Source organism: Flavobacterium sp. AK-301 (genome assembly GCF_058310215.1).
In genome coordinates this window covers 1-57671 of the sequence record NZ_JBZEES010000001.1, presented here as the reverse complement: position 1 = coordinate 57671, position 57671 = coordinate 1, and the positions used below count along the sequence as shown (strand labels likewise).

At 33.3% G+C, this 57671-nt stretch carries 51 protein-coding genes (1 of these 51 running past the window's edge); 19 read left to right on the top strand and 32 right to left on the bottom strand.

Annotated features, from left to right (window positions below; all coding sequences use genetic code 11):
• Nucleotides 1-789: the 5' end (the start) of an immunoglobulin domain-containing protein gene (locus tag AC4FQX_RS00255; protein WP_491165652.1), read on the bottom strand. Its footprint begins 2394 nt before the window's first position; 789 of the gene's 3183 nt are visible here — the first part of the coding sequence; its start codon is at nt 787-789; its stop codon lies off the left edge, out of view.
• 736 nt (nt 790-1525) lie between these two features.
• Between AC4FQX_RS00255 and AC4FQX_RS00250 the strand changes: the two genes are divergently transcribed.
• Nucleotides 1526-1954, top strand: coding sequence for a hypothetical protein (locus AC4FQX_RS00250; RefSeq protein WP_491165651.1), 429 nt, complete (start codon nt 1526-1528; stop codon nt 1952-1954).
• Between the two features lie 128 nt (nt 1955-2082).
• Here AC4FQX_RS00250 and AC4FQX_RS00245 read toward each other — a convergent pair whose 3' ends face one another.
• From AC4FQX_RS00245 to AC4FQX_RS00215, 7 genes are all read right to left on the bottom strand, one after another.
• A complete protein-coding gene (locus AC4FQX_RS00245; protein ID WP_491165650.1) occupies nt 2083-2664 on the bottom strand; it encodes an LOG family protein in 582 nt (193 codons plus the stop codon).
• Nucleotides 2665-2734: 70 nt separating this feature from the next.
• On the bottom strand, nt 2735-3454 hold the full coding sequence (locus AC4FQX_RS00240; protein ID WP_491165649.1) for a LytR/AlgR family response regulator transcription factor: 720 nt from the start codon (nt 3452-3454) through the stop codon (nt 2735-2737).
• A gap of 32 nt (nt 3455-3486) precedes the next feature.
• Nucleotides 3487-4548, bottom strand: coding sequence for a sensor histidine kinase (locus AC4FQX_RS00235; protein ID WP_491165648.1), 1062 nt, complete (start codon nt 4546-4548; stop codon nt 3487-3489).
• Nucleotides 4545-5603, bottom strand: a complete 1059-nt coding sequence (locus AC4FQX_RS00230) for a sensor histidine kinase (protein WP_491165647.1) — start codon at nt 5601-5603, stop codon at nt 4545-4547. The genes AC4FQX_RS00235 and AC4FQX_RS00230 overlap by 4 nt, the downstream gene beginning before the upstream one ends.
• Before the next feature lie 37 nt (nt 5604-5640).
• Nucleotides 5641-7998 (bottom strand): TonB-dependent receptor, encoded by a 2358-nt coding sequence (locus AC4FQX_RS00225; RefSeq protein WP_491165646.1) that lies wholly within the window; start codon nt 7996-7998, stop codon nt 5641-5643.
• A gap of 26 nt (nt 7999-8024) precedes the next feature.
• Nucleotides 8025-8204, bottom strand: a complete 180-nt coding sequence (locus tag AC4FQX_RS00220) for an HU family DNA-binding protein (RefSeq protein ID WP_491165645.1) — start codon at nt 8202-8204, stop codon at nt 8025-8027.
• A gap of 205 nt (nt 8205-8409) precedes the next feature.
• Complete coding sequence (locus AC4FQX_RS00215; protein WP_491165644.1) at nt 8410-9327, bottom strand: DMT family transporter; 918 nt, start codon at nt 9325-9327, stop codon at nt 8410-8412.
• Between the two features lie 286 nt (nt 9328-9613).
• Between AC4FQX_RS00215 and AC4FQX_RS00210 the strand changes: the two genes are divergently transcribed.
• The 4 genes from AC4FQX_RS00210 (at nt 9614) to AC4FQX_RS00195 (ending at nt 14096) form a co-directional block, all read left to right on the top strand.
• A complete protein-coding gene (locus AC4FQX_RS00210; protein ID WP_491165643.1) occupies nt 9614-10447 on the top strand; it encodes a sulfite exporter TauE/SafE family protein in 834 nt (277 codons plus the stop codon).
• 11 nt (nt 10448-10458) lie between these two features.
• Complete coding sequence (locus AC4FQX_RS00205; RefSeq protein ID WP_491165642.1) at nt 10459-10857, top strand: DUF1634 domain-containing protein; 399 nt, start codon at nt 10459-10461, stop codon at nt 10855-10857.
• A gap of 320 nt (nt 10858-11177) precedes the next feature.
• Entirely contained in the window at nt 11178-12476 is a 1299-nt protein-coding gene (locus tag AC4FQX_RS00200; RefSeq protein WP_491165641.1) for a hypothetical protein, read from the top strand.
• A 327-nt stretch (nt 12477-12803) separates the two neighbouring features.
• Entirely contained in the window at nt 12804-14096 is a 1293-nt protein-coding gene (locus AC4FQX_RS00195) for a hypothetical protein (RefSeq protein WP_491165640.1), read from the top strand.
• A gap of 87 nt (nt 14097-14183) precedes the next feature.
• Here the strand turns inward: AC4FQX_RS00195 and AC4FQX_RS00190 are convergent, their stop codons facing one another.
• A complete protein-coding gene (locus tag AC4FQX_RS00190; RefSeq protein WP_491165639.1) occupies nt 14184-15005 on the bottom strand; it encodes an HAD family hydrolase in 822 nt (273 codons plus the stop codon).
• A gap of 77 nt (nt 15006-15082) precedes the next feature.
• Nucleotides 15083-16912, bottom strand: a complete 1830-nt coding sequence (locus AC4FQX_RS00185; protein ID WP_491165638.1) for a monovalent cation:proton antiporter-2 (CPA2) family protein — start codon at nt 16910-16912, stop codon at nt 15083-15085.
• A gap of 424 nt (nt 16913-17336) precedes the next feature.
• Between AC4FQX_RS00185 and nirK the strand changes: the two genes are divergently transcribed.
• The 4 genes from nirK (at nt 17337) to AC4FQX_RS00165 (ending at nt 21533) form a co-directional block, all read left to right on the top strand.
• A complete protein-coding gene (nirK, locus tag AC4FQX_RS00180) occupies nt 17337-18803 on the top strand; it encodes a copper-containing nitrite reductase (RefSeq protein WP_491165637.1) in 1467 nt (488 codons plus the stop codon).
• Between the two features lie 95 nt (nt 18804-18898).
• Nucleotides 18899-19597: a formylglycine-generating enzyme family protein gene (locus AC4FQX_RS00175; RefSeq protein WP_491166298.1), complete on the top strand. Its 699-nt coding sequence runs from the start codon at nt 18899-18901 to the stop codon at nt 19595-19597.
• A gap of 65 nt (nt 19598-19662) precedes the next feature.
• The gene (locus AC4FQX_RS00170) at nt 19663-20262 is read left to right on the top strand and encodes an SCO family protein (protein WP_491165636.1); all 600 of its coding nucleotides are present in this window, start codon (nt 19663-19665) and stop codon (nt 20260-20262) included.
• Nucleotides 20263-20273: 11 nt separating this feature from the next.
• Nucleotides 20274-21533: an alginate export family protein gene (locus AC4FQX_RS00165; RefSeq protein ID WP_491165635.1), complete on the top strand. Its 1260-nt coding sequence runs from the start codon at nt 20274-20276 to the stop codon at nt 21531-21533.
• A gap of 90 nt (nt 21534-21623) precedes the next feature.
• On the opposite strand, the gene AC4FQX_RS00160 is transcribed toward AC4FQX_RS00165, so the two are convergent.
• From AC4FQX_RS00160 to AC4FQX_RS00110, 11 genes are all read right to left on the bottom strand, one after another.
• Nucleotides 21624-22067, bottom strand: coding sequence for a CopD family protein (locus tag AC4FQX_RS00160; RefSeq protein WP_491165634.1), 444 nt, complete (start codon nt 22065-22067; stop codon nt 21624-21626).
• Nucleotides 22064-23281, bottom strand: a complete 1218-nt coding sequence (locus tag AC4FQX_RS00155) for a hypothetical protein (protein ID WP_491165633.1) — start codon at nt 23279-23281, stop codon at nt 22064-22066. Before AC4FQX_RS00155 ends, AC4FQX_RS00160 begins: the two co-directional genes overlap by 4 nt.
• A gap of 98 nt (nt 23282-23379) precedes the next feature.
• Nucleotides 23380-24114, bottom strand: coding sequence for an iron-sulfur cluster repair di-iron protein (gene ric, locus AC4FQX_RS00150; RefSeq protein WP_491165632.1), 735 nt, complete (start codon nt 24112-24114; stop codon nt 23380-23382).
• 115 nt (nt 24115-24229) lie between these two features.
• On the bottom strand, nt 24230-24751 hold the full coding sequence (gene azu, locus AC4FQX_RS00145) for an azurin (protein WP_491165631.1): 522 nt from the start codon (nt 24749-24751) through the stop codon (nt 24230-24232).
• 57 nt (nt 24752-24808) lie between these two features.
• The gene (locus AC4FQX_RS00140; protein WP_491165630.1) at nt 24809-25189 is read right to left on the bottom strand and encodes a group III truncated hemoglobin; all 381 of its coding nucleotides are present in this window, start codon (nt 25187-25189) and stop codon (nt 24809-24811) included.
• 51 nt (nt 25190-25240) lie between these two features.
• Nucleotides 25241-25675: an RrF2 family transcriptional regulator gene (locus AC4FQX_RS00135; RefSeq protein ID WP_491165629.1), complete on the bottom strand. Its 435-nt coding sequence runs from the start codon at nt 25673-25675 to the stop codon at nt 25241-25243.
• Nucleotides 25676-25901: 226 nt separating this feature from the next.
• The gene (locus AC4FQX_RS00130; RefSeq protein WP_491165628.1) at nt 25902-27239 is read right to left on the bottom strand and encodes a TolC family protein; all 1338 of its coding nucleotides are present in this window, start codon (nt 27237-27239) and stop codon (nt 25902-25904) included.
• Nucleotides 27232-30327, bottom strand: a complete 3096-nt coding sequence (locus AC4FQX_RS00125) for an efflux RND transporter permease subunit (RefSeq protein WP_491165627.1) — start codon at nt 30325-30327, stop codon at nt 27232-27234. Before AC4FQX_RS00125 ends, AC4FQX_RS00130 begins: the two co-directional genes overlap by 8 nt.
• A 2-nt stretch (nt 30328-30329) precedes the next feature.
• Entirely contained in the window at nt 30330-31367 is a 1038-nt protein-coding gene (locus tag AC4FQX_RS00120) for an efflux RND transporter periplasmic adaptor subunit (protein WP_491165626.1), read from the bottom strand.
• A 366-nt stretch (nt 31368-31733) separates the two neighbouring features.
• Nucleotides 31734-32117, bottom strand: coding sequence for a DUF3037 domain-containing protein (locus AC4FQX_RS00115; protein WP_491165625.1), 384 nt, complete (start codon nt 32115-32117; stop codon nt 31734-31736).
• On the bottom strand, nt 32095-32889 hold the full coding sequence (locus AC4FQX_RS00110) for a HipA family kinase (RefSeq protein ID WP_491165624.1): 795 nt from the start codon (nt 32887-32889) through the stop codon (nt 32095-32097). The genes AC4FQX_RS00115 and AC4FQX_RS00110 overlap by 23 nt, the downstream gene beginning before the upstream one ends.
• Before the next feature lie 240 nt (nt 32890-33129).
• Here AC4FQX_RS00110 and AC4FQX_RS00105 point away from each other — a divergent pair, with 240 nt between their 5' ends.
• Entirely contained in the window at nt 33130-33831 is a 702-nt protein-coding gene (locus tag AC4FQX_RS00105) for a hypothetical protein (protein WP_491165623.1), read from the top strand.
• Nucleotides 33832-34008: 177 nt separating this feature from the next.
• On the opposite strand, the gene AC4FQX_RS00100 is transcribed toward AC4FQX_RS00105, so the two are convergent.
• Together AC4FQX_RS00100 and AC4FQX_RS00095 are read right to left on the bottom strand one after the other, a co-directional pair.
• Nucleotides 34009-35364, bottom strand: coding sequence for an MBL fold metallo-hydrolase RNA specificity domain-containing protein (locus AC4FQX_RS00100; RefSeq protein ID WP_491165622.1), 1356 nt, complete (start codon nt 35362-35364; stop codon nt 34009-34011).
• A 5-nt stretch (nt 35365-35369) separates the two neighbouring features.
• Complete coding sequence (locus AC4FQX_RS00095) at nt 35370-36197, bottom strand: ATP cone domain-containing protein (protein WP_491165621.1); 828 nt, start codon at nt 36195-36197, stop codon at nt 35370-35372.
• Between the two features lie 304 nt (nt 36198-36501).
• Between AC4FQX_RS00095 and gltS the strand changes: the two genes are divergently transcribed.
• Nucleotides 36502-37722, top strand: a complete 1221-nt coding sequence (gene gltS, locus AC4FQX_RS00090; protein ID WP_491165620.1) for a sodium/glutamate symporter — start codon at nt 36502-36504, stop codon at nt 37720-37722.
• Nucleotides 37723-37780: 58 nt separating this feature from the next.
• Here gltS and AC4FQX_RS00085 read toward each other — a convergent pair whose 3' ends face one another.
• Both AC4FQX_RS00085 and AC4FQX_RS00080 read right to left on the bottom strand, forming a co-directional pair.
• Nucleotides 37781-38716 carry a hypothetical protein gene (locus AC4FQX_RS00085; protein WP_491165619.1) on the bottom strand — a complete coding sequence of 312 codons (936 nt, stop codon included), beginning with the start codon at nt 38714-38716 and terminating at the stop codon, nt 37781-37783.
• 71 nt (nt 38717-38787) lie between these two features.
• Nucleotides 38788-39150, bottom strand: coding sequence for a DUF488 domain-containing protein (locus AC4FQX_RS00080; protein WP_491165618.1), 363 nt, complete (start codon nt 39148-39150; stop codon nt 38788-38790).
• 125 nt (nt 39151-39275) lie between these two features.
• Between AC4FQX_RS00080 and AC4FQX_RS00075 the strand changes: the two genes are divergently transcribed.
• Together AC4FQX_RS00075 and AC4FQX_RS00070 are read left to right on the top strand one after the other, a co-directional pair.
• On the top strand, nt 39276-40682 hold the full coding sequence (locus AC4FQX_RS00075) for a right-handed parallel beta-helix repeat-containing protein (protein ID WP_491165617.1): 1407 nt from the start codon (nt 39276-39278) through the stop codon (nt 40680-40682).
• Between the two features lie 458 nt (nt 40683-41140).
• Nucleotides 41141-42343: a hypothetical protein gene (locus tag AC4FQX_RS00070; protein WP_491165616.1), complete on the top strand. Its 1203-nt coding sequence runs from the start codon at nt 41141-41143 to the stop codon at nt 42341-42343.
• 200 nt (nt 42344-42543) lie between these two features.
• Here AC4FQX_RS00070 and mnmE read toward each other — a convergent pair whose 3' ends face one another.
• Nucleotides 42544-43944 (bottom strand): tRNA uridine-5-carboxymethylaminomethyl(34) synthesis GTPase MnmE, encoded by a 1401-nt coding sequence (gene mnmE, locus AC4FQX_RS00065; RefSeq protein ID WP_491165615.1) that lies wholly within the window; start codon nt 43942-43944, stop codon nt 42544-42546.
• 389 nt (nt 43945-44333) lie between these two features.
• Between mnmE and AC4FQX_RS00060 the strand changes: the two genes are divergently transcribed.
• Together AC4FQX_RS00060 and AC4FQX_RS00055 are read left to right on the top strand one after the other, a co-directional pair.
• The gene (locus tag AC4FQX_RS00060) at nt 44334-45176 is read left to right on the top strand and encodes a universal stress protein (protein ID WP_491165614.1); all 843 of its coding nucleotides are present in this window, start codon (nt 44334-44336) and stop codon (nt 45174-45176) included.
• 288 nt (nt 45177-45464) lie between these two features.
• The gene (locus tag AC4FQX_RS00055) at nt 45465-47237 is read left to right on the top strand and encodes a MutS-related protein (protein WP_491165613.1); all 1773 of its coding nucleotides are present in this window, start codon (nt 45465-45467) and stop codon (nt 47235-47237) included.
• Nucleotides 47238-47690: 453 nt separating this feature from the next.
• Here the strand turns inward: AC4FQX_RS00055 and dnaN are convergent, their stop codons facing one another.
• The 5 genes from dnaN to AC4FQX_RS00030 all read right to left on the bottom strand — a co-directional run bounded on the left by dnaN (nt 47691) and on the right by AC4FQX_RS00030 (nt 52688).
• Nucleotides 47691-48809: a DNA polymerase III subunit beta gene (gene dnaN, locus AC4FQX_RS00050; RefSeq protein ID WP_491165612.1), complete on the bottom strand. Its 1119-nt coding sequence runs from the start codon at nt 48807-48809 to the stop codon at nt 47691-47693.
• A gap of 100 nt (nt 48810-48909) precedes the next feature.
• Nucleotides 48910-50598 carry a gliding motility-associated ABC transporter substrate-binding protein GldG gene (gene gldG / locus AC4FQX_RS00045; protein ID WP_491166297.1) on the bottom strand — a complete coding sequence of 563 codons (1689 nt, stop codon included), beginning with the start codon at nt 50596-50598 and terminating at the stop codon, nt 48910-48912.
• Nucleotides 50598-51329, bottom strand: a complete 732-nt coding sequence (gene gldF, locus AC4FQX_RS00040; protein ID WP_491165611.1) for a gliding motility-associated ABC transporter permease subunit GldF — start codon at nt 51327-51329, stop codon at nt 50598-50600. The genes gldG and gldF overlap by 1 nt, the downstream gene beginning before the upstream one ends.
• A gap of 67 nt (nt 51330-51396) precedes the next feature.
• Complete coding sequence (locus AC4FQX_RS00035) at nt 51397-51693, bottom strand: putative quinol monooxygenase (RefSeq protein WP_491165610.1); 297 nt, start codon at nt 51691-51693, stop codon at nt 51397-51399.
• 170 nt (nt 51694-51863) lie between these two features.
• Nucleotides 51864-52688 (bottom strand): SAM hydrolase/SAM-dependent halogenase family protein, encoded by an 825-nt coding sequence (locus AC4FQX_RS00030; protein ID WP_491165609.1) that lies wholly within the window; start codon nt 52686-52688, stop codon nt 51864-51866.
• Between the two features lie 107 nt (nt 52689-52795).
• Here AC4FQX_RS00030 and AC4FQX_RS00025 point away from each other — a divergent pair, with 107 nt between their 5' ends.
• From AC4FQX_RS00025 to AC4FQX_RS00015, 3 genes are all read left to right on the top strand, one after another.
• On the top strand, nt 52796-53746 hold the full coding sequence (locus AC4FQX_RS00025; RefSeq protein ID WP_491165608.1) for a PhoH family protein: 951 nt from the start codon (nt 52796-52798) through the stop codon (nt 53744-53746).
• Between the two features lie 131 nt (nt 53747-53877).
• Nucleotides 53878-54831, top strand: a complete 954-nt coding sequence (locus tag AC4FQX_RS00020) for a phosphoribosylaminoimidazolesuccinocarboxamide synthase (protein WP_491165607.1) — start codon at nt 53878-53880, stop codon at nt 54829-54831.
• 204 nt (nt 54832-55035) lie between these two features.
• Entirely contained in the window at nt 55036-55401 is a 366-nt protein-coding gene (locus tag AC4FQX_RS00015; RefSeq protein ID WP_491165606.1) for an ankyrin repeat domain-containing protein, read from the top strand.
• Nucleotides 55402-55471: 70 nt separating this feature from the next.
• Here the strand turns inward: AC4FQX_RS00015 and AC4FQX_RS00010 are convergent, their stop codons facing one another.
• The gene (locus tag AC4FQX_RS00010) at nt 55472-56560 is read right to left on the bottom strand and encodes a M42 family metallopeptidase (RefSeq protein WP_491165605.1); all 1089 of its coding nucleotides are present in this window, start codon (nt 56558-56560) and stop codon (nt 55472-55474) included.
• A gap of 85 nt (nt 56561-56645) precedes the next feature.
• Here AC4FQX_RS00010 and AC4FQX_RS00005 point away from each other — a divergent pair, with 85 nt between their 5' ends.
• Nucleotides 56646-57317 (top strand): DUF4294 domain-containing protein, encoded by a 672-nt coding sequence (locus tag AC4FQX_RS00005; protein ID WP_491165604.1) that lies wholly within the window; start codon nt 56646-56648, stop codon nt 57315-57317.
• Nucleotides 57318-57671: the final 354 nt, after the last annotated feature.

Here is a 57671-nt window from a genome sequence, read left to right as displayed (position 1 = left end):
GATTCCAGGATAGGTAGCTGTAAAAGTCGTTCCTCTGGCTTGTTCTGTTTCATTAATGGTCCAGATATAGTTGGCATTTGAATCAGGGTTGATGATCTGCATATAAACAGCCCCTGTTTTACATAATTTACCATTATTGCTTACTGTTATAACAGGTGTGCTTATGTTTGGATTACATAAATCGGTATTTCCTTCCTGAGAAAACAGATATTCTTTTTTTTCTGCGGTACAGTTATTGGTAATACGAATAATAGCAGTACGCTGAACTGCGGAAGTATTGGGTTCCATATTTATTGTAAAGGCTCCTGTATTACTGTCTGTAATCTCAATAGTTGTGTAACTTTCACCTGTGATTATGGTATAGGTATAGGGTTCTTGACCTGTACAAGGAAATTTTTCAGAAGGAATATAGGGACCGTTTATTGCTCCTTCTTTTGGGAAATTTAGATTAAGATCTGGGGTAAAAGTAATTTCCATTTCTCCTTTGCAGATACTAATCCATTTTATTTTATTCCAATATTCGATGCATTCTGTGGTCATATTATATATAGTGAGTCCTTTTGCTTTTGAATTATTGATAAAAGCAGTGGTTGTAAGTGCATCTCGTTCTGTACTTGTAAGATGTGGCATGCGTATACCACCTTTTGTTTTTATAGTTGAGACTTCTATTAATGAGAAAAGACTGGGTTGATTATTCGAACCAACATTGATTTGAGCTAACATAGTTACTGGTAGAAACAGTAGTACTGCAATGAAACAGTATACTGTTTTAAAAAAAGTTTTTTTCATTAGTTTTAATTTAAACAGAAAAGTAGTTTACTGAATATAAACTATTTTTTTGTGAGGTAATAGGGTTGTTTTAGTGTGTAATTTGTTTTAATTAAGATTTTTCTTTAGAATTATAAATAGATAATTTTGTACAGGGTTTTGGTTTATTTATGGGTACAGAACTCTATTTTATATATGAAAAGAATGTTTTATATACGCTTATTTAGTTTATAATATATTTTATAATATTTTTTTATGATAAAAAGATAGTTGTTTATAAGGTTAATTATGTTCTCAAAGTGCAAAACAACAAAAAAAGTTTTAATAGTTACTAAAAGAGAGGGGGGCACATAGAGTCAAATTTTAACATAAATATAGTATATTGATATAAATAGAAGGTGATTTGATAAATAGACGGATTTGTACGGCTCTGTAGAATTTAATTTTTATCCTGTAAAAATTTTGAGGAAAAATATCAAATTATTTTAGAGAAAAGAGAAAAGAACTAGCAAGAAAGAACTTACAATATCTATAGGGGTCGTTTTAATGTATCTATACAATTTAGGATATGTGATTTATAGTTACTTTAAATTAATAATGAAACTCAGATTTATAAATTATTACAGGATTAATGCTACTAAATTTAAAAACCTATATCTTTGGCAATTCTTAGAAAATATAGCAGAACAAAGTTATTTTGAATAAGGACGAGAGAATACGATTTAAGAAAATAATAATAATAATATAAAACTACAGAATGTTTCAGGAATTAAAAAATTACAAGAATACTAATCATTTTACTTTTACAAAAGAGGATAGTTTAGAAGAAGTGTGCAATGCGCCACTAAATGGAAGTGGTGTTTATCTGGTTTACAGCGTTGTTGAAGGAGTAAAGGAATTAATTATGGTAGGATCGTCAGGAACAGTTCAGAATGATGGTTCTCTAAAACAAAAGAACGGTGGTTTGTATGATAAGATCGTGAACGGACACCAGTTTGGTAAAATGGGCAGAAAGTATTCATGGCCTACGCAGATTGAAAAAGATAAAATAGAAGCTTTGGAAGTATACTGGTATGAAACATTTAATAGTGAAGTAAAAGGGATTCCAACATCTATTGAAGGTTCTGTTTTACAGGAGTTTCTGGATGTAAACAGCAAATTGCCAAAATGGAATGTTGCATTCTAAATTTTATATACAAGATAAAATATAAAAGGAAACCCTGATTGAACAAATCGGGGTTTTCTTTTGTAATTACAATTCCGAGAATAAAACTATATTCCTTTGTTAACAAGGGAAAGAGAGTGGGCAGAATATTAAAGAGCTTCTTTAGATATCCATTTTCCAACTGTGGGTGCAGTATAATTTTTCATCTGATGTAGCAGATCGTCAATGGACTCACTTACTAAAAGCATTTTCTGATTTATTTCTTTCAGTAACCCCTCATCAGTCATATTCTGTAGCAGAGCGATAAGACTGTTGTAATAACCATTTGTGTTTAAAATACCGATAGGTTTTTTATGAAGTCCCAATTGTGCCCAAGTCAGCATTTCAAACAGTTCTTCTAGCGTTCCAAAACCACCTGGTAAAGCAATCACACCATCACATAGTTCGTTCATTCTGGTTTTTCTTTCATGCATAGTTTCTACAAGAATCAGTTCTGTCAGTCCGTCATGAGCAATTTCTTTATCCTGAAGAAAATAGGGAAGTACCCCGATTGCTTTTCCTTCGTTTTTTAAAGTGCTGTCGGCAATTACTCCCATTAATCCGACATTAGCGCCACCATAGATCAGTTCAATATTTTCAGAGGCTAATTTTTGTCCTAATTCTTTAGCTTGTTCTTTATAAATTGTGTTGTTTCCAAAACTGGAAGCACAGAAAACGGTTATTCTTTTCATTGTATAAGGTATTGTTTTTTAAAGAAATGTTTTTAGTGAAAAAATGGAAATCTAAAGGTAAATAAAAATATTATGAATCCATTTTCTTCTTATTCATAAAATACTCGATGAAATCCTCCCGATAGGAATTTCCAATAGCAATTTCATAGGATTTAATGAATACATCATTATTGTCGAACGAATCAATATGGTTTTTATTCACTATATAAGATCGGTTTATTCTGAGGAACCTATTTCTAGGGAGTAGTTCGTGTATTGTTTTTACGTTCATTCTGGTAATAATTCGCTGACTATCTAGCTGGATGATTACATAGTCTTTTAGTCCTTCTATAAAAAGAATATCTTTCAGATTCACTTTAAAGAATCTTCTGTTCGACTTAACGAAGATGTAGTCCTCTTCGATATTTTCTATATTCTTTTCTTCTTCTTCCAGTAAAAGAGAGTGATAGGCAATGGCTTTATTAACTGCTTTTCTGAATTTCGCATTATCAATGGGTTTTACCAGATAATCGATCGCATCAACTTCATAACTATCCAGTGCGTATTCAGAATAGGCAGTAGTAAAAATAATTAGTGTATGTTTGGGGAGGTCTCTTGCAAATTCGATACCGTTCATCCCCGGCATCTGAATATCCAGAAACACAAGATCGACAGTGGCAGTGCTCATAAAGGCAGATGCGGTTTCGGCACTGTTAAAACTTCCAAGTAGTTCTAATTGAGGTATCAGGTCTATTTGTTTCTTTATTCCTTTTCGGGCAATTGGCTCATCATCAACAATAATACATTTCATAAGTGGCTGTTTATTATTTTTTAACGTTCATTTTATAAATTTAGAATCAGATATACAGTATAATTGGTATCCGCTTCTTTTTGCTCTAATGTATAGTTATCGGCATATAATAAGTCCAGTCTTCGTTTTATATTCACCAATCCCAGACCTCCTTCTTTTCGTTTTACCACTTTGAGAGGTCTGGAGTTTTCACAGATAAATGTCAGTTTGTTATTGCTTGTTTTAAATGAAATATGAATATATGAAAGATTCTGACTATCAGAGCTGTGTTTTACGGCATTTTCCACGAAGGGGATAAATAATAAGGGGGAGATTTTCACATTATTCTTGTTTCCTTCTTTGGATATAGTGTAATCAAACTGATCTCGTCTGGTTTTTTCCAGATCGAGAAAGTCAGTTAAAAAGGAAATATCAGCTTCCAGAGATACTTTTTCCTGTGCACTGTCATTGATCTGGTAACGTAGCAGATCATTTAATTTGATCAGAATTGACGATGCGGTATCGGGATCTTCTTCTATCATGATAGTAGCGTTATTGAGCATATTGAATAGAAAATGTGGATTGATTTGATTTTTTAGAAATTTAAGTTCTGACTGCAATGTAGCAGATTTTAATTCACTGATGTGCTGACTGGTGTTGACCCAGTGTTTAAACAGCAGCAGGGAAGATGTACCAATCACAATAAATCCGATAGATAAAAAGGAAGCTGCCATATTCAGGAATAAAGCGATATAATTGGGTTCCTGATGTAGTATACTGATTTCATAAAAAAAGGACTGTAATAAAATCATCAGTACCATTGCTGTTATGACCAGTAGTATAACGAATATCAAATAAAGGAAGGGTTTATTTCTAATTAGAAAAAGAGGAGTCAGTATTTTTATATTCACATAAATAATCAAATTGAGAAATAGGAAATACCCGAGCCATCCGTAAAATAAATTTTCTGAGGTGCTTAATTTATCAGGAGTATCAAAAAGAACATCCGTACTGATTATTAAGATGGTCAGTAACAACAGTAAATGTCTGTGTACATGAAATTCGTCTTTGAATAAAAAACGAGAAATACTACTATTATCAGTCTGATTTTTCATGTATTCAATAGGTTTAACCGGAGTTCTATCTTGTTTTTTTCTATGGACAGAGAATAATTATGGTTGTATAATAGCTCCATTCTTTGTTTAATGGCTGTAAATTTATTTTCTAATGTTATTTTTTTATTACTTATTTCACATCTGAACAAAATACTATCCTTTTTACTGTCAAAGTATAATTGTATGGAGACTTGTTGATTCTGATTGTTTATTTTGTTTATCGCATATTGTATAAACGGCATGAATAGTAAGGGGGGAACGAACAGACTGTTGCTATCTCCGTTCATCATTATTTTATATTTAAATTTGTCGGAATATAGCTGTTCCAAATCCAGATAATGAGTCAAAAAACGGATATCTGAATGCAACAGTACTTTGTTTCTGCTACAGTCATATAATTGGTATCTCAATAGTTGTCCCAGTCGCATCAGCATATCAGCTGCTTTTTCCGGTTCGGTTTTAGTTAATGCAGAAGCCCGGTTTAGTATATTAGATAAAAAGTTGGGTGTGATCTGATCTTTTAATTGGTCCACTTCTGACTGGATGTGTTCTTTTTTTAATCGGTTTACTTGCTCAAGATCTGTCATCCAGTGCCTCAGAAGCACAGTTATTAAAGATCCTGTAAAACAGATCATCATGATCATAAACAGAGACAGATTACTGGCAATAATCAGAGGGTTAGTGTAAGACTCCAGTCGATAAGGAATATTCAGTGCTGTGCGTACAAAATATTCTTGTGTGAGTAACAGAGTTATCGGAAGCAGTACAATCAGTAATGAGAATAGTGTTATATAGGAGCCATATTTTTTCTTCAGCAATAATTGAGGTCCCAGAATATAGATATTGAGATAGGCGAGTGACAGATAAGCGGTAAGCATAAGCAGGCAGAGCCAGTATATATAATTTCCTAAAATGCTGATACAATCCTGATATGCCATAAATACCTGATTGGATGAGATAATGGTCAGTGATAAAATAAGCAGTATATGTTTCCAGATACTGAATTTAGAATCCGTCAGGAAATGATATAAAAAGGTCTGTTCGTTCACTGCCATTACAAGCTGTTTATTTGCTGCTATTGTACAAATATATTTAAAAATCAAGTTTATAGCTGATATTTACGATTGGTATTGTTTTTCGGTTTGGTTCTATTTCACCTGTTTTTAGGTTATAAGCATGTCCGTTATATTCTTTATATCCGGTGGCGTTCAGTCCTTTTACAGCAAATTCATGAGCTGTTTTTTTCATATTCATTCTGTAACTTACCGTATAACTTCCCAGCCACATAGGTGAAAATTGTTTTGAATAAGCTTTGGTTTCGTCATATTGTGTTTCTTTATCAGGATGTGCTAATGTAGCCTGAGTGTCTACCGGAGAATATCTGTCACCACCCTGTACTGTAAGTTTTAAATTGGCACTCAGAACATTTTGTTTATTCTGTCCCAGATACCATTCTTTACCTACCAGTCCGTTTAAGATAAAGTTCCGATTGTATTTTGTGTCATGCCACACGCCGTCACCACCACAATATCTAGAACTGAACACGGACCCGGTAAACATATAATATAAGCCTTCGGTCAGGTATTTCTCAAATGTGATATCAATACCTAAATTACGTCCTTTACCTTTGTTTACTAAAGCGTCTTCTACATAGAATATACCCCGGTTCAATACAGAATAAGAACTATCTGCTATTACAGGAACGTTATATAAATATTGAAAATAGGGTTCTATTTTCAGATTCGTATCATCAGCTATGCGATGATTATAGGATAGCATAAAATGGTGTGTTTTTGTAAAATTAAGATCCTTATTCACTAATTGATCTCCTGTTTTCTTTGTTTTTACGAAGTAAACATCTGTTTTTTCCATACGGCTGTGTAGACCATATGCTAAAGCTAATGAGCTTTTTGCTGATGACTGCCATTTTATCCCGGCACGGGGTTCTACTGTCCAGCTGTTATTAAGAGTTAATAACTGACTGTTTAAACCAATGGTTAAAGATACTTTATCACTCACTTCAACTGAAGAGCTGGTGTAAGCAGATATTAGATTAGTAGTACCTTTACCATAGCCGATAGTTTCCAGTGGTTTGGTTTCAAACGGAGCCAGTTTCATATTCATATTATATTGCATATTGGTAATGGAGAATCCTGTTTTATTAAAATGTTGTGAACTGTATTTATGATTTAATGAAGTATTGAATACCAGATTTGTATAATGGCTTTGCATGTCAAAAGAAGGAGTTGAATTCAGATTGGTATCAAACTGATCGCCTTTCAGATCGTTTTTTGCATAGGTTGTGGCTATAGTCGTTTTCAGTGAAGCAGTATTACGGAAAAAATAACGATGGCTGATTCCTGTCGCTGCAGACATTTGTTTGGCTACAGATAATTCACTGTCTTCTTTATATTTCCAGTCTTTAACGGGATCTAATTTGCTGTCTGCTTTATCACTCAGTGCAGTTCCCCATACAGAGAAGGTACCGGCTTTTTGCGTTGGAAAATTCAGTTTGAAGTTCAGATCCTGATAATCAAGTGTTTCTCCGTCCATTGCATCAGGACTTAGTTTTGCTGCTAATCCCGTTGTAGAATAACGATAGTTGATGATATAGGAGGAACCGTTTTTTTTACTTAATGGTCCTTCTGAAGCAAAGTCAATGCCTAGAATTCCTGCCTGAAAAGTGTGCTGAAATTTTTGATTATTTCCATTTCTCAGTTTCATATCAAATACTCCTGAAACCGCATTGTTATATTCTGCAGGAAAAGCTCCGGTAAAAAAATCCGAATTTCCCAGAACATTGCTGCTTAGAGAGGACAGAACGCCTCCGCCCAGTGTGGCAACATCGGCAAAATGATTCGGATTAGGTATTTCTATATCTTCCAGTCTCCACTGGAGTAAACCGGGAGCATTACCATGAATGGATATACCATTGTTACCAATACTTGGAGACACTCCTGCGAAAGAACTTACCAGTCGGGCAGGATCATCCATTCCTCCTGCATAGCGACTGGCTTCTTCTACACTAAGCATACGTGCGCCTGTTAGAGCCATCTTATTGATCGGTTTAGCTTTATTGATCTGTTGATAGATAACAACTTCTTCCAGTTCATATCTACTTTCTTCCAGTGGTATTTCTAAATAGGGCTCTTTAGCAGATGTGATCAATATTTCATGGATAGTATTGGATTCATATCCTATAGAGGTTGTTTGAATAGCATGCCTTCCTATTGGTACATTTTTTAAAATAAATTGACCGTTATCATCTGTTATTGTTCTGATTTCAGGAAAGTTCAATATTCTGACAGTCACATGAGACAATGAGACTCCGGATGATCCGTCGGTAACTGTACCTCTGATTGTCTGAGTTAGCGGATCATTTTGTGCTGAAAGAAAAATCGAAAACAAAAGACCGATCAGTAACAGGATTAATTTGATTTTGTATTGCATACTATATTGTTTTGATTCAGTTTTAATTATTTTTTCTTTAATACTGACATTATTTTATAGACGGTGTTGAATAGATAACTTTTTCTTTTTGAAGAAGATATTTCATCACTCAATACTTTTTCAAGTGCATCAATCACTTTTTTACAATCGGATACTTCTACTTGAGATAGTTCTGAAACTTTTTTTATTACATCTGTTTTATTCATGTTTTTTATATGTATTGATTATGGATCAAAAATAGATTTTAGAGTAAATCATTTTTGATTTATGAGACAGAGGATGGAAGTTTGTATACAGAATTGAGCAATTTGTATATATAGCTCGTAGAAAATAAAAAAGAAGACTGTTCTTTGTTAATAAGAAAGTCTTCTCTCAGAGAATTTTAGTAAATAAAACAAGATGAAAAGAGAGCTATGCAGTAATTTTTTCTGCTAAAGTCTTTTTTTTGCCAATAGAATTAGTTGTAAGAAGTACTCCAGTGATAATAATCACAGCACCTGATATTTCTGATGTACTAATAGGATGACCTAATAATACAGTTTGAATTACAGTGAAAAATGTAATCAGATTTAAAAATACTGCCGCTTTATTGGCGCCCAGTTTATCTAGTCCTTTATTCCAGAACATATATGCTAATGCACTTGAAAGAATTCCCATAATTAAAATTCCCAGAAAAGCAGCCGGAGGAATGTTTTCTAAAACAAGATCGGGTAATTCCTTAACTGCAAAAATTCCGAAGAGAATGGTAGATACAGCAAAAGCAACTAATGAGATCAGATTAGTTGAAACATGTGAAAGATATTTTACATTGATAATGTTATAAACAGAGAAAGATAAACTGGATACAATTACTAATAGATCTCCGGTTGAAAATTTCAGATTGATTAATGTATTCCAGTCTCCTTTTGTAATAACAAGCAGTATACCGGAAAGACTCAATAAAGCACCCAGAACCTGTAAGGATCGTATTTTTGTTTTCATTATTACAGAAGACAGTATCAGGGTAAATAAAGGGCTTAATCCGATAATCAGAGCGGCATTGATCGAAGAGGTTATTTTCATTCCCTGAAAGAGAAATTCATTATAGATAAAAATACCGATTATTCCGGAAAAGAGTAAAGGCAGAAAATTTTCCCGAACAGAGGACCATTGTATTTTCTGTCTGGATATTTTTATAATAATAGCTAAAGTGATAAATGCCAAAAGGAAACGAAACATTAGTGTAATGTTTATTGGGATATAGTTAACTACTTGTTTTCCAAAAACATAATTGAAGCTCCAGAATAAGGTAGCAATGATAACATAGGAATAGTATTTACTGTTTTTCATGATTCCGTTTTGATAATTGTTTTTTAATATGACAAAGGTAGAATTGTTTCAGTCTGGTTTTTTGTTGTATTTCGACTATATTTTATTTTAAAACGACAGTTTATTAAGATGTCAAAGCGCAGATATTTATTTTATCCTAACTTTTAAGAGCAAAATTTTAACAATTTAAGGTTAGTTCGTACTTTTGAACTTTCTGATCTCTGAATAATCTTATTCAGAAAACAACACGCTTAAAAAACTATTTTATAGTATTGATATGAACAGATAATTATTATTTAATTTAGATATGACAATTTTAGTATTCACCCTTATTCTTTTATTAGGGGCTTATCTTGCGGGATTAGCTGGTTCATTAACAGGTCTTGGAGGAGGGGTGGTAATCATTCCTTTACTGACTTTAGTATTTCATGTAGATATTAGATATGCTATTGGTGCAGCTTTAGTAGCCTCAATAGCTACTTCTTCCGGTTCGGCAAGTGCTTATGTGAAAGAAGGGATTACTAATATTCGTCTTGGAATGTTTCTGGAGATAGCAACAACAGCAGGAGCTGTGATAGGTGCAATTATTGCAATTTATATGCCCGTGAATGATATTGCTATACTTTTTGGAGTGATGTTAATATTTTCAGCAGCAATGACACTTAGAAAAAAGCATGATCATGTAGAAACGGAAGGAAGTAAATTGTCCTATGCACTAAAACTGAACAGTAATTACCCAATAAAGGATGGTTATGTAGATTATAAATTAAAGAATGTAGGTGCTGGTTTTTCTATTATGACTGTTGCCGGTATTTTGTCTGGTTTATTAGGAATCGGGTCAGGAGCTTTAAAAGTACTGGCAATGGACAGTGCTATGCGGGTTCCTTTCAGAGTAAGTACTACCACTAGTAATTTTATGGTGGGGGTTACTGCTGCAGCAAGTGCGGTAGTTTATCTGCAAAGAGGATATATTGATCCCGGAATTGCTTTTCCCGTTGTCATAGGTGTTTTGGCAGGAGCCTTTACCGGTTCTAAGCTGTTAATGCGTATTAATGTAAAATGGCTAAGGATCATTTTTAGTATCGCTATTACATTTGTAGCTTTTGAAATGATGTACAACGGTTTTCATAATAAATTCTAATTTTATTTAAAATGAAAGATTCAAAAACAAAAGCTCTTCTGGGCGATAAAGATATTCAGCAGTTAATAGGGAAACTGTTGCGATACGGAGTTCTTACAGCAGGTATAATCACTTTTATTGGTGGAATTCTTTATTTATACCAGAAAGGACAGGAGATTCCGAATTACACTGACTTTACCGGTGAAACATCAGATTATACTACTTTATCGGGAATATTGAGAGGAATCACTACTTTTAATGCAACTGAGATCATTCAGTTTGGTGTAATCGTTCTGATTGCAACACCAATACTTAGAGTTCTGTTTTCTCTATTTGCTTTTATATTAGAAAAAGATAAACTTTATATTCTTATTACACTGATTGTATTAAGTATTCTTATTTTTAGTATGTTAGGTAATCTGGCTGGTTAGAAATAGTAAAATATTGTTTGTAGAAAAACAAATATAATATCCCATAATGAATGATTTCGTTCATTATGGGATATTTTTTGGTATGCATATGATAATAAATAGAGAAAAAAACCGCAAATATTATTTTTTTACTTTTGGCTATCTATTATAGAAAAAAAATCTATTAATATTATTTTTTGTTTTTTTTATTATAAACATATGTTAAATTTTAACATATGTTTAGATAATCAATTAAAAATGATTTCAATTTCAATTTTTAGCTTATTTTGTAATTTTAATATTGTAATTTAGCTGTTTTAATAATTAAAATATAATATTTTATGGTAAAGTTAGTTAAAATAATCAAAAGTAAAGCAAATGCATTTAGGTTATTAACAGTGTTGTTTTCGTTATTGTTTATTGTAGCTTGTAGCGATGATTCCTTTAATGGAAATGCTAATGCAGATTCCGAAATAACAAAAGACCCCGTTAGAGGGAAAGAGATTGATGGAATGACCGTGGTGGAATCTTCTATTATTCTAAATGAAGAATCTGCTTCTTTATTGAAGGAGATAACAGAAGAAGAACTACTTTTTACTGATCGGCCAATTCAGGCAGACAGTATGTTGGTAAATTACATTATAGCAAGCGGGATCATTCCGGATAAGGCTCCGGATGGTTTGTTATATAAAGTAGTAGAAACACCTTATAAAGATGCTCAGGGTTATCATGTAAAGGTAAAAGAAGCTGAAATTACAGATTATATCCTTTATGCTGAGATTAGTGGATCAGTATCATTAAATGATTCTGATCAATACCAGGTTTATTCTTTTGAGAAACCGAATGCTTCTGTTTACGGTGAAAAATCTGCTTTCAGATCGGTATCAGAGGGAGTAGCTAAAGTTGAAACTCTGAGAACGATTGGAGGTAATTTGCTGGAGTTTAATCCATCTATCTGTATTAGTAAGTCAAGTTCTTTAAATTTTAATATTCAATTTACACCTACCATTGATTATCATATTTCAATTAATCCATTCAAAGGATGTCAGATTAGCTTGAAAGGAGACTTGAACTTGTATTTAAAAACAATATTAAAGTCAAAAGGAGAATTTGGTCCTGTTAAGTTACAAGGTGGTGTTAATTTTTTCCCGTTCCGTGCGGCTCCTTGTCGTGGTCTAGTGATTTCTCCTTTTATTTGTATTTCACCATATGTAGAAGGAAAAGTAGGAGGAGAACTGTTATTGGGTATGGGAGTAACCGGAAGTGTAGGTGCAGAAATCCAAGCTGGATTCTTAAGAAAGACAGTATCTGGAACAGCGTCTGTAAAGCTTGATCATCCTACAATAGGAGCAAATGTTTTTGTTGATTTAAAAAGTGGAATAGAGACAAAAATAGGTATTACAGCTTTTGGAAAAACACTTTATGCAGAGATAGTAAATGATTTAGGAGTGAAAACACATTCTTATTTTAAGGATAAAAAATTTGGTTTAGAGGTTAATGTTCCGCTAAAATCTACTGGAACAGTAGGAATAGATCTTCCATTTTTTAAACCATGGGAATATGAATGTACTATTATAGACAAAAACTTATTTTCTAATAAGTGGGAATCTAATAAGTGGAATTGTGGAATTTGTTTGTAGTTAAGATATTATCCTCAATAACAGTATCCTTATTTTTAGTATGTTAGGTAATCTGACAGGTTAGAAATAATAGAATATTGTTTATGGAAAATAAATAAAAGCACCTCATAATGACTAATTTTGGTTATTATGGGGTGTTTTTATCTGCATATGACTAAAAAAAAGTCTATATACATTCAATATTTTGTTTTTTAACCACTAAGATTTGTTAAAATTTTAACAAAAATTTTAACAAATAAATAAAAATATTGAATTAATGTTTATTTGGTTTATTTATTAAGATTAATTATTGTAGATTGACTTTATTAACATTTAAAATATAGTATTATGGGTAAATTAGTGAGAATTATCGAAAGTAAAACAAGCGCATTTAGGCTGTTAGCAATAATGTTTTCTTTATTGTTTGTTGTAGCTTGTACCAGTGATCCGTTTAGTGGAGATGCTAATGCAGATTCAGGTGTAACAAAAGATCCTGTTAGAGGGAAAGAGGTTGCGGGAATGACAGTAGTGGAATCTTCTATTATTCTTAATAAAGAATCTATTTCTTTATTAAAAGAAGCAACAAAAGAAGAACTGCTTTTTACTGATCGGCCAGTTCAGGCAGACAGTATGAGAGTAAATTACATTATAACAAGTGGAATCATTCCAGACAAGGCTCCAAGTGGCTTGTTGTATAAGGTAGTAGAAATGCCTTATGAGGATGCTTCCGGTTATCATGTAAAGGTGCAGGAAGCAGAGATTACAGATTATATTCTTTATGCTGAGATTAGTGGTTCTGTATCATTAAGTGATGTAGAACAATATAAAGTTTATTATTCTGAAGAACCAAGTGTTTCAGTTTACAATAAAAAATCTGTTTTTAGATTACCGGTAGCAGAAAAAATGAGTAAAGTTGAAACACTAAGAGTTATTGGTGGTAAAACACTGGAGTTTAATCCTGTGATTCCTATTTATAAAACAGGTACAGCAAAGTTTAATATTCTTTTTACACCTACTATTGATTACAATATTTCAATTAATCCGTTCAAAGGGATTCAGGTTGATTTGAAAGGTGATTTTACACTGAACCAGCTGAAATCAATATTAGATGTAAAACAGGAATTCGGTCCTGTTAAGTTGGGTGGAAGTAATTATTATATTCCGTTTTTTGCAATTCCGATCGGTCCAGTTGTTATTACACCTTTTGTAAGTATTACACCATATATAGAGGGGAAAGTAGGAGGAGAACTGTTTGCGACCATGACAGTAAGTGGGAACATAAATGCAGAAGTTCATGGCGGATTTAAACGAAATGGAATAGATGGAGGAGCGACAGCAACAATTACTAAGCCTGTTATAGAGAAATTAGATATTCCTGTTAATTTAGAAAGCGGAATACAGGCAACAATAGGAATTGGAGCTTATGGAAAAACACTTTTTGCCGAGATAGAAAATAGATTAGGAGCAAATATAAACTCTTCTGTGAATGTTACGGACAGAAAGGCTATTTTAGAGGTTAAAATTCCGATAAAGTCATCTGCAGCAGTAGGAGCGAATCTTTTATTTTTTAATGTATGGAAATATGATTACACTATTCTAGATAGAAACTTGTATTCTAATAAGTGGGAATATAAATTTTAATTTTTTAAGCATGAAAAAAGAGACTGTGAAAACAGTCTCTTTTTGTGTTTGGGTTATACTATCTTAAAATAGTAAATCAGTGTTTTTTTAAATAGCTTTAATGGTTTTCTGTGAGAGAAGCATATTTTTCAGAATAGAAAGTACACCTTCATCATCATTTGATTTTGTTATAAATCGAGCTATTTTTTTTACATATGGATGAGCATTTTCCATCGCATAACTGAAATAAGCTTCTTCCATCATTTCCAAATCGTTCAGATAATCACCAAAAACCATAGTCTGTTCGCTACTAATACCAATTTTTTTCTGTACTATTTTAATTGCATTACCTTTATTTGCCAGTTTATGTGAGATGTCCAGCCAAACAGCACCGGATACTTTTACCTGAAAATCACCTTCAAATCCTTTAAAATGTGGATAAGAATTCTGTTCTGCTCCAGTCATATCATAAACTGTAATCTTTAGAAAATCATCATCCGGTACTTCCATCAGATTGTCAAGATGAATATATTTTCTGTAATGATGTTCTAAACTATTTATAAAATCAGGGTCATAACTATCAACGTAAGCTGTTTTCTTACCACACAAAATAATATGTGTATTTGGGATCTTCCGTATCTTTTCTATTAGTTCAAGAACAGTATTTTTAGAAAGAGATTGTATTAAGAGCTCTTCTCCTTTAAACAGAATATAACTCCCATTTTCAGCAATAAAAACCATTTCGTTTTGAATATTTTCAAACTGTTTCTGGAGACTGAATAACTGGCGACCGCTTGCTGCTGCAAACAGTATTCCTTTTGTTTTCATTTTTTCAAATAAAGGAAAAAAATTATCACTTAATTCTCCTTTAGAGTTTAATAATGTACCGTCCATGTCGGAAGCTACAAATTTTATTTCTGATAAATTCATGGTGCAAAATTACAAAATTAAAAATGATCCTTATAATTGTTGTGTTATTGTCGTAGAGACGTTACAATGCAACATCTCTATGACGACAACGTGTTTTCTCTGTCTGCCTGCATAATGCTTTCCAGTTCCTCAATATATTCACGGGCTACACTGATATATTCCTCATTGTTACGAATGCTTGAAAGATGTTTTAGTGTTTTTTCATCATGAATAAAGAAGGTTTCAGCAGCCCGGGTAGCAGCATCTGCTTTATGTCCGAGTATTTTTAAGGCGTCTACACCCAGGCGCAGACTGGTGTCAAAAGTATCTCTGTAAATATGCATAATACCGGCATTCATCAGATCGTAAGCATCAAAACGATTTGCAGCACGAACAAGAATATACAGATTAGGAAAGTGTTTTTTGATGGTTTCAATCATCAGTAATCTTTTTTCGGTATCATCAATAGCAATAATAATCATTTGTGCTTTATGTGCACCGGCAATCTCAAGCAGTTCCAGTCGTGTAGCATCTCCATAATATACTTTAAGTCCCATACGTCGGAGAACATCTACATTGTCACTATCATTGTCCAGTACGGTTGCTTCAACATTATTAGCACGCAGAAAACGTCCTACGGTGTTTCCAAAGTGACCATAACCAGCTATAATGACGGGATTATCATCATTTTTGACATCACTTTCTTTTTCTTCTTTAATCGGTTGTCGGCTACATATTTTAGGAACAATAAATCGGTCACTGAGCATCATGATTAGTGGGGTAAATGCCATACTCAGGGCAACAACAGCAACAAGACTATCTGTTATTTCTTTTGGGAGTATACCCTGTTGCAGTGAAAAACTGAGTAAAACAAAGGCAAATTCTCCGACCTGACAGAGTCCAAAACTAAAAATGAAGTTTTGTGCTGTACTGACCTTAAATATTTTACCGATTATAAACAGAACTATTGCCTTACAGAACATTAATCCGAAAACCAGCCCAAAAATAACTAAAGGTTCATTAAAGATCAGTCTGAAATCAATTGAAGCACCTACTGCTATAAAAAACAATCCCAGTAGTAATCCTTTAAAAGGATCAATAGCACTTTCTAGTTCATGTCTATATTCACTATTTGCCAGTACAACACCGGCAAGAAAAGCACCCAGCGCAGGACTAAGTCCTACAGAGGTCATTAATATGGTAATTCCTATAATCAGTAATAATGCAGTAGCAGTGAACATTTCACGTAATCCTGTTTTTGCCATAATTCTAAAAATAGGACGGATCAGATATTTTCCGATCAGAATGACCAGTGCAATGGAGGAGAATACAATCAGGGTTTGTATCCAGGGAGCAAAAGTATGTAATTCTAAAGAGGAATTGTTTGTTACAGAGGCAGAACTTTGCTTAATATTAGATAATAAAGGGAAAAAGGCAAGCATCGGAATTACTGCCATATCCTGAAATAATAATACGGAAAAAGAACTTTGTCCGGATTCAGATTTCATCAGACCTTTTTCATTCAGAGTCTGCATTACAATAGCAGTAGAGGACATAGAAACTACCATGCCAATGGCTAGAGCTTGTTTCCATTCGATATTCAGTACTAAAGACAGACCTCCTACGATTAGTGTAGTAAACAGTACCTGCAAACCGCCCATACCTATAATAGATCGACGCATTTTCCATAAACGATAGGGTTGTAATTCCAGACCAATCACAAAGAGCATCATCACAACACCAAATTCAGCAAAGTGCATTATATCATGACTTTCTATTCCGATGATCTTGAAACAGGAGGGACCGATCAGAACACCTGCTATCAGATAGCCGAGAACAGAACCAAGAGAGAGTCTTTTAGCTATAGGGACCATAATGACAGCAGCGGTGAGATAGATCATTGCTTGAAAAAGGAAGGATTCTTTCATGTGATTATAATATATTGTTATTCAGAATTAAAAGTAATCTGTCTGATTTTTTTTTAGACAGAAAAGAGTTTTATTTCTAATTGTTACAGTTATTTTTAATAGTGACAGAGTGGTTTTATTACTTGATAAAATTAAAGAATAAATATATAATTTCCATGTCTTTTTAATTTATACAATAGGAATAGTATTTTTTAATATATATTAAAATTTTTAATTTAAAACAGGTGCTTGTTTCTTTTTTTGATGTTGTTTTAAGTTTATTTAAGTATTCACATTATAAAAATTAAAAAAATAACATATTTCTTTTTGTATCCAACATAGATACTGTTTTAAAGTTTAAAACATGATAAAAATCATAATAAAGGATGATTAAGTCTTTTATTTTTGTTATAGTAATTAATCGATAATATTTAATTTAAGGATCATGAAGTTTAAAACAAAAATTAAGAAATTAAGGAAGTGGAGTTACGTTGCTATGGGGCTGCTTTTAGTAACAGGTTTTTCTTCTTGCAAAGATTCGTCCGTTAAGCAGACAGTAAATGGGGAGCATATTAAAACGGAAGGACAGATGGTAGCTGAACTGACAGCCCCACCTTTTGTTCCGGCACCGGTGGGAAACAGAAAAGCGATGAAATTAGTTGTGAATATGGAAATTATTGAGAAAGAAGGGGAGATGGTGGATGGAGTCAAATATGTCTACTGGACTTTTGGAGGTTCAGTACCGGGAAGTTTCATCAGAACAAGAGTAGGTGATGAGGTAGAATTCCATTTAAAAAATCATCCGGATAATAAGCTTCCACATAACATCGATTTACATGCTGTAACTGGTCCGGGAGGAGGAGCTGAGTCTTCATTAGTGGCACCGGGTCATGAGAAAACATTCTCTTTTAAAACTTTGAATCCGGGATTATATGTTTATCATTGTGCTACAGCACCTGTAGGGATGCATATTGCAAATGGTATGTATGGTTTGATTTTAGTAGAACCAGAGGGAGGATTGCCTCCGGTTGATAAAGAGTACTACGTTATGCAGGGTGATTTTTACACCGTAGGGCAATATGGAGAAAGAGGAACACAACCTTTTGATATGAAAAAAGCAATCAATGAAGATCCTGATTATGTTGTGTTTAATGGTAAAGTAGGGGCGCTGATAGGAGATAATGCTATTACAGCAAATGTTGGTGAAACCGTTCGTTTATTTGTAGGTAACGGTGGACCGAATTTAGTATCATCATTTCACATTATAGGTGAAATATTCGACAAAGTTCATGTAGAAGGAGGAAGCATGGTTAATGAAAATGTTCAAACTACGTTAGTTCCTGCTGGAGGTGCTGCGATAGTAGACTTAAAGGTGGAGGTCCCTGGTAATTTTGTTATTGTAGATCACTCTATTTTTAGAGCCTTTAACAAAGGAGCTTTGGGGATATTAAAAGTTACGGGAGAGAAAAACGAAAGTATATATTCAGGTACAATACAGGAAGGTATTTATTTACCGGAAGGGGGTACTATTCAGAATATGCCTGTAGCTGATAAAGATATAAAATCAACAGCGCCAAAGTCATTTGAAAAGCAATTTTCGAATGGTAAAGCAATTTACATGAGAACCTGTTTTGCTTGTCATCAGAGTGAAGGACAAGGTATACCAAGTGCATTCCCTCCATTGGCAAAATCAGATTATCTAAATGAAAATGTAGACAGAGCGATTAGTGCTATTATTCATGGTTTAACTGGTGAAATAGTGGTTAACGGCGAGAAATTCAATAGTGTGATGACCAGTCAGAATTTGTCTGACGACGATATTGTGGATGTTTTAACATATGTATATAACAGTTGGGGAAATAATAAATCTAAAGTTACGCCAGAGATGGTTAAATCTGTAAGAAATAAATAATCAAAAGTGTGATGTTAAAATCCAATGGTTTTAAAGTTAGTATTTGTCTGTTTCTATTAAGTGTGTTTGGGATAACATTTGCTCAGGAGACAAAAATGGTTACCGTAAAAGGAGGGAATTATGTCCCTCTTTACGGAGCCGATGTTGATGGCGAAAGAGTAAAAGTAGCTTCTTTTCAGATGGATGTTTATCCAGTTACGAATGCACAATATCTGGAGTTCCTGAAAACGAATCCGGACTGGCGCAGATCGAAAGTAAAAAAATTGTTTGCTGACGGTAGATATCTTATAAACTGGGAAAGTGATCTGAGTTATGGAAAAGGCAATCTTAGTAATGCTCCTGTAACAAATATTTCATGGTTTGCTGCTAAAAAATATTGTGAATGCCAAGGAAAAAGACTACCTACTATGGATGAGTGGGAGTATACAGCAATGGCTGATGAAAAATTAACAGATGCCAGAACTAAAGAGGAGTTTAATAACTATATTCTGTCATGGTATGAAAAGACTAAAACTCAGAATAATCCGGTTGGAAGCACTTTTAAAAATTATTGGGGAGTTTATGATCTGCATGGTTTAGTTTGGGAATGGACTTCAGACTTTAATTCTGTATTTATTTCAGGAGAATCAAGAAAAGCAATGCAGGGAGATTCTAATTTATTTTGTGGAAGCAGTTCTGTGGGAGCATCTGATCTGATGAATTATGCTGCTTTTATGAGATATGCTTTCAGAGGAAGTATTAAAGCAAATTATGATATTAAAAATTTAGGTTTTCGCTGTGCTAAAAACTTATAAAAGTAGTTTGTTTGTTAAAGAATACAATAAAATTTTTAAAATGATTCAGGATATAAAAATTTGATATGAAAAAATATATAATAGTATTGGTACTATTCACAATGCAGGCCTGTAATACTAATTCAAAAGAAAAACTGACTGAGGTAAAAGCAGAAGAAAAATCGATTTCAGAATTATCTATTTATAATCTTCCGTCAAAATGGACAAATCAGGATGGTAAAGATGTTGAACTGAAAGAGCTCAAAGGAGATGTTTTAGTAATGGTTATGATTTATACTTCATGTAAGGCAGCTTGTCCGAGATTAGTAGCTGATATGCGTCATATAGAACAGCGATTAGAAGATAAGATTAAAAAGAATGTAAAATTTGTTCTGGTCAGTATTGATCCGGAAGTGGATACACCTGAGCGTCTAAAAGCTTTTTCTATTGAAAATAAAATGGATGGTAATCAATGGGTTTTCTTGCGTTCCAATGAAGAGAACACTAGAGAATTTGCCGCTGTTTTAGCAGTAAATTATAAAAAAATATCACCGATAGATTTTTCACATTCTAATATTATAAGTGTTTTTAATGCAGAAGGTGAACTTTATTTTCAGCAGGAAGGATTAGGAGTAAGCTATGATGAAACGATAAAGAAAGTTACTGAAGCTGTAAACGCCATCTAAAAAATAAATCAATGAGACGGATAAAAATTACCGGTTTATTGTTCTTTGGAATGATGAGTGCAGGACTCTTTGCCCAGAAATTAGACGTAGATCTGCAGTTGAGACCGCGTTTTGAATACAGAAACGGTTTTAAAACGATATTAAAAGAAACGGATAATCCCGCTTCTTTTGTTTCACAGCGTTCCAGACTGAATATTAATTTTGAAGAAGATAAACTAAAACTAAAAATATCCCTTCAGAATGTAAGAGTATGGGGAGATGTCCCAACGAATACGATGTCTGATAAGAACGGAGTTACTTTTTTTGAAGCATATGGTCAGTATGAATTTGCAGAAAATTGGAATATTAAAGTGGGAAGGCAGGTTTTGTCCTATGATAATCAGAGAATCTTTGGAGAAGTAGACTGGACACAACAGGCACAAAGTCATGATGCTGCCGTTATTACCTATAAAAATATTAATAACCGATTAGATATCGGGGGAGCACTAAATGCCGATTCTGAAGACATTATAGAAAAACAGTATCAGACCAAAAATTATAAATCCATGCAGTATATCTGGTTCAATACTAATCTGACCCCTTTTAAAATAAGTCTACTATTTTTGAATACAGGATATGAATTCTTAAAAACAGAAGAAGATTTTAAAGTAAATTACAGTCAGACCATAGGAACATTTTGGGTGTTTAGTAAAGGAAGTTTTGATGCAGATGCAGCTACTTACACACAAATGGGAAAGCGTGATAATAATACCGTGGATGCCTGGAATTTTGCAGCTAATCTGAATTATAAAATAAGTGACAGATGGAAAGTAGGTTTGGGATATGAATATCTTTCCGGAAAAAGTACAGATGATACTAGTACTGAAGTGAAATCATTTACCCCTCTTTTTGGTACTAACCATGCTTTTAACGGATATATGGATTATTTTTATGTAGGGAACCATATCAATTCTGTAGGATTATCAGATCTGAATGTAAAGATAAATTATAAAATAAAAAAATTGAAGTTTGCCTTAATACCACATATTTTCTTTTCTGCAGCAGATGTTGTTACTACAGATGCTAAAGTAATGGATAAGTATTTAGGAACTGAGATTGATTTTACAGGAGGTTATCAGTTTCATAAAGATGTTACATTAGGTTTTGGATATTCTCATATGTTTGCGTCCAGTACACTGGAAGTATTAAAAGGAGGAGGAAATGCTGATACTAATAATTGGGTATGGATATCTCTTACTATCAATCCCGGAATATTTTCTTATAGTAAATAGAGTTTTAATTATTAATTCAAATGAAAAGACTGCTTATTCTATTTAGAGAGAGCAGTCTTTTTTATTGATTTGTTTTGATTACCGACATATTTAAAGTCCTCCAAAACGCATAGTAGACCCTACGATAAGCATTGTGACACCAATAAGGGTTACAGCTACAACATGAAAGGCCAATTCAACAAGATTCTTTTGGCTTAATTTAGGTATTATAAAAAGGCGGGCATGGATAGCCAGAGCTAATGTAGTGAGTAATAGGATTAGCTTTACAGACACGACTTTTTCTACAGGATTTGAAAAAGAGAACCATAATGCTATTCCGACACCATATTTATAGGCCATCATAATACCGGTAATTACTAATATAAGAAGAGAGGGAAGACCAATGGGCTCAAAATGTTTTTCGAAATTAGAGATGATCTCTGTATCTTTCTTTTTTAAAGCTTCCGGCAGATAGCGGAATAGTAATAATAAATGACCGCCTACCCATATTGCAGCGCAGACAAGGTGCAGGATTAATAATAAATGATGACTCATACTATTGATTTTTTAGATTTGAAAAGAGAAATAATAAGGAATAGTAAACCAGCTGGAAGCCCGATACTGGCAATAAAAAGAGTAATGTAATAATCAGGGAGCATTCCTTTTCCCAGATAAAAGAAAATACCCTGAGTAAAAAGTAATATTTCTGTAATGACAAAACAAACTATAAACAGGATTATACCTGTTTTTGAAGTTCTGTTCTTACTGTTAAACAGATTGATCCCAGTGATAAAAGCAAACAGGAATCCGGTAATTAGTCCTAGCATGGATAAATGAATAAATCCAATTACAAAATTTCGTATTGTATGTGAAAGTACCATTATTTCCGGAAGAAAAGTAACAGATTGAATTCCTGTTTTCAGGAATAAAGAGATAAATGCAAAACTGTAAAGCAACTTTGTTACAGGTTGTAACGGTGCTATAAATTTTTTATAATGCGGGCGTATTAGCTGAATAAAAGCAATAATACTGATAAGTTGTGTTAGTAGTCCCAGCCCGTTGATCCATTGTAATAGCGGAATCGGAATGTACCAACTTACCGGCAGAGCAAAGGTTAAAAAGGTAGCTATAATCAGAGAATAGAAAAACCAGTTAAAGGTAGTGTTATTCAGGTCACATTTTGTTTTTCGGAGCTGATTTAGAAAAAGTGCTAATACTCCAAATAAGAACCATCCGTTAAACTGGAAATGAATAAAAAACTGAATTGCAGTCTGATAAAAAGCAGAACCTTTTCCTCCTGTTGTGGCTACAGGACCCAGACACCAGACACCAATGGTGGAAAACAACATGAAAAGTAATGCAGTGAGTAATATTTTTTTTTCTGCTGAGGTATCTGTTTTATGATCTTTCCAGACCCTGTAACAAAAATAATAACTGCAGAAGATATGTAGGGTTGAAAAGAATATTGAAATTATAGCATATCCCTGAACAGGGAAACTGAATATCATACCGACAATTGAAATCTGAGTGATCCAGAATAATCGGTTGTACTTTTTCTCTGAAGATTGGTTTTTTGGAATAAAATAATGAAAAATAAAAGAATACAACGTCAAATAGACCCAGCCTAACATTGCGGTATGCGAATGTCCATGTATGAGATAAGTATAGTTAATATTTAATGGATTAACATAAACATAACGTAGTACAACTCCCATGCCCGCTGCAATGCAGAAATTGATCAGACAAGTTATTAACCAGCTTTTTTTCATCACAAAATAAGGGTTTATAATAACTTTTAAATTTTTTTAATGTCGTATTCTTTTATTCAAACTAAACTAAAACTAATTTAAACTTTCGTTTTTATATTTTAATTTACGTTCATTTCAAATTTTTTCTCTAATTCGATAGATTTAGGGAATAAAATATTGTTTTCCAAATGAATGTGTTTATGAAGATCATTTTCAAATTCTTCCAGCATCGCATAAGTAATTTTATAAGTGTTGCATGCATCAGCAGGAGGAGTATAATTATTCGTTAATTCTGCTATTTTTCTAAAGCGTTCTCCTTCATTATCATGTTCTTCCATCATCATTGCAACCGGGTTTTCTACAGTACCGAAATGAGGTGCATCAACAGGTGTTTCACTGATCTTTGCAGCTATCATTTTTCTAATGAAAGGAAATAAAATCAATTCTTCTTTTTTAAGATGCGCCGCTAGTTCCTGAGCGGATTGCATGAATAATTCATTCACTTCAAATAATTCCGGATGATTTTCACCATGTACGCGACAGAGTTTGTTCAGAAATTGTGACAGAACAGGAGTTTTTTCTTCAATATAACGATGATGTGTTTTTTCCACATAATCCGTTAACAAATCTAAAGGCCACGTTTTATAATCGATAGTCTGATTCTCTTTATTTGCCAAAACCTCATCTAAAACCTCAAGAAGCTGGTCTGTTGCAATAGATTTTTTTTCGCATACTTCTTCTATGGTTCTGTGACCTTTACAGCAAAAGTCAATCCCGTATTTTGAAAATATAGCAGCAGTTCTGTAATCCTGTGCTACAATTTCTCCAATAGTCATTTTTATAGATGTTTTCATATTTTATATATTTTAATGTCTTACAAATATAAGATTATTTTTTAATATCGGACAAAACTGTCTTTTATTATTGTTAAAAAAATGGTATTTTTTACGATACCATTTTTAGTTAAATTTATTCTGCAATAAGTTTACCTTTCATTAAAGCAAAGTGTGCAGGGAATGTACATAAAAAGTCATAAGTTCCTTTTTCAGGTACAGTGAATTTAATAGTAGTAGATTCACCTCCACCAATTGTTTTAGTATGAGCAATTACTTTGTCAGCTTCATCAGCCGGAATATAATCGTTATCTTTATCAGCAGCAGCTTTTTGAGCAAAAGAGGTAACATCAGTACCTTCTTTTAATAAAACAAAGTTATGTCCCATCATATTTTTGTCCATTTTACCGGTATGTGTTAATACAAGAGTTACTTCTTCTCCTGCTTTCACTTTTATTTCAGTTAAGTTGAACTGCATTTGGTCATTTCCTTCTAACTGTATTGCATTTTCATCAATTGCTTCGGCGGTTTCCACAGGAGTTTGTTCGGTGGTTGTTTCTACTTGCTCCGTTTTGTTGTCTTTTTTTTCTCCACCGCATGAAGCTAATGTGAATACAGCTGCTAAAGCTAAAGCTGAAATGTTCAATGATTTTCTCATGATTTGATTGTTTTAAATGATTATAAATTAATTATGTTAGTTTTAGTATATTGTTCTTTAATGTATATTAGAGTTGCGATAATACTCAATTTTATAATTGAACATTTCTGCCATTTTAGTACCTCTCCATTTAGCTTCTTCTGCTTTTTTTCCTTCAAAAAGGGCGTCAACTGTTCCGTAAAAAATATTGATCCACTGATCAAAATGTTTTTTTTCTACTTCCAGTCTGGCATGAGGAGCGAAAGGACTTCCTTTATAGGTGTGCTCATCGAGCAGAACAGTCTGCCAGAAGCGATACATTTTCTCTAAATGTTCTGACCAGCGACCTTGTAGTTTTTCATTAAAAACTGGACCTAATAATTCATCCTTTCTGACGTTATCATAAAAGGTATTTACTAATAATTTAATGTCATTGATGTCTAAAATTTCTTTTGTCATTTTTCAATTGTTTTCAGAAATCGAAATCTGTCTAAAATTACAACTATTAGATTAAATTTTCAAATAAGTTGTGCCTGATTTTATGCCCAGAGCTAATTCTTCCAGATTTGTGGTGCATAGCATCGTTTTCAGACTTTCCCGAATAAATTTAAATTTTTCATGAACAGGGCAGGGGTGTAATTCGGAACATTCCCGTAAACCTAAGCCACATCCGTTATATATAGAGTCGCCATCTATTGCAGAAACAACCTGCGATAGTTTTATAGAGGACATCGTTGTTTTTGGAATATCAAAACCTCCCGTTGGTCCTTTTGTTGAATTAATAATATTATTCTTTACTAAAATCTGTAATATTTTTGCGGTAAAAGCTTCCGGTGAATCAATCTGCTTCGCTATATCTTTAAGCCCTACACGATTACCTTTATATGATTCAGAGGCTATAAAAATAGTTGCCCGAATGCCATACTCACAAGTTTTTGAAAACATTCCCGATTTATTTTAAGATAATACAAATATACTTTAAATTTTCAATTTAGGATGGTTTTATCCGAATATAATACAAGGTTAGATGTTTTTATAAATTAGACAGCTATCCGGCTATCTAAAAATTAAATCGTATTATAAACTGAACTCGGGTAGCATTTCTGAAAGGACAAATAGCAATAATAAAACAGAATGCAGAATATATTTTATATTTATTAAGTAATTTTTATTAATTTGAATCAAGAGCTCCTGTCAGTAAGTTTAGATTAGTCAGTAATAATCTGTAATTGGACTGTGCAGAAAGCAAATCTGCTTTTGCTTTTAATAAAAAAGCTTCACTTTCCAGCATTTCCTGTTTGAGTTTTAAGCCCGTTTCAAAACCGTTTTTAATTAATCGGTTCTCTTCCCGGCGAAAAATAAGTACTTCTTCAGACAACTGTACTAATTCTAATGCTTCAGTTATATCAGAATAAGCTTTCCGAATATCAATACCATTATTTTCAGCTAAATTAGTCTGATATTCAACAGCCTGTTGATTTTGTAATTTTCTTTGTCTCAGAATAGATTTTTTATTTCCAAAATCAAAAATATTCCAGCTCAGTCTCGCCCCTCCCGTGAATCCATTAGTTTCATACCCTGAGAACAGATTGAGATAAGAGTATCCTGCAAAAACACCTACACTTGGCAGATAATCGTTCTGCGCAGCCGCAATAGCTTGATCAGTTTTCAGTATATTGTTTTGAGCTATAATTATCTCAGGATTAGATGTTTTTGATTTTTCAGTATAATATTCCAGAGGTCTCAGTTGTTCTATTCTGAATTTTTCTTCTTTTAACAGAATATCAGACGTTTTAAGACCCGTGATCTGGATCAGTTTTTCCTGATAGTTATTAATCTTATTTTTAGTCTGTAACAAGATCTGTTTTTGACGTAATATATCTGCTTTTAATGCATATCGATTTACAATATTGCTTTTTCCGGCAAGAATAGTACTTTCAACGTCATATAATTTTGTTTCAGATAGTTGAAGATTAATTTCAGCTTCTTCCTTTTCACGCTGTGCAATGAGCAGACCAAAATAGAGTTGTTCAACTCCCTGTTGTATCTTTAATTGCGCTTTTAAGGTTTCAGCAGAAGCAGTAACAGTTTCATTTTTTGCTATTTTGAGACCATTTCCCACTTTAAATAGTTCAGTTATAGGTTGATAAGCAAAAACACCGGCAGAATAAATATTGTTATTCAGATCTAAATTATCAATAGAAGGGAGCGGAATAGGTAAGGTGCCAAGAGGTCCTAACGGAATATTCAGTTGGTTTGAATGGTTACTGTAAACATAAAGACCATCTGCCATAATGATCGGAAAATATTTAGACCGGGCTTCTTTTATTTTTTCAGCACTTTCTTCTGTTTTCAGATTAGATATTTTGATCAGATGATTACTCTCCAGAGCCAGATTAACAGCAGTAGTAAGATCCAGAGAATCTGTTAACTGTTGAGCAGAGGCAGATTGCACTATAAAAAACAGTACCAGAATTTTCAGAGATGCAGCTAGGTTTTGATTATTCATTGTTTTCAGCATTATCGGATTCTAATAGCTCTTGTTTATCTTTCGGTTTCATTATAGCAACATAAATAACAGGTATTACTAAAAGTGTCATTACCATAGAAAATAGTACACCTATAGAAATCACACTTGCCAGAGGGCTCCACATTGGAGAACCGGAAAGGATCATTGGTAGAACTCCGATCGAAGCAGCCATTGAGGTTAAAAATATAGGACGTAATCTGCGTTTAGCAGATTCAATTGAGGCAGTAGGAATATCCATACCTTCTTTCAGCAGTTCATTAGTATGATCTACTAATATAATAGCATTACGAACTACAATACCGGATAAACTGATTAGTCCGATAAAAGCCGTAAATCCGAAGTTATTATGTGTAAGAATTAATCCCAGTAAAGCTCCAAAGATACTTAACGGAATGGACAACATTACAATAAAAGCTTCTTTCAGGTTGCGGAACTGGAACAACAGGATAAAAAAGATAAGTCCTAAACTGATCGATAAAGCAACGATCATCTGACTGAAAGTTTCTTTTTTATTTTCATCCTCACCACCATATTCAATTCGATACCCTGTAGGAAGTTTTAGTTTTGCTATTTCAGGCTGAATTTTTTTCAGAACCTGAGAAGGCAGGTAATCCGGTGTTGTTTCAGACAGAATTGTCAGTGTTCTCACACCATTTCTGTGCATAATCTTACCGTTTTCCCATTCCGGTGTAAGTGTTGCTATCTGACGTAGCGGAACACTACCCCCGGTTACAGGAGATTTTACATAAAAATCTTCCAGATTATCTGAGTTTTGTCTATTTTCTTTATCCAGTCTGAACAAGATGTCGATTGCGTTATCTCCTTCATACATTGTAGAAACGGGAGCTCCTGAAAAACCGATATAGATTAATTGGGCAATACTGGTTGTTGTAAAACCAAGCCGATTTGCTTCGTCTTTCAAGTGTACTTTTATACCGTAATAATCTTCTGCAAAATCAGAACGTACCAGAAAGCTTCCTTTTTCTTTCTGAGTGATCTGTTTTACGTTAGCACCTATTTCTTTTAATCTATCAATATTATCTCCGATAATTCTTATTTCAATAGGAGCAATTGTAGGAGACCCTTGTTGCATTAAACGCACATGAGGCATTCCTTGCGGAGCAATAGCAGCTACTCTGGATTCAAGATCAGAAGCTAGTTCTTCCGTTGTTTTATCTGTTGTTGTATTGATTAGGATTTGTGCAAAGTTAGTTGCAGGTACTTCCGGTGAAAAATTATAATAAAACCGCGGTGCACTTGTACCGATAAAAGTAGCAAAGCTGGTTACTTTATCTTCTTTCTGAATTAGTTTCTGAATTTTTAAAATTGCTTTTTCCGTTTCTTCCAGTTTTGTTCCGGTAGGCATCCATAAATCAATCACAAACTGATTACGCTCCGCAGCCGGAAAGAATTTTTGTTTAATCCCTGTAAATAATAATCCTGCAAAAACAATAGTAAGAAGACTGCCTGTGATTGTTATTTTAGGGTATTTCATACACCATATTATTGCTTTTTCATAACCATTCTGCATTCTGTCAAGCATTGATGTTTTCTTTGGCTTATCTTCTTTTACAGTACCATGTAATCCTTTTTTTATAAAAGTATAACATAATAAAGGGGTTAGAACCATAGCAATAATAAATGATGAAGCCAATGCAACAGTAACAGTGATCGGCAGAGAAAAGATAAATTCACCCACAGATCCCGTTAAGATAATCATAGGTATAAAAGCAGCGATGATCGTTACCGTTGCTGTAAGTACCGGCACTACAAGCTCTGTAGCACTTCGCCATGCGGCAGTTTTTCGGTCAACTCCTTGATCGAGAAGTTCTACATAATTATCAGCAATTACAATCGCATCATCCACGACCATTCCCAGAACGACAATTAAGGCGGCTAATGAGACCTGATGCAGTTCAATATCAAAGACATGTAAAAGGGCAAAAGTTACCGCAACAGTTACAGGAATTGCTGTAGCAGCAACAGCTGCAATTCTAAAAGGAAGTAGTACAATAACCACAATAACTACAGAAATAATGGCAAGAAAAAATTCATGAATAAAATTGCTGATATTAGCATCCACAATAGCAGGCTGATTAACAATAGTAGATATTTTCACATCACTCGGAATCAGATTTGCAGCATCCGCTAATTTGGTTTTAACTTCTTTTCCAAAGGCAACAATATTATTTCCTTCCTGCATTTCTACTGCCAGAATAATAGCTTTATTTCCGTTTACAGTAGTGATTGTTTTTGGTTCTTCATAGATTCGCTCAATAGTTGCTACATCTTTTAAACGAACGATTTCCCCTGTAGCAGAAGTTCCGATAATCTGCGAAGCAACCTCGTTTTCAGTAGTATAATATCCGGAAGTATACAGAGGAATATCAGAATCGGTTGTTTTTACATTTCCTGATGGGTTTATCGTGTTTTGAGATTGTAATACCTGGATAGTCTGGGGCAGACTAATACCATATTGCACCAGTTTCTGAGAATTTGAAGTAACCAGAATTTGTTCTTTCTGTTCTCCGATACGTTTGATTTTTGAAACAGATTTAACAGTTCTTAGTACATCTTCAATTTTGGCAGCATATTCTTTTAGCTGAGAAAAAGTAGCCATATTAGATTCAATACCAATGACCAGAGCTTCGGTATCACCAAAATCAGAGTTTACAATAGGACCTATAACTTCTTTAGGGAAACTCTGAGCTTTAGCTACTAACAACCCGTTTCGTAGTTTATTCCAGAAGATATCCGGTTGTTTCAGATTTTCCTGTAATTCTACATTGATGATTACGACACCGTCACGAGTGGTAGAATAGGTTTTTTCTTTTCGTACTTCTTCAAACTGAAACAGATATTGCTCCAGCTTTTTAGTGACCTGTTCTTCGACTTGAGCAGAATTAGCTCCAGGATAGTAAGCTACTACTAATCCTGTTCTGATTGTGATTTTAGGATCTTCCCTTCGAGGCATATTAAGCAGGGAATTAATTCCTATTATAAAAATCAGGAATAGAACAGACAGAGTGATTTGAGGATATTTCAGTGAAGATTTTACAATATTCATATCTAATCGGTTATAACGATTAATGTTCCGTCACTGATCTTTTGCTGACCGCCTGTTACCAGTAATTCATTTTCATTTAATCCTGAGATGATCTGTATCCGGTTTTTTTGCAGTGAACCTATTGTAATATTTCTTTTGAACGCTTTATTCGTTTTTGGATCTACCACATAAACATAAGGCTGATTGTTCAGTCCCTGCATTATCGCTTCTGTTGGAATAACAATACCATTCCGGTAAGAAGGGGAGAGAATTTTCATTTCAGCGATCATTCCCGGACGAAGAATCATTTTTGGGTTATTCAGATCCACTTTTACAGAAAAAGCTCTTGTTGTTGCATCCGCCACAGACCCTATTAAATTGATCTTTCCGATGAAAGTAGAATCTAATGATGAAATATATATTTCTGCTTTTTGTCCTATTTTTATATCATGTAACTCTGTTTCAGGAACAGATGCATTTATTTTTACCTTATCGATTTCGGAAAGAATAAGTACCGGCATACCGGAAGAAACAATCTGATCTACTTCAGATTTCTTTTTCAGCACCACTCCGTTAATTGGAGAATAGATTTTACTGTCAGATACATTTTTTGCCTGCAGTTTCTGTTGTGCTTTTGCCTCTTTTAATGTATTGGTGATCTTGTTAAAGTCACTTTCAGTAAGACTCTGACGGTCATACATTATTTTTAAACGATTATATTGATCCTGCGCTTCACTTAAATTTGCAGAAGCGACCTGTTCTCCCAGCTGATAACTAGTAGCATCCAGACTGGAAAGTAACATTCCTTTTGTAATAACAGAACCTTCGTCAACAGCCAGAAAATCAATCTTTCCAGCTACAAGAAAACCTATGCCGATAGTTTTATTACCTTCTATGTTTCCACTCAGAGAAATTACTTTCTGAAAATCCGATTTTTCTATTTTCTGTACAATAACAGGAATTCCTGCAGGAGCGTTTTCAGGGTCATTTATTTTAGAATTACAACCGGATAATAAAATGGTTAAAATAAAGGAAGTTGTATAGAATATTTTTTTTTTCATAAGTATTGTTTTCAAACTAGTTTTGAAATAAATCTTCTATTCTGCCTGTGGCAGATATTTTATAGTATAAAGTAAGTAAATATTTTTTTGTTTTACCAATTAAATAAATTAAATTTCATAAACAGATTCTATTTTAATAATAAATTAAATTTTTAACAAAAAAAACAATAAATAGTTTTTTTTAGAATGTATGTTTTAGTGATACTTTGTGTAGGCACTATAATATATTAGAGAAAAGAAGCAGCAGACAAGGATTAAGAGTATTCTGTATTTGATATATGAAAAAGCTAAAAACAGATAATAAAATTTACAATATTTAGTTCTCAAACTATCAACTATCAACTATCAACTATCAACTATCAACTATCACAATACAAATTCTGCAAACAATCGCTGTGCTGTTTTTTCAAGGTCATCTGATAATCCCGGATGCGGTCTTGAAGTCTGAATAACAGAACTGCGTATAGCAGTTAACCATCGAAAACGCGAAGGGATATCCATTTGAGCAATAGGTCCCCCGTCTTTTGTTCCCCTACCTATTTTTTCAAAAGCCTGTAAGTTCATTTGAAGTTGTTCTATATCCGGATCGTCTGAAAATAGTTTTAGTTTTGCTTCGTCTATTTTATGAATAACCGTTATAAATTTTGCCTGTTTACAGAACAGAATTATTCCGACATTCAAAAACTCTTCACGTTCCACCCTTGGCAAAACGCGAATTACAGCATATTCATATAAGTGTCTGTCTTGCATTTTGAGCTTCTTTTATAAATATTTCTGAATTTGCTATTCGCAATACTAAAAACTGAATGTAAACCTCTCTTAATTCCTGCGGTGTTTCCGCAGTGTCTTCCCATTGTAACCATTCATCAGGAACAAGACCTACAATCTCTCGTATTTTTTCTTCTGTAAGTATAGTTTTGTATTCTATATCCACTTCATCCAGTAATGAAGCCCCGGATAACAGTACATGATCTTTTATAAGCGCAAAAGGACTTTTAGCATGCTGTTTCCAGTTATTCCACGAATGATGAAAGTAAAAAGAAGCACCATGATCGATCAGCCATAATTCTTTATGCCAGATCAGCATATTAGTATTTCTAAAAGTTCGGTCAACATTTGTAATTAGTGCATCCAGCCACACAATTTGTGAAGCACGTTTTTCATCCACTTCCGTTACCACAGGATCAAAAGTAATAGCACCTGATAAAAAATGAATTGCTAAATTTAAACCCTGACTGTTTTGTAACAAATCCTGAATTTCTTCATCCGCTTCCGTACGTCCAAACGCTTCATCCAAATTTGCAAAAACGATTTCCGGTATTCGAAGTCCCAGAGCATGAGCAATTTCACCGCCGATTAATTCCGCGATTAAAGCTTTAACACCATGTCCCGCCCCCTTAAATTTCAATACATATTTAAAGTCATCATCTGCCTCAGCAAGTGCTGGCAGCGAACCTCCTTCACGCAAAGGTGTAATGTAACGCGTTACATTTACAGTTCGAAGACTAAGTTGATTATTCATAGAAGATTTCTTAAAATACAAAACTACGATTATTTTAATTATCGGATTGTTGGATTATTCGATTTTTAGATGGTTAGATTTCTTCGCTCGTTTGCTCTTTCAGGCTTATCTTTGCAAATTTGATTTATCAAATTATTTTTTCGAATAATCTAAAAATCAAACCATCGAATAATCCTCCTAACAAAGATTTTTTCTATCTTAGCCTGAGATTACTATAAATAGCGTTTAAAGAGAAGGAAAATGAAGTTTATCCCACTATTAATTATTATAATCTGTACATCATCAGGTGTATATGCACAAAAAGAGTTTCATAATAAAACGATCGCGATTCCGTCTCGTTTTGATGCTAATATAAAAGCAAAACCGAATATGACTCCGGTATATAATCCGTTTGCACCACCCGTTATTCCGCCACTGGAAATCAATGCGCCTACAGTATTTGATCTGAATCCAAAACAATCGAATACCATCAAAATAGGAGAGTCCAATTTACCGAATATGTCTCCAAAAGAAGGTTTTGCTAATCCTGGAGATGTATATGAACGAAAAGTGAATAAAGGAGGTTATAAAGGAGGAGACGGAGGAGATTATACACAGTTCAAGAAAAATCAGTATTTTGGTGAATATAAAACCACATCAGACCATGTAAGATTAATGTACCGTGATTTTGGGGCGATTGATGGGGATCTTATCAAAATATATGTCAATGGAAAAGTTATAAAAACAGATATATTTTTGCTTCAGGATTTTCAGGGGTTTGATTTTCCGTTAGATCCCGGTTTTAATAAATTTGAGATTGAAGCCTTAAATCAGGGAAGTTCCGGACCCAATACAGCAGAGTACAGAGTATATGATGACGAAGGAGTTTTGGTTCCCAGTAAGGAGTGGAATTTAGCTACCGGTTTCAAAGCATCATTTATTATTATTAGAGAAGAAAAATAGCTTATTTAGTTGATAGTTTTTGTGAGAGGTGAAAAGTGAATTTAACCGCAAAGTTCGCAAAGACTTACGCAAGGCTCGCAAAGGGATTTTTTTCGCAAAGATGCAGAGTCGCAAAGGTTCTCTGAATACTGTGACTGAAAACTAAAAACTACCTTACTGAGAACGCATTAACAATTCTTAAATCTCAAAGGTCTGCCCTATATACGGAACAAAGCAGTCAAAACCATACTGTTCCTTTATTTTGATTCGAAGTGCATCAGCAGGTTGGTTTTCACCGTGGACTAAAAATATCTTTTCCGGTTTTTTATCCAGTTCAGATAACCAGTTTAACAGATCTTTTTGATCGCCATGTGCAGACAGTCCCTGTACTTCAATTATTTTTGCTTTTACAGGATAATATTTACCCTGTATTTTGATTTCTTCAGCTCCGTCAAGTAATTTTCTGCCTCTAGTTCCCTCAGCTTGATATCCTACTATAATAACAGTCGTTTTAGGTAAGCCGATATACTGTTTCAGATAAGTCAGTACCCTTCCTCCGGTAATCATTCCGCTTGCCGCAATAACCACTTTCGGGCGGTTGTCATAAACTGTATCCATAGTTTCTTTATAATCACAAACTAAAGTGAACATCTTATTCATTTCAGTACACCCTTCCGGTGATAATTTGTGCCATTTTATATTTCTGGAAAACAGTTCCAGTACGCTCATTCCCATAGGAGTATCCAAAATATAAGGAATATTAGGAATTCTATTTTCTTTTTTAAGTTGCCACAGCAAATACATAACAGATTGTGCCCGTTCTACGGCAAATCCGGGAATAATTACTGTTCCTCCTTCTCTAATAGCAGAGTTAATATAAGTCTCCAATTCTAGTTTAATATCCGTATCCGGATGCAGTTTATCACCATAAGTACTTTCTAAAAAAATATAATTTCCTTTTTTCGGTTTGGTCGGAGGGAACATTAATACATCATTATCCCGACCAATATCACCTGAAAAGACCAGTATTTTGTTTTCTAAAGACAGTTCGATACTACAAGCACCTATGATATGTCCAGCAGTTGTAAACACAGCTGTTATTCCTGTGCCCAGATCAATTAGCTTATCAGGTTGAATTACTTTCAGTAAAGGAAGTACTTTTTCCGCCTGTAAAACGGTATAAAGAGGTTCCGCTATTTCATGTTTTGAATAGCCTTCTTCATTTGCTTTCATGGCTTCTTCTTCCTGGATTTTAGCACTATCCAGAAGCACTAGTTTCGTTATTTCTTTCGTTGGAAGTGTACAGTAAATGTTTCCTGTAAACCCCTCATTTACCAATTTGGGTAGCCAGCCGCAATGATCCAGATGTCCATGTGTTAACAGAACAAAATCAATTGAAGAGGGTAAAACAGGGAGCGGATCCCAGTTGCGTTCCCGTAAAGGTTTTAGTCCCTGAAACAATCCACAATCAATTAAGATACGGATACCATTACTTTCAACCAAAGTTTTTGAACCGGTTACTGTTCCGGCTGCACCAAGAAATTCTATTTTCATATCTTTTATAAATTACATAATTCAGTTACTTCTTTCAGAACATTTTTTATGCGATTCGGACTAAGTCCGATTTTTGTCAGATCATCAGAATTATGGAGTAATTCCTTTATCATAATATAATTTAAAAGCAATAGTTTTTCTTTTTCTGCCATAGATAAAGTAGTTAAACAAGTAACAGGATACAGATGATATAGGTCAATTTTAGTTTTCAGATTATTTCCCGGAGGATAATCCCAGCTCAGTAAATTAATCCCAGAGCAGTTTGCAAACGCAGTAGCATCCGCGGTAAAACGATTATTGGTAACAATCCAGCAATCTGTAATATGATCTTTTGTTGAAAAAATAGTATGCGTTTTTTCTTTTAAATCATTAAATCGGGATAATATATACAGAGGTACTTTTACATCAGAGTTGGCTTCCCTGCTATTATGAAATTTACATTCAATTATTCCAATACGGTCGTTTTTTTTGATAGCAATATCAATCTCATGAGAAATACATTTTCCCTGTAAAGTCAGGTTGGTTTTTGTTTCATATTTTTCTGCAAAAAATAGTTCAGCGATATACTTTTCAAAAATAAAACCAGCTGGACCGAGCAGTTGTATTGCAGTTCGCAGATTGTATCGTGCAGCATGAGAAGCAGCTGTTTTCTTTAATAATCCAAAAGCCAGTTTATAAATTTTTTTAGTCGAAATTCCATTATAGATTTCTTTTTCAATGGTCTGGATAACCGCGTCTGCCACAGAAGAAGAAGCACCAGATTTTAATAAGGATTGTCTGAGCTTGTTTTTATCGAAATCGACAATCTCTCCTGATTGTTTTATAATTTTCATGATCTTGTAAATTAGAATGTAACTGGAAGAATCAGAAAATAACCAGTAATAAAGATACGGAAAAGGAGAATTACTTTTAAGAACCTGTTTCAATTTTATCTAATTCTTTTTCAAGAATAATTTCTCGCTATATTCTGATCGTATTATTTCTAACTAAGAGATTATTTTTTTAGAGGTATTATTAGATTAGTTAGCTTGTTTTAATTTATAATAATGAATTAAAACAATTAAATATTCGTTTTTTTTAGAAAAAAATTGTAGTTTAGGTATTTTAATTTTTTAAAGTAAAGAAAAATGATAATTTATGAATGATATACAATTAAATAGTTATTTTACATTAATATTAGCTTCCGTGGTTCTGTTTATAGGAACTTTTTTGACAAAAAAAATAAATTTTCTTAAGAAATTTAATATTCCCGTGCCGGTGGCCGGTGGTTTAGTTGTAGCGTTTATTATAACAGGTTTATATTATACCTCTAATATTACCATCTCTATTGAAACTTCATTACAGGAAGCCATGATGCTTATGTTTTTTGCTTCGATAGGTTTAGGTGCCGATTTTTCAAAGTTAAGAGAAGGCGGGAAACCATTTCTTTTATTAACGATGGTGGTAGCGGTTTTTATTTTGTTACAGGATATAGTAGGAGTAGGTTTAGCCTCATTGTTCGGATTAGATCCTATGCTGGGACTAGTTGCGGGATCCATAACATTAACCGGAGGACACGGAACAGCTGCAGGATGGGGGCATACATTGGAAAACCTAGGAATAACAGGAGCAACCGGTTTAGGAATTGCCTGTGCAACTTTCGGATTAGTACTGGGCGGATTAATAGGAGGTGGTCTTGCAGAAAAACTCATTAAATCCAAACAATTAAAGCCTTCAGAACGACAAACAGATACTCCACTTACTGATGTTGCTTTTGAACATCGCGAAACACCCAGACTTATTACAGTAGATTCAACATTAGAAGCAATTGCCATGTTTGCTGTTTGTATTGGTTTTGCCTATTTTGTAAGTCACTTTATATTGGCTAATTATCCTGATTTTCCCGTTAAAATCCCTAATTTTGTCTGGGCTTTGGGGTGTGGTGTAATCGTTCGGAACATCCTTTTCTATAGCTTTAAAGTATCTATATTTGATAGATGTATAGATGTTATCGGTAATGTATCGTTATCGCTTTTTCTTGCTATGGCTTTAGTCTCTTTAAAGTTGTGGGAATTAGTCGATCTGGCTCTTCCTATTATTGTTATTCTTAGTATACAAACAATCATTATGGTTTTATATGCAGCATTTGTTACTTTTCGTGTATTAGGGAAAGATTATGACGCTGCTGTTATTGCTGCAGGGCACTGTGGATTTGGTATGGGAGCAACACCTACTGCTGTGGCTAATATGCAGGCGGTAACGATGAAACACGGAAATTCTCAAAAGGCTTTTTTAATCGTTCCGTTAGTGGGTGCTTTTTTTGTAGATTTGGTAAACGCAGCTGTTATCTCAGGATTTGTATCGTTTTTGTCGAAGTGATCTCAGAATGGAATTTTTAATACTGTTAATTGAAAAGGTTGTCTTTTTGACTACTTCTTTAGAAATAAACAGATTCTTTGTCCCATTCTTTCAGAAGCCCGAGATTCATTATTTTATCTTCAAATGCCTTCGAATATTTGTAATTGTTTCGTTTTAATTCTTTAAGATATCTTTCAAGTATATAATCTGTCTTTGTATAAGGATATTTACCTTTAAGACCCTTTATTTCGTCCAGAACCCAATCTTCTATTTTATTGGTAAGATGATTAAAGGTAGGAGTATTATCATAGGTACAAAATAAAATCAGTTGCATATATATTCCATATTGAGCAATAACCTTTTCAGTATGTATAGATTGAGGACATCTGTCCAGAAATCTTTCCCAGTTAATACATCTTGTCAATAAAGCATCTAAGGATACGGTAAGACCGGCATTAGAAGAAATAAGAGTATTATGATCCGCCCATATTTTCATAAACTGCTCTGTTTCTGTTGTAACATAAGGCCGGAACAATTCATAATAATAATAGGTTTTTATTTTCAACTCCGTATACCCTTCGCTAATATATTTCGGTTCAAGACCTATTTCTTCCAATAAGCTGAAAATTTCGTCATCCTGATTTTTATCACCAGAAGCAGAATATACTTCGGACCAGCGTTTTAAAATAGGAAACATAATGGAATCCAGTTTCATAAACTCTACGGTCTGATCAAAGCGAAAGTTATCCGCTAGATAAATGGAGTCAGCTTCTTCGAGTGTTGCATTTCTGAGATTTCTGAGCAGGTTATTTCGCATTTCTTCTGCCTTAGACAAATACGATTTTAATAATTTCAGATCAATGTTTTCTTTTTCGGTATCATATTGTTTTTCTGTGATAGAGGGAATATTGTCTGCTATTATTTCTGCAGAATCCGGTTTGGTCTGGTATTGTTCTTTTTTAGAATTACAACTAAAACCAATCAGCATTATGCCGATACCTAAAATATATTTCATTAAAAATAGACTATAATATAAAGAGGAGTAAAGATATTAAATGATTTCGGGTATAAAAAATGAACATAGCATCAGAGGGCTAATTTTTTGATAAGATATTCTTTCAGGATAATGGCATGGTTATAAATTTCATCTTTTGCTCCATATACTAAAGTAACATTTCCTTCTACTAAAAGAGATTTTAGTGTTTCCAGAAAGATTTCCAGAGTCGGATTATGATCCAGTTCTGCAATATATTCTTCTTTGAACCAGTTGAATTTTTCAGGAATATGCCCAAATGCTTTTCGGATGGCTGTAGTAGGAGTAATATCTTTTTCCCATAAATCGATTTTTGCTTTTTCTTTAGCCAGACCTCTGGGCCAGATTCGATCGACCAGTATACGATATCCGTCTTCCGGAGTGGGTGAGAGATAGGCTCTTTTTATTTGTAGCATAAAATTGGACAGTAGATGATTTTATATAAAAAACAAGTTCTTAAAATATTTTCCTTAGTAAGTTATGAACTTATTTGTATATTTTAGTGCAAGTTATACTAGTATTTATAAAATAACAGAAAAATATGGATTTAAAGAATATAATAAAGAACTTTATTTATAAAGCTATGTTCTATTTAGTTTCTTTTATCATACCAATAGCTATTCAATCGTGTAGCGGCGATAATAATGAGTTAGGGATAAAGGGAAAGGAAATACGTTTATATGTATCTCCAACGGGCAACGATAGCAATAGTGGATATGAGATAGAATCACCTTTGAAGACAATACAAAAAGCCATTGATATGGCAGAACCTGACGTTGTTATTTACCTCTTAGATGGTGAATATAATGAACGGGTATTTATCAAAAAATCTGGTGAACCAGGAAAGCCTATTACTCTTTCTGCATATAATGGGCATACTCCGATTCTGAATGGCAAAAATATAGAATTGAAAGGTTCACCAGATAATAGTTTGCTTTATTTAGATGGAGTACACCATTTTGTGGTCAATGGTATAACATTGAAAAATTCTAAAGCCAGTGGGATATATGCAGCAAATAACTCTTCCAATTTAGTTATTGAAAACTCTACTATTTCTAATTGTTTAGCACCTGGAATATGTGTGGGAGCAGATAATATTGTTGGAAGTGAAAATATTATAGTAAAAAATAATGTAGTTGACAATTGTGCTCAAAAATATAGAGAGGCCATATCGTTACGTGGTGTAAATAACTTTGAAATTGCTTTTAATAAAGTCATAAATATAATAAAGGAAGGTATTGATGCAAAGTCCGGTTGCACAAATGGAATTATACATCATAATGAAATAACTAATGTTCAGGCTGTTGGCATATATATCGATGGAGGGTATGCCAATACCCGTCCACAGCATAATATAAAAGTTTACCAGAATATTGTGTACAACTCCAAAATGGGAATAACAATTGCTTCAGAAGAAGGAAATAATTGCTCAGAAATATCCATCTTTAATAACATTGTTTACGATATGCCTGAATATAAAAGTCTTGGCGGTGCAGGTATTAAAGTAGCATTTGACCTGAGGGCGGATGGTAAGGATATGAACGGAGACTTAAATAACATCTATATTATAAATAATACTGTATATAATAAAAAACAACAAGGTATCTACATCAATACTCCTCATATTGAAAATATTATAATCCGCAACAACATATCTGTAGATAACTTAAGACAAATAGAATTAAGAGAATCCGTTGATGCCTCGAAAGTCATAATAGAAAATAACCTAATTTATGGTGCTTGCTGGTATAAAGGAATGAATTTTGTAGAAGCAGATCCATTATTTGAAAATTTGAGCAAGTTCAATTTCAAATTAACAAAGGATTCTCCAGCAATAGACAAAGGGATATCTACTGGCGCTCCTAATTTTGATTTTATTGGCAATAAGCGCCCATGGGGTAAAGGCATTGATATTGGTGCTTATGAATATATAATCGTTCCAGATTAGGTTGACAGATCACTGATGTTACAGATTTAGTTTTGCTCAGTTCGGCTAAAGCCGTGATCTCACTCATATAAACACAATACATACCTCTAATTCATTTTCCAATTTAACATAATTTCTTGCTGAACTAAAATAATAATCTTCTGCATTACTGACGATTTTTTCTTTCACAGGATTTTCCATATGGATAATAAGCCAAGAGGATATTCAGTAAACATAAGAAATAAAAATTAGTAAATATATATAATTAAAGTTTTTTTTGTTAAAATTGTTTTGTTTTAAATATGGATATATGGTGTTTAAAGTGCTTATTATCAATTTGTTTACGTTGTTGTTGGTGTTATTTTAAAAACTAATATTTTAAAAAGTTTATTTATAATTAATTAATTTTTTAGTTTATTCGATTATGTTTCATTACTTTTAGTTTTAATTAACATATCAATAACATAATATTAAGAATTATGATAAAAAAATTATTAACTGCATGTATAGCAATATTACCATTGTTATCTTGCGAAAGATCAGAGTTAGATAGCACAGAATATTCAGTTGAACCGAAGTCTGTAGAAGAAAGTCATGTTTGTACAGAATTATTTTTAAATAATCAGGAAGATCCTTTAAATCCTGTTCCCAAAGGCGCTTTGTTGACAAGTAAAAAATGGAAAGCAGGGCAAACTATTACCGTTAAATTTTTAAATGGAGATTCTTTCTTACAGGGTAAAGTGAAAAAATACGCTGCTGAATGGCAAAGACATGCTAATATAAAATTTCAATTTGTAGCCTCTAATCAGAATGCAGATATCAGAGTTGCCTTTAAATGGGGAGGGGATACAGGTTCCTGGTCCTATATTGGTATAGACTGTCAGCATTCATCTATAGCTAAAAATGCACCTACAATGAATTTTGGATGGTTTAGCGGATCAACAGCAGAGAATGAATTCAGCAGAACGATTCTTCATGAATTTGGACACGCATTAGGTCTTGTTCATGAACAACAACATCCTACTAATTCTATTTCGTGGAATAAACCAGTGGTTTATGCTTATTATGCAAAGTCAGGATGGAGTAAAAGTGATGTAGACAGAAGTGTTTTTCAAAAATACAGTACGACACAAACGAATTACAGCGGTTATGACAGAAATTCTATTATGCATTACCCAATTTCTAAAGAATGGACTACGAATGGATATAGTGTAGGATGGAATACCGTTTTGTCTTCTACAGATAGAAGCTTTATAACCAGAATATATCCTTTTCAGGCAAATACGAAAGGTTTTTATCGTTATAATATAAATGCTCAGCATTTCTATACTTCAAATTATAATGAACTGGGAAATAAGTATTTTGAACAGGTAATGGGACGTGTATTTTCAACACAGGTCAGTAATACATTCCCTATATATAGATATTATAATCCTCAGACAAAAGACAGGCTTTCTACTTTAAATTATAATGAATTAAAAGGAGGGATAGCAGGCTGGAATTATGAAGGCATTACAGGATATGCCTATAAAACGCAACAGCCGAATACAGTACCTGTATATCGCTATTTTAAAGCAGCAGAACCAAGAGATCATTTTTATACATTAAGTAATACAGAAGTAGCCGGAGGCAAGTATGGTTATAAATTTGAGCAGATTGCTTTTTACATTTTAAAAAACTAATTCTTTTCTTTTAGTTCTGAAAAAAGAAGCAAAAACTTTAAGCAGTAGTAAATGTTAGTTTACTACTGCTTTTTTAATTTAATTCCATTTTCTCAGCCTTTTTAAAGAATTCGGTCTATGAATTTGTAGTAGATTTATAAAGGTAGTCTTTTATTTAACTATCAACTATCAACTATCAATTGTAAATTATCAACTAATTCTTACTTTCCGATACAAAAATTAGCAAAAATATTCCCTAGCAGTTCATCATTTGTAACCTGTCCCGTAATTTCTCCAAAGTAATATAGTGCCTGACGAATATCAATAGCCATTAAATCACTTGGAAGATTCGTTTCCAGTCCATGATTGACTTTTTGTATTTCTTCCAGAGCTTTTAACAGAGAATCATAGTGGCGGGTATTCGTAATAATCGTTTCATTATTACGCAATGCTCCGGTATTGACAAAAGAAAGTAATTGATTTTTTAAATCTTCGATACCGATGTTTTCTTTAGCAGAGATCATTTTAAGAATTACATTCAACCGTTCGAGTTGTTTTTTGATTTCGGTAACCTCCTTATCCGTTAATAATTCGATTTTATTGATTACAACTACTAAAGGCTTTAGCGGAAATTGATTTTTGATTTTCTCAATTTCAACAATATGTTCCGTACTTTGTACTTTAAACTTTAAACTATCAAACAAATAAAGAACAACCTGAGCCTGAGCAATTTTTTCAAATGTTTTTTTGATACCGATACTTTCCACAACATCCTGCGTTTCACGAATTCCGGCTGTATCAATAAATCGGAAGCCAATACCACCAATCACTAGTTCATCCTCAATTGTATCACGTGTAGTTCCTGCAATATCCGAAACAATAGCACGTTCCTCATTTAATAAAGCATTCAGTAAAGTAGATTTTCCTACATTTGGTTCCCCTACAATAGCCACAGGAATACCATTTTTAATCACATTACCAACAGCAAAAGAATCAATTAGTCGTTTTAAAACAAACTCAATACGATTTAGCAAAGCATAAAACTGAGTTCTGTCTGCAAACTCCACATCCTCTTCAGAAAAATCTAGTTCCAGTTCAATCAGAGAAGCAAAATTTAGTAATTCCTCACGTAACTGAGCAATCTCGTTGGAGAATCCACCGCGCATCTGCTGCATCGCAATCTGATGAGAAGCCTCATTATCACTTGAAATCAGATCCGCCACCGCTTCTGCCTGTGACAGGTCCAATTTTCCATTTAAGAATGCACGCAGTGTAAATTCTCCGGCATTTGCCATTCGGCAGCCTTTTCGCAGTAAAAGCTGAATAATTTGTTGTTGTATATAAGTAGAACCATGACAGGAAATCTCAATCGTATTTTCTCCCGTGTAGGAGTGAGGACCTTTAAAAACAGAAACCAGTACTTCATCCAGAATTCGGGCTTCATCCATAATATGCCCCAGATGGATCGTGTGTGATTTTTGCTGTTTCAGGTCTTTATCTTTAACCGACTGAAAAACAGTTGCTCCAATAGTAATCGCATCCTGTCCTGAAATTCGGATTACAGAAATTGCACCCGCACCCGAAGGCGTTGCTAAAGCTACTATTGAATCTTGTGGTATCATTTTTTATTTTTTACAAAAGTACTCACAAACCAGTAAAGTAACAAAGAGAATGAGGTAATTAGGGTATTTAATAATTATAAAGATTCCAGGAAGAAGTATACAGTCTCAGTTCCCAGTATTTAGGAGAACTTTGTGATTCTGCGGTTTTGCGAAATATATATATATAAAGTATACAGTTTACAGTTTCAATTCCCAATATCCGGAAAATCTTTGCGACTCTGTGTCTTTGCGAGAAAACCTCCTTTGCGAACTTTGCGGTTAAATTCACTTTTCACCTCTCACAAAAACTATTAACTATCAATTATAAATTATCAACTATTTTACAGATATTTTGTAACTTTACTTACAATAACTAAAACCGTCAATAATCAATCAAAAAATATAATCCCATGAAAAAAGTACTTTTTCCTACCGATTTTTCAGAAGTATCTAATAATGCTTTTTTATACGCTCTTAAGTTAGCAGATAGTTTCAATGCAGAGCTGGTTATTCTACATGTTTATAATCTGCCTTATATGGATATGGGAGGAGCACCGACTAATCTGTTAGAAGTATACGATACAATAGAATTACAGAGTTTTGAAAATCTAAAAGATCAGATTCCTGTATTACGGGATATTGCCGAAAATAATAATTTGGGACATGTCAAAATGAGTAATATTCTCAGACATGGCGAAGTAGTCTGGACCATTCAGGACATCATCAAAGAAGAAAATATCGATTTTATCGTAATGGGAACAAAAGGAGCTTCCGGATTAAAAGAAACCTTTTTAGGTTCCACAACAGGTTCTATCATTGCCGAAACAAAAGTATTTGTGTTGGGTATACCGGAGAAATGCGAATACAAAACGATAAATAATATTGCCTTTACCACTCGTTTCAGAGAGAAAGATATAGTAGCCTTAAAAAAACTACTCATTATTGCAAAAAATTTTAATGCAAAAGTACGCTGTTTGCACGTGAAGAATTCAAAATCAGATGTAAAAGAAATTACCATTCAGGATTGGAAAATGATATTCAGTAATGAAAATATAGAATTTCATATTATTGAAAGTGAGAATGTAAAAGATGCAATATTGAAGTTCACAGAAACACAAGGAATTGAAATGCTGGCGATACTAAAAGAAAATAGAAGTTTCTTTGAAGAGCTTTTCCATAGAAGTCTGACACAAGCTTTATCTTATCATATTAAAATTCCTATTCTAGCTTTACAAGAAGATAAAAAAGAATAAAAATTAACCGGTTGCTATTTTTTAGTAATTAGATTAAAAGGGATGTTCTGTTTCTGTTAAACTAATCTGCTAAGATTTACGAAATACGATATTTAATAGATGATTTTCCTATAAGGTCTTTTTTTGACTTGGTAGGGTATAATCGGTATACGATTAGATATACGAAGTACGATACCGTTGAGAATAACTATCAATTATCAACTAAAAACTATCAACTATAAAAGTCACTGAGCTGTTAATTACATCTTACTTTTTACAAATAACCTTTTACAGATTAAAATTAATTCAATGCAGATTTATACCCAGCGAAAAGAACAATATACAGCCGACCTGGCACAGATTAAAAAGAAATACAATACAATAAGTCTACTCCGTTTAGCAGTTGCTATAGGTGTTTTAATAAGTGTCTATTACAGAGTTAAAACAGAGCAGAGCAGCTATAGTATTATTGCTGTTGTACTGACCATTGTTTTCGTTGTTTTAATGAAGCAACATTCTAAATTATCCTGGCAAAAGAAACTGAAAACAGCTTTAGTAACTATTAATACTAATGAGATTTCCTATTTAAAGCGGGAGAAAATACCTTTTGAGAACGGAGCCCCCTTTAATGATTTTAATCATCCTTATGCACATGATTTGGATATCTTTGGAGAGCATTCCCTTTTTCAGAATTTAAACAGGACAGAAACCTATATCGGTCAGCAGAAACTGGCGCAACAGTTATTGACCATATTACCCAATGATATTATTTTACAAAACCAAGAAGCCGTTCAGGAATTAGCAGCAGCAATTGACTGGCGACAGGATATTATGGCGTTGGCAAAAGTGAATAAAGATAATGAAGCCCATTATACGACACTGATTAACTGGAGTCAGGCAGACAGTACACCCTTTTCAAAACTGATAAACGGACTTTCTTATATTTTACCTGTTTTATTTTTTTTAAGTATTATAATTAGTCAGATTATTGGAATTTCGCTATTAACAGAAGTAGCCTCCTATCTATTTGTTTTTAATCTTATTATTTTCGGAAATCAATATAAAAAAATTCAGGCTGAAATTCAGAAAGCTACAGATATTCATGGAATTATCAGCCAATATAGTAGGATTGTTCAGCAGATAGAAAAAGCCGAATTCAAAACGACTAAATTAAAGAACCTGCAAAAAGAATTATTGTATAAAAATGAGAATGCCAGTAAACATATTCAGAAATTAGCAGAACTGTTTTCCCGAATGGATACGATAAGTAACATTGTAGTAACTGTTCTGTTTAATGGAACTTTTCTGTTTCATCTTCATACTTTACGTTCCCTTATGAAATGGAAAAAAGAACATGCACAAAATATAAGACAATGGCTGGATATTATTGGCGAAATAGAGTCATTGAACAGTTTAGCAAATTTATCCTATAATAATCCAAAATTTTCTTTTCCCTCACTGAATACAAATTATACTATTCAGTGTAAAAACCTTTCACACCCTTTATTGAATAAAGAAACCAGAGTAGGAAATGATGTTTCATTTCAGCCACAGTCATTTATGATTCTGACCGGTTCCAATATGTCCGGAAAGAGTACCTTTTTAAGAAGCCTGGGGGTTAATATGGTATTAGCAGGAATCGGTTCCGCAATATGTGCCGATAGAGCCGATATTCATCCGTTACCTATTTTAGTATCAATGCGATTGTCCGATTCCTTATCCGATAGCGAATCCTATTTCTTTGCAGAAATAAAGCGTTTAAAGCTGATTATGGATGAACTGGAACATAAGAGAGCTTTCGTATTATTGGATGAAATCCTGAGAGGAACCAATTCAGACGATAAACGAAGCGGAACCATTGAAGTCGTTAAAAAAATGATCCAAAAACAAGTAATTGGCGCTATTGCAACACACGATATAGAAGTTTGTTTAACAACAGACGAATATCCCAATGATTTGATCAATAAATGCTTTGAAGTCGAGATTATTAACAACGAACTAGTATTTGATTATAAACTTCGTGACGGAATCTGTAAAAATAAAAGTGCCACTTTCCTAATGGAAAAAATGGGCGTTATTTAGGGATAGTTGGATAATTTGATTATTGCAAGTCGTTAAAATTATAAAGTAAACAGACCTAACAGGTTTTTTTCAATCTACCGTTTGAACACATTTTTTTGTGTTTTAAGAAGTGTAAATTTTTTATTTGGAGCTTAACTCCTGCTTTTGCTTTTATCTCCCCATTTCATTACGAGAATGTCAGCTTTATTAGACTAAAATCTCCTAACAGGTTTTTTTAACCTGTTAGGTATAATTCTGTTTTACGAAATCTCTGACTTTGAAAATGTGTATATCGGTTTTTGATTTAATACTAATCAATAAAAAAAAGTATAAAAAAAACCGCAATTTCAATAAAGGAATTGCGGTTCTTAAATATAAAAAGGGTTGGTAAATAGCAAATCAGTATTCAAACACAGAAAAACTAAACTGAACAGCTGACTGTTCATAAATAATTTTCTATTTCAATTGAAGTTCTTAATTGTTAAGCATTACCGGCATAACCAGCATAGTAACTGTTTCACCATCTTCCAGTCCGTCAACAGGTGTCAGAATCCCGGCACGATTAGGTAAAGACATTTCCAGCATGATATCATCAGACTGTAAATTAGTCAGCATCTCTGTTAAGAAACGAGAGTTAAAACCTATTTGCATATCGTCCCCCTGATAGTCACAAGTTAAACGTTCTTCCGCTTTATTAGAGTAATCAATATCCTCAGCAGATATGTTTAATTCTGTACCTGCTACTTTTAAACGAACCTGATGCGTTGTTTTGTTAGAGAAAATTGCGACACGGCGAACAGAGCTCAGAAACTGAGAACGGTCGATCATTAATTTATTTGGATTTTCTTTAGGGATTACTGCTTCATAGTTAGGATATTTCCCGTCTATTAGACGACAAGTCAGGATATAATTATCAAACGAAAATGTAGCATTTGAATCATTATATTCAATTTTTACTTCAGCATCAGATGCACCAAGGATACTTTTTAATATTGTTAAAGGTTTCTTTGGCATAATAAAATCGGCTACCTGAGACGCTTTCACATCCGTACGGGCATATTTTACTAATTTATGAGCATCAGTAGCGACAAAGATGAGTCCCTCCGGAGAGAACTGGAAAAACACACCGGACATTACCGGACGCAGATCATCATTACCCGCAGCAAAAATAGTTTTGCTTACAGCCGTAGCTAATACATCCGCAGGAACAATTGTACTGGATGGATCCTCTAGGTTTACAGATTTTGGAAATTCTTCTCCCAGAGCGTAAGCTAAAGCATATTTACCCGAGTTAGAGCTAATTTCTATAGTACTGTTTTCTTCAACAGTAAAAGTCAAAGGTTGTTCAGGAAAAGTTTTTAGTGTTTCCAGCAGTAGTTTTGCAGGAATAGCTACACTTCCCTGGCTTGTAGAATCTATTTCTAAAGTAGCAGACATGGTAGTCTCCAGATCAGAAGCAGAAACAGTAAGCATATTCTGGTCTAATTCAAACAAAAAATTATCCAGAATAGGTAAGGTATTACTGCTGTTGATAACACTACCCAGCACTTGTAATTGTTTTAATAAATAGGAACTTGATACTATAAACTTCATCTTCAGTTATTTTTTTTAATCGGAGTAAAATTCAATATAAATTTTATACTTCTACAAATATATCGTAAACTTATAAAATTACACAAGAATTTTATTAACATTAATGGCTAAAACGTTTTTTTCTTATATAAGTGAACAAAACACCGAAAATTAATACTATAATTAATGGTAATCCTACAGTTATAAATTGTATTGTCGTATAATCCCTGTATACCCTTTCTTTGTCTAATATTGGTAAATTGATCTTTTTGCTTCGAATGTTGATAAGACCATTATCATCAAGGAGATAGTTAATGGAATTTAGTAAGAATTCTTTATTAGCATACAGTTTATTGGTCCATTTATCATATCCCAGTTCAATAGGCTGATTGTTATTATCCAGTTGGTTTTTAATAATATCACCATCTGATATTACGATCATTTTATTATCTGTACCCTTATCTTTAAAATTAAGGTCTTTAAAAGGAAGCACACGGTTTTGAAAAGCAGACTGAAAAGCCCCCTCTAATAATACTGCAACAGGAATATTTCCACTATTAATAAATTCTTCAGGTCCCGGTCGTTCTGTAACCATTTTTAAGGAAACCTCAACAGGTGTTCCAATCACTCTGGAGTAAGGAGAAGAACTTAACAGTATCGTTTTATGGATACTATTTTTTAAAGTATCAATAGCGTTGACAAACTCAAATCGTAAACCATCTAAATTATTTACAATAGAGTGTTTTCCGTTTGGATAAATAAGAGGAGAATAGAACCAGGCATACTGATCACGTTGTGTCTGGCTGCCCTGAGCTCCAGTTTCAAGGATAATAGGAGTAGCCATTATATCTTTAATGATATTATGATTAATTCTAACACCATATTTAAAGAACATATCATTCAGATTCAGATCTCTCGGATAAGCAAGAGTAGAACCCGTTTCGTTGTATAAACTGTCCATTTCAATTGCTACAGCATCAATCATCCAGATTGTTTTACCACCATTAATAATATATTGATCTAAGACCTGCTTTTCTTCATCTGAAAATCGTTCCGTTGGTTTAGCGATAAGAGCCAGGTCATATTCCTGTAATTGTTGTAATGTTTTTACAGGATTTTTAGCAACAGAATCCAGAGTAAAAGGAGCAATAAAATAATTTTCACGTACCTGTTTCAACAGATCACCTAAATATCTGTCTTCTAACTCTCCATTTCCCTTAATTACAGCGATCTTTTTTTCTTTATTTTTGATAACAGTATTAAAAGCATCCGAAAAAGCATATTCTAAATTTTGCACAGAATTAATTACTTTTTCTTCAGTAGTAGCACCCATCATATTTTTTAACAGAGGAATCTTAGCACTCTTATCATTATAAGTAGCAATAGCCCATGGGAAAACTAATTCCTGAGTCTGCTTTCCTTTATGATCTAAAGTCATATTAATAGGCGTTAAACCTCTTTCATAGAAAGATTGCAGTATAGCATTACTATCCTCCTCATTTTCTAGCGGATTAACGAACTGAAATACGATATTTTTATTGTAAGCTTTAAATTCTTCCAGTATCTGACGAGTTTCTGTCTGTAATCTTTTAAATTCAGCAGGGAAATTACCTTCTAAGAAAACATCAATATACAAAGGACTGTCAATTTCCTTAATGATCTGAAGAGAAGTTTTCGAAAGCGTATATCTTTTATCCTGAGTTAAGTCAAAACGTTTAAAAAACTGACTTCCTGCAAGGTTAACTATAATAAGACCTAAAATAGTAAAGACAAGGCTTTTTATGCTTTTTTGTTTGTTTGTTGCTGTCATTACCATTTTAAAGATTTTAGTTTAAATACTGTAAATGCTAAAAACAGAGTTGTTATACTGACAAAGTAAAGAATATCTCTTGTATCAAGAACTCCGCGACTCATACTTTTAAAATGATAGTTCATCCCCAGTTCAGAAACAAAACTATCCAAAGTACCCAATACCCTATATTGAGAAAGACCTTCAAATCCAAAATAGAAAAAGAAACATAAAAATACAGCAATAATAAAAGCGACAATCTGATTATCAGAAAGAGTAGAAGTAAAAATTCCAATAGCAGAATAAGCAGCAATAAGAAACAGTAATCCGAAGTAAGATCCTATAGTACCGCCTATGTCAATATTTCCCTGAGGTAATCCAAAGTCAGAAACAATTTTGATATAAATGAAAGTAGGGATAATAGCAATTATAATTAATACCAATGCGCCCAGAAATTTACCATTTACAATTTGCCATATACTCAGAGGTTTTGTTAAAAGAAGTTCTAATGTACCCTGTTTTTTCTCATCAGAAAACGAACGCATAGTTACCGCCGGAATAAGAAAAATCAGTATCCATGGCGATATCGTAAAGAAAGGACTCAGGTCAGCAAATCCACTATTCAGGATATTAAAGTCCCCTTCAAATACCCATAAAAACAAGCCATTAAGCAGTAAAAAAATGGCAATAACCAAATAACCTATCGGAGAGCCAAAAAAAGATTTTATTTCTCGTAATAATATTGCTTTCATTTATAATTGATTCTATTTCAATAATTAATACAAACTTAGTCTTTTCTTAAAAAAGATTCAGATAAATTTATCCTAAAGAAACAAGTTTATCAACACTCCAGGCTTCAGGCTTATCATTAAATAATTCTTTTGTAAAAGTCCATACTTCTTTAAACAGCTCAGAACGTCTGTAGTTCTCAAGATCAGTTTCATTATCCCAGTAACTATACGTAAAAAAGATTGATTTATTGTTTTTGTCCTGATATAACTCAAGGAAATTGTTGCCCGGAAAATTCCTTATTTTTTCTTTATTCCTATTAAAGTTCTCCAGAAAAACCGGAATATATTTCTGATGAAAACTCATTTTTACAATTCGTGTCAGCATAATTTTATATTTTAGTTCAATGTTCAAAGTCTGAAAGTCTAATGTTAGCAGAGCTGTAAATGAGCCTTAGTTGTTGGTTTTTCTTACTGTAAATTTAGAACTTAATACTGTATTTTGAATTGCTCTGCTAACTTTAAACCTTAAACTTTAAACAAAATTCACCTAATTTTTCATCGAAAATTAATAGTAATTACATCTCTATAATATAATCCCAATAAACTGGAGGCGCTTCCAACAGTTTCGGGGTTACTTCTGAAAATAGCAATTTCAAGAAATCCGGCCTCATTAAAAAGAGCCAGCTTTTCCCCTTCATAACTTTTCAAAGGATATTTGTCAGATATAGCTATAGAAGAATAGTTCGGAAGAATAGTTTTTAATCGATTGGATTTAAATATAACTTCATATTCCCGTCCCTTACTTATTTCAAGGAATAGTTTTTTAGAAATATTACTGACTACATTACCAAAATGGTCAATATATACGATATAACCTTTAATAGAATCCCCTTTGTCATTAACAACCGGCTGTAATTCCGTAATATCTTTAATCTTCGTAATTTCTTTTCCAATAACGTTTAGCAGACCTCCTTTAGCAATATGACAGGCTACCGTAACAAATACATCCATGTCCGTAGTACCCGAAAGACGATCGTGAATAGTAATAGAAACGATCTTCTGAGGTATTATTTTAGAAGTCAACATACTTAAAATACCATTATCAGCACAAATAAAGTACTGATCGTTCCACTGCATAGCAATATGTTGGTTTTCAGAATTGCGCTCCGCATCGACACCAATTAGATGAACAGTACCTTTTGGAAAGTTGGCATAAGAAGCCGCTATAACATAGCTCGCCTCTGCAATATTAAAAGCGCTGATGTTATGAGAAATATCAATAATTTTGGCTTCCGGGAATTCAGAAACTATTTTTCCCTTCAAAGAACCAACAAAGTGGTCTTTCAGTCCAAAATCGGTAGTAAGGGTAATTATTGACATAAAATTGTTCATAAATAAAGGGTACAAATACCCTAATTTTTTAGTATGTTTGTTATGCAAAGCTAATAATTATTAACCTATTTTTTTTTAATTAAATTCAACAGACTTTGAACGAAAGAACTATCGAACTCGTAGACATCACTCCAAAGGAATTTTGGGGCGCTCAAGATTCTCATCTTGAATTAATTAAAAGTTTGTATCCCAAAATAAAAATTATTGCCAGAGGCACTATACTAAAAGCCTATGGGGAAAAAGAAGTTTTGGACGAATTTGAAAAGAGATTTCATCGTTTAATGTTACATTTTACACGATATAATAATATCGATGAAAATGTAATCGAAAGAGTAATTCAGGGAGATTCTCATGATGACCAGAAAGTAGACGGTCATGATAAGATTTTAGTGCATGGTGTAGGAGGTAAGCTAATCAAAGCAATGACCCCTAACCAGCAGTTATTAGTTGAGTCTACATTTAAAAACGATATGGTTTTTGCAGTAGGTCCAGCAGGGACAGGGAAAACCTATACAGGTGTAGCATTAGCAGTAAAAGCACTAAAAGAAAAGCAGGTAAAACGTATTATTCTGACACGTCCGGCAGTTGAAGCAGGAGAGAATTTAGGTTTCCTTCCCGGAGACATGAAAGATAAGCTTGATCCTTATATGCAGCCGTTATATGATGCTTTGCGAGATATGTTACCACACGAAAAACTAGAAGAATATATTTTAAAAGGAGTTATTCAAATAGCACCATTAGCTTTTATGCGTGGTAGAACATTAGATAATGCTTTTGTGATTTTAGATGAAGCACAGAATACAACCCATTCACAGATGAAAATGTTTCTGACACGTATGGGTAAAAATGCGAAGTTTATTATTACAGGAGATCCCGGACAAGTAGATTTACCAAGACGTAGTATTTCAGGATTAAAAGAAGCTTTGCTGATTCTTAAAGACGTAGACGGAGTAGGAATTATCTACTTAGACGATAAAGATATTGTTCGTCATAGACTTGTGAAGAAAATTATTGACGCTTATAAGAGTATCGAAAACAATGATTAAAGGTCAGTATCAGTATTCACTTTAAAAATTAATAATGTCTAATAATGACTAAAAAATAGAAAGAAAAGACACTTTTATAGTGTCTTTTTTAATTAAATTTGCCTATCAAAAATAACAACACAACAACCATAATGAGTAACACAATTACATCCACCAATTTTAATTTTCCCGGTCAGAAATCAGTATACAAAGGAAAAGTAAGGGAAGTATATAACATCGATGATGAATTATTGGTAATGATTGCCACAGACAGATTATCTGCCTTTGATGTAGTAATGCCAAAAGGAATTCCTTACAAAGGGCAGATACTGAATCAGATTGCTACTAAATTTATGAATCTGACACAGGATATTGTGCCTAATTGGCTGATTGCCACACCGGATCCGAATGTTGCTGTTGGTCATCTATGCGTTCCTTTCAAAGTAGAAATGGTTATAAGAGGGTATCTTTCAGGTCATGCAGCACGTGAATACGCATTAGGTAAAAGATTGCTTTGCGGTGTAACATTACCCGAAGGATTAAAAGAAAACGATAAATTTCCGGAACCTATTATAACACCTTCCACAAAAGCAGATAATGGAGAACATGACGAAGATATTTCACGTGAAGATATTTTAGCCAAAGGTATTGTTTCAGAAGCAGATTATCTTGTTCTGGAAAAGTATACCAGAGCTTTGTTTCAGAGAGGAACAGAAATTGCAGCAAGTCGTGGATTGATTCTGGTAGATACAAAATACGAGTTCGGAAAAACAAAAGAAGGTAAAATTGTACTGATTGATGAGATTCATACACCCGATTCCTCTCGTTATTTCTATGCAGAAGGTTATCAGGAAAGACAGGATAATAATGAAACACAAAAACAATTATCAAAAGAATTTGTGAGACAATGGTTAATAGCAAATAATTTTCAGGGAAAAGAAGGACAACAGATTCCCGATATGACCGATGAATATATTAAAACAGTTTCAGAAAGATATATAGAACTATACGATAATATCTCAGGAGAAGAATTTGTAAAAGCAGATATTTCTAATATTGATAAGCGTATAGAAGAAAACGTCAATGCATTTTTAAAAAACAAATAAACAGATTTAGTATTAAAAAATAAGAATTAGAATTTTATTCCAAAAACCCGTCTAAATAGGCGGGCTTTTCTATTTTAAATATTATTTCGTTGATTTACAGTATGTTAATTTAATGTTATTATTTCTTTTGTACTGTAACAAAAGAAAACATATGTGGTCTATTATAGTAATAATCAACCGCATATTAATTTAAAATTAATCATCATGAAAAAGTCAATCGTTTATTTAGGTTTAGCTTTAGTAGCTTTTATGAATGTTGCTATGGCTTCAAATGTGAATTATTCAGCACCAAGAGTTACTAACCCTCTTTGCATTGCTATTAGTAGAGGAGATGTTGAAGTTGCAAAAAAAATTATTGAATATGGAGCAGATGTTAACCAGACAGAAGATGGAAAAACACCCTTAATGTATGCTGCACGTTATAATAATGTAGAAATAGTGAAACTATTAATTGAAAAAGGAGCTAATCTAAAAGCAAAAGATGAAAAAGGGAATACAGCCTTAAAATATGCTGAAATGTCAAAAGCGAATGAAGCTGCTGAAGTATTAAGAGAAGCAATGAAAAAATAAAAGCTACAAAATTAAAAAGTCCCATGATACAATGGGACTTTTTTATATACCGTATTTTCAGAAGAAAATTTTATTTGAAATAAGAAAAAGTATCTTCATTTTCAATTTTCAATAATGTTTCATAAATTAACTGTATCACATGTTCCACATCCTGTTTATGTACCATTTCAACAGTAGTGTGCATATAACGCAACGGAAGAGAAATTAAAGCAGAAGCTACTCCGCCGTTACTGTAAGCAAAAGCATCAGTATCTGTTCCAGTTACCCTTGAAGAAGCTAATCTCTGGAAAGGAATTTTGTTTTTTTCCGCAGTAGTAATAATTAGCTCTCTTAAATTGTTCTGTACAGCAGGAGCATAAGTAATAACAGGACCTTTTCCGATTTGTGTTTCACCCTCAATTTTCTTTTCGATCATTGGAGTAGTAGAATCATGACAAACATCCGTAACAATAGCAACATTAGGTTTAATTGTCTTCGTTATCATTTCAGCACCACGTAGTCCCACCTCTTCCTGAACAGAATTAGTAATATACAGACCAAAAGGTAATTTCTTTTTGTTTTCATGTAATAGACGAGCCACTTCAGCAATCATAAATCCACCCATTCTGTTGTCAATAGCGCGACATACAAATTTATTATCGTTCAGAATCATAAATTCATCAGGATAAGTAATTACACAACCCACATGAACCCCCAGTTTTTCAACAGCCTCTTTATTTTCACATCCAATATCAATAAATAGATTATCAATCTTTGGAGTTTCCTCCTTACCTCTGTTTCTTGTATGTATTGCAGGCCATCCAAATACACCTTTAACAATTCCTTTTTTAGTATGAATATTCACACGCTTAGAAGGAGCGATCTGATGGTCAGAACCACCGTTTCTGATAACATATATTAAACCATCTTCCGTAATATAGTTTACATACCATGAAATTTCGTCAGCATGTCCCTCAATCACAACCTTATATTTTGCATCAGGATTAATTACACCGACAGCAGTTCCGTAAGTATCAGTAATGAATGTATCAACATACGGTTTTAAATACTCCATCCATAATTTCTGACCTTCAGACTCAAATCCTGTCGGAGAAGCATTATTTAAGTATTTTTCTAAAAAAGAAACAGAAGATTCCTTTAATATTGATTTTGTGCTCATAAAATAAAATTTTTAGCTAAATTAGAAATTTGAAATGACAGTTATCCATAATAAAGCATAATTTTGCCAAACAAATAATTTTTAAATGAATTTATTGAAGTATATTTTTCTTATTCTGTTTTTTTCAGTAGCAGTTAATGCTCAGGTGATCAAAAATGAAAGCCGGGAAGCCCTAACGCCTCCGGATACCACTATATTTTTAAGTGAACTGGTAATATCCAAAAGAGCACTTACAGCAGAAGAGCAGGAGAGAATAAAATATCTGACGCTTCAGAGAAGGATATTTAAAACCTATCCTTATGCTAAAGCTGCTTCAGAGCGATTAGATGTTTTGTATAAAAATTTAGAAATGCTCAAAACAGAAAGAGAAAAAAGAAAGTATATTAAAATAGTAGAACAATATATAGAGGGAGAATTCAAACCACAGTTAAAAAAGTTATCTCGTAAAGACGGTCAGATTCTTGTAAAACTGATGTATCGTCAGACAGGAGTCACTACTTTCGATCTCGTTAAAAACCTTAAAAGCGGTTGGAAAGCATTTTGGTCTAATAATACCGCACGATTATTCGATATTAATCTTAAAACAGAATATGCCCCTTTTACAGTCAGTGAAGATTATATGATGGAGATGATTTTATTAAAAGCTTTTCACGAAGGAAGGTTAGTACAACAAAAGCCAGTACATGAAATAGATCATCTTACCTTAATTGCTATTTGGGAGAAACGAATTAAAGAAACGAAGTCCAAAGAAAAATAATAGTTTTACTATACAATGATATAATAGGAGAGAGGGAATTATTTGTTAGATAGTTTTCTCCTCAATCCATTTTATAGATATTCCTCATTATTTTTCTTGTTCTATATAAAATAGGAGCTTAAAAGGTTTTTTATAAGCAGGAACCAGTTTTATGTTTACTATTATAGATAAAAGAACATTTGTTTTCTTTTCTTTAGATTCGCAATTTGGAGAAGGATATAGGATACGGCTACGTTTATATGAATATTTCAAGTTTTTTATCGTATAAGTATTTGTATTTGTGTCTTTTAAAAAAAAGAACAAAAATAGTTTAAAAAAAGTCTTGCGCAAGTGAAAAAAGGTGTTAGATTTGCA

What these genes read in the sequence shown, in the direction of transcription:
- AC4FQX_RS00250 (WP_491165651.1), top strand. Translation starts at nt 1,526, where the DNA reads ATGTTTCAGGAATTAAAAAATTACAAGAATACTAATCATTTTACTTTT.
- AC4FQX_RS00245 (WP_491165650.1), bottom strand. Translation starts at nt 2,664, where the DNA reads ATGAAAAGAATAACCGTTTTCTGTGCTTCCAGTTTTGGAAACAACACA.
- AC4FQX_RS00240 (WP_491165649.1), bottom strand. Translation starts at nt 3,454, where the DNA reads ATGAAATGTATTATTGTTGATGATGAGCCAATTGCCCGAAAAGGAATA.
- AC4FQX_RS00235 (WP_491165648.1), bottom strand. Translation starts at nt 4,548, where the DNA reads ATGAAAAATCAGACTGATAATAGTAGTATTTCTCGTTTTTTATTCAAA.
- AC4FQX_RS00230 (WP_491165647.1), bottom strand. Translation starts at nt 5,603, where the DNA reads ATGGCAGTGAACGAACAGACCTTTTTATATCATTTCCTGACGGATTCT.
- AC4FQX_RS00225 (WP_491165646.1), bottom strand. Translation starts at nt 7,998, where the DNA reads ATGCAATACAAAATCAAATTAATCCTGTTACTGATCGGTCTTTTGTTT.
- AC4FQX_RS00220 (WP_491165645.1), bottom strand. Translation starts at nt 8,204, where the DNA reads ATGAATAAAACAGATGTAATAAAAAAAGTTTCAGAACTATCTCAAGTA.
- AC4FQX_RS00215 (WP_491165644.1), bottom strand. Translation starts at nt 9,327, where the DNA reads ATGAAAAACAGTAAATACTATTCCTATGTTATCATTGCTACCTTATTC.
- AC4FQX_RS00210 (WP_491165643.1), top strand. Translation starts at nt 9,614, where the DNA reads ATGACAATTTTAGTATTCACCCTTATTCTTTTATTAGGGGCTTATCTT.
- AC4FQX_RS00205 (WP_491165642.1), top strand. Translation starts at nt 10,459, where the DNA reads ATGAAAGATTCAAAAACAAAAGCTCTTCTGGGCGATAAAGATATTCAG.
- AC4FQX_RS00200 (WP_491165641.1), top strand. Translation starts at nt 11,178, where the DNA reads ATGGTAAAGTTAGTTAAAATAATCAAAAGTAAAGCAAATGCATTTAGG.
- AC4FQX_RS00195 (WP_491165640.1), top strand. Translation starts at nt 12,804, where the DNA reads ATGGGTAAATTAGTGAGAATTATCGAAAGTAAAACAAGCGCATTTAGG.
- AC4FQX_RS00190 (WP_491165639.1), bottom strand. Translation starts at nt 15,005, where the DNA reads ATGAATTTATCAGAAATAAAATTTGTAGCTTCCGACATGGACGGTACA.
- AC4FQX_RS00185 (WP_491165638.1), bottom strand. Translation starts at nt 16,912, where the DNA reads ATGAAAGAATCCTTCCTTTTTCAAGCAATGATCTATCTCACCGCTGCT.
- nirK (WP_491165637.1), top strand. Translation starts at nt 17,337, where the DNA reads ATGAAGTTTAAAACAAAAATTAAGAAATTAAGGAAGTGGAGTTACGTT.
- AC4FQX_RS00175 (WP_491166298.1), top strand. Translation starts at nt 18,899, where the DNA reads ATGGTTACCGTAAAAGGAGGGAATTATGTCCCTCTTTACGGAGCCGAT.
- AC4FQX_RS00170 (WP_491165636.1), top strand. Translation starts at nt 19,663, where the DNA reads ATGAAAAAATATATAATAGTATTGGTACTATTCACAATGCAGGCCTGT.
- AC4FQX_RS00165 (WP_491165635.1), top strand. Translation starts at nt 20,274, where the DNA reads ATGAGACGGATAAAAATTACCGGTTTATTGTTCTTTGGAATGATGAGT.
- AC4FQX_RS00160 (WP_491165634.1), bottom strand. Translation starts at nt 22,067, where the DNA reads ATGAGTCATCATTTATTATTAATCCTGCACCTTGTCTGCGCTGCAATA.
- AC4FQX_RS00155 (WP_491165633.1), bottom strand. Translation starts at nt 23,281, where the DNA reads ATGAAAAAAAGCTGGTTAATAACTTGTCTGATCAATTTCTGCATTGCA.
- ric (WP_491165632.1), bottom strand. Translation starts at nt 24,114, where the DNA reads ATGAAAACATCTATAAAAATGACTATTGGAGAAATTGTAGCACAGGAT.
- azu (WP_491165631.1), bottom strand. Translation starts at nt 24,751, where the DNA reads ATGAGAAAATCATTGAACATTTCAGCTTTAGCTTTAGCAGCTGTATTC.
- AC4FQX_RS00140 (WP_491165630.1), bottom strand. Translation starts at nt 25,189, where the DNA reads ATGACAAAAGAAATTTTAGACATCAATGACATTAAATTATTAGTAAAT.
- AC4FQX_RS00135 (WP_491165629.1), bottom strand. Translation starts at nt 25,675, where the DNA reads ATGTTTTCAAAAACTTGTGAGTATGGCATTCGGGCAACTATTTTTATA.
- AC4FQX_RS00130 (WP_491165628.1), bottom strand. Translation starts at nt 27,239, where the DNA reads ATGAATAATCAAAACCTAGCTGCATCTCTGAAAATTCTGGTACTGTTT.
- AC4FQX_RS00125 (WP_491165627.1), bottom strand. Translation starts at nt 30,327, where the DNA reads ATGAATATTGTAAAATCTTCACTGAAATATCCTCAAATCACTCTGTCT.
- AC4FQX_RS00120 (WP_491165626.1), bottom strand. Translation starts at nt 31,367, where the DNA reads ATGAAAAAAAAAATATTCTATACAACTTCCTTTATTTTAACCATTTTA.
- AC4FQX_RS00115 (WP_491165625.1), bottom strand. Translation starts at nt 32,117, where the DNA reads ATGCAAGACAGACACTTATATGAATATGCTGTAATTCGCGTTTTGCCA.
- AC4FQX_RS00110 (WP_491165624.1), bottom strand. Translation starts at nt 32,889, where the DNA reads ATGAATAATCAACTTAGTCTTCGAACTGTAAATGTAACGCGTTACATT.
- AC4FQX_RS00105 (WP_491165623.1), top strand. Translation starts at nt 33,130, where the DNA reads ATGAAGTTTATCCCACTATTAATTATTATAATCTGTACATCATCAGGT.
- AC4FQX_RS00100 (WP_491165622.1), bottom strand. Translation starts at nt 35,364, where the DNA reads ATGAAAATAGAATTTCTTGGTGCAGCCGGAACAGTAACCGGTTCAAAA.
- AC4FQX_RS00095 (WP_491165621.1), bottom strand. Translation starts at nt 36,197, where the DNA reads ATGAAAATTATAAAACAATCAGGAGAGATTGTCGATTTCGATAAAAAC.
- gltS (WP_491165620.1), top strand. Translation starts at nt 36,502, where the DNA reads ATGAATGATATACAATTAAATAGTTATTTTACATTAATATTAGCTTCC.
- AC4FQX_RS00085 (WP_491165619.1), bottom strand. Translation starts at nt 38,716, where the DNA reads ATGAAATATATTTTAGGTATCGGCATAATGCTGATTGGTTTTAGTTGT.
- AC4FQX_RS00080 (WP_491165618.1), bottom strand. Translation starts at nt 39,150, where the DNA reads ATGCTACAAATAAAAAGAGCCTATCTCTCACCCACTCCGGAAGACGGA.
- AC4FQX_RS00075 (WP_491165617.1), top strand. Translation starts at nt 39,276, where the DNA reads ATGGATTTAAAGAATATAATAAAGAACTTTATTTATAAAGCTATGTTC.
- AC4FQX_RS00070 (WP_491165616.1), top strand. Translation starts at nt 41,141, where the DNA reads ATGATAAAAAAATTATTAACTGCATGTATAGCAATATTACCATTGTTA.
- mnmE (WP_491165615.1), bottom strand. Translation starts at nt 43,944, where the DNA reads ATGATACCACAAGATTCAATAGTAGCTTTAGCAACGCCTTCGGGTGCG.
- AC4FQX_RS00060 (WP_491165614.1), top strand. Translation starts at nt 44,334, where the DNA reads ATGAAAAAAGTACTTTTTCCTACCGATTTTTCAGAAGTATCTAATAAT.
- AC4FQX_RS00055 (WP_491165613.1), top strand. Translation starts at nt 45,465, where the DNA reads ATGCAGATTTATACCCAGCGAAAAGAACAATATACAGCCGACCTGGCA.
- dnaN (WP_491165612.1), bottom strand. Translation starts at nt 48,809, where the DNA reads ATGAAGTTTATAGTATCAAGTTCCTATTTATTAAAACAATTACAAGTG.
- gldG (WP_491166297.1), bottom strand. Translation starts at nt 50,598, where the DNA reads ATGACAGCAACAAACAAACAAAAAAGCATAAAAAGCCTTGTCTTTACT.
- gldF (WP_491165611.1), bottom strand. Translation starts at nt 51,329, where the DNA reads ATGAAAGCAATATTATTACGAGAAATAAAATCTTTTTTTGGCTCTCCG.
- AC4FQX_RS00035 (WP_491165610.1), bottom strand. Translation starts at nt 51,693, where the DNA reads ATGCTGACACGAATTGTAAAAATGAGTTTTCATCAGAAATATATTCCG.
- AC4FQX_RS00030 (WP_491165609.1), bottom strand. Translation starts at nt 52,688, where the DNA reads ATGTCAATAATTACCCTTACTACCGATTTTGGACTGAAAGACCACTTT.
- AC4FQX_RS00020 (WP_491165607.1), top strand. Translation starts at nt 53,878, where the DNA reads ATGAGTAACACAATTACATCCACCAATTTTAATTTTCCCGGTCAGAAA.
- AC4FQX_RS00015 (WP_491165606.1), top strand. Translation starts at nt 55,036, where the DNA reads ATGAAAAAGTCAATCGTTTATTTAGGTTTAGCTTTAGTAGCTTTTATG.
- AC4FQX_RS00010 (WP_491165605.1), bottom strand. Translation starts at nt 56,560, where the DNA reads ATGAGCACAAAATCAATATTAAAGGAATCTTCTGTTTCTTTTTTAGAA.
- AC4FQX_RS00005 (WP_491165604.1), top strand. Translation starts at nt 56,646, where the DNA reads ATGAATTTATTGAAGTATATTTTTCTTATTCTGTTTTTTTCAGTAGCA.